Annotated in this window: 53 protein-coding genes and 3 tRNA genes (2 of these 56 cut by a window edge); 44 read left to right on the top strand and 12 right to left on the bottom strand. The window is 61.9% G+C overall.

Annotation, left to right across the window (positions count from 1 at the left end):
• From KO539_RS02895 to KO539_RS02850, 10 genes are all read left to right on the top strand, one after another.
• Positions 1–1,311, top strand: the 3' portion of a protein-coding gene (locus KO539_RS02895) for a tetratricopeptide repeat protein (protein ID WP_219307241.1). It extends 1,143 nt beyond the left edge of the window; the window shows 1,311 of its 2,454 coding nt (coding positions 1,144–2,454); its start codon lies off the left edge, out of view; its stop codon occupies positions 1,309–1,311.
• A gap of 94 nt (positions 1,312–1,405) precedes the next feature.
• Positions 1,406–2,143 (top strand): 5'/3'-nucleotidase SurE, encoded by a 738-nt coding sequence (gene surE / locus KO539_RS02890; protein WP_034789072.1) that lies wholly within the window; start codon positions 1,406–1,408, stop codon positions 2,141–2,143.
• A gap of 9 nt (positions 2,144–2,152) precedes the next feature.
• Positions 2,153–3,043 carry a protein-L-isoaspartate(D-aspartate) O-methyltransferase gene (locus tag KO539_RS02885; protein WP_099380782.1) on the top strand — a complete coding sequence of 297 codons (891 nt, stop codon included), beginning with the start codon at positions 2,153–2,155 and terminating at the stop codon, positions 3,041–3,043.
• Between the two features lie 42 nt (positions 3,044–3,085).
• Entirely contained in the window at positions 3,086–4,003 is a 918-nt protein-coding gene (locus KO539_RS02880) for a peptidoglycan DD-metalloendopeptidase family protein (protein WP_219308565.1), read from the top strand.
• 8 nt (positions 4,004–4,011) lie between these two features.
• The gene (gene rpoS / locus KO539_RS02875; protein WP_219307240.1) at positions 4,012–5,043 is read left to right on the top strand and encodes an RNA polymerase sigma factor RpoS; all 1,032 of its coding nucleotides are present in this window, start codon (positions 4,012–4,014) and stop codon (positions 5,041–5,043) included.
• A gap of 133 nt (positions 5,044–5,176) precedes the next feature.
• Entirely contained in the window at positions 5,177–6,517 is a 1,341-nt protein-coding gene (gene rlmD / locus KO539_RS02870; RefSeq protein ID WP_219307239.1) for a 23S rRNA (uracil(1939)-C(5))-methyltransferase RlmD, read from the top strand.
• A 481-nt stretch (positions 6,518–6,998) separates the two neighbouring features.
• A complete protein-coding gene (locus KO539_RS02865) occupies positions 6,999–8,924 on the top strand; it encodes a glycosyl hydrolase family 18 protein (protein ID WP_307788997.1) in 1,926 nt (641 codons plus the stop codon).
• 77 nt (positions 8,925–9,001) lie between these two features.
• On the top strand, positions 9,002–10,036 hold the full coding sequence (locus KO539_RS02860) for a cupin-like domain-containing protein (protein WP_219307238.1): 1,035 nt from the start codon (positions 9,002–9,004) through the stop codon (positions 10,034–10,036).
• Between the two features lie 243 nt (positions 10,037–10,279).
• Positions 10,280–11,440: a cyclopropane fatty acyl phospholipid synthase gene (cfa, locus tag KO539_RS02855; RefSeq protein ID WP_219308561.1), complete on the top strand. Its 1,161-nt coding sequence runs from the start codon at positions 10,280–10,282 to the stop codon at positions 11,438–11,440.
• Positions 11,441–11,468: 28 nt separating this feature from the next.
• Positions 11,469–12,314: a LysR family transcriptional regulator gene (locus KO539_RS02850; RefSeq protein ID WP_219307236.1), complete on the top strand. Its 846-nt coding sequence runs from the start codon at positions 11,469–11,471 to the stop codon at positions 12,312–12,314.
• Between the two features lie 71 nt (positions 12,315–12,385).
• Here KO539_RS02850 and KO539_RS02845 read toward each other — a convergent pair whose 3' ends face one another.
• Positions 12,386–13,072 (bottom strand): Bax inhibitor-1/YccA family protein, encoded by a 687-nt coding sequence (locus KO539_RS02845; protein ID WP_035820723.1) that lies wholly within the window; start codon positions 13,070–13,072, stop codon positions 12,386–12,388.
• Between the two features lie 221 nt (positions 13,073–13,293).
• Between KO539_RS02845 and ndk the strand changes: the two genes are divergently transcribed.
• From ndk to KO539_RS02750, 19 genes are all read left to right on the top strand, one after another.
• Positions 13,294–13,710, top strand: coding sequence for a nucleoside-diphosphate kinase (ndk, locus tag KO539_RS02840; protein ID WP_034752036.1), 417 nt, complete (start codon positions 13,294–13,296; stop codon positions 13,708–13,710).
• A 125-nt stretch (positions 13,711–13,835) separates the two neighbouring features.
• The gene (rlmN, locus tag KO539_RS02835; protein WP_034752035.1) at positions 13,836–15,011 is read left to right on the top strand and encodes a 23S rRNA (adenine(2503)-C(2))-methyltransferase RlmN; all 1,176 of its coding nucleotides are present in this window, start codon (positions 13,836–13,838) and stop codon (positions 15,009–15,011) included.
• A 56-nt stretch (positions 15,012–15,067) separates the two neighbouring features.
• Positions 15,068–15,799: a type IV pilus biogenesis/stability protein PilW gene (gene pilW / locus KO539_RS02830; protein WP_219307234.1), complete on the top strand. Its 732-nt coding sequence runs from the start codon at positions 15,068–15,070 to the stop codon at positions 15,797–15,799.
• Positions 15,800–15,866: 67 nt separating this feature from the next.
• Complete coding sequence (locus tag KO539_RS02825) at positions 15,867–16,799, top strand: helix-turn-helix domain-containing protein (RefSeq protein WP_307788995.1); 933 nt, start codon at positions 15,867–15,869, stop codon at positions 16,797–16,799.
• Between the two features lie 38 nt (positions 16,800–16,837).
• Entirely contained in the window at positions 16,838–18,106 is a 1,269-nt protein-coding gene (gene ispG / locus KO539_RS02820; protein WP_219307230.1) for a flavodoxin-dependent (E)-4-hydroxy-3-methylbut-2-enyl-diphosphate synthase, read from the top strand.
• Positions 18,107–18,139: 33 nt separating this feature from the next.
• The gene (hisS, locus tag KO539_RS02815; protein ID WP_219307229.1) at positions 18,140–19,501 is read left to right on the top strand and encodes a histidine--tRNA ligase; all 1,362 of its coding nucleotides are present in this window, start codon (positions 18,140–18,142) and stop codon (positions 19,499–19,501) included.
• A 54-nt stretch (positions 19,502–19,555) separates the two neighbouring features.
• A complete protein-coding gene (locus tag KO539_RS02810; protein ID WP_035820713.1) occupies positions 19,556–20,224 on the top strand; it encodes a tetratricopeptide repeat protein in 669 nt (222 codons plus the stop codon).
• 85 nt (positions 20,225–20,309) lie between these two features.
• Positions 20,310–21,455, top strand: coding sequence for an outer membrane protein assembly factor BamB (gene bamB / locus KO539_RS02805; protein ID WP_219307228.1), 1,146 nt, complete (start codon positions 20,310–20,312; stop codon positions 21,453–21,455).
• A gap of 4 nt (positions 21,456–21,459) precedes the next feature.
• Positions 21,460–22,806, top strand: coding sequence for a ribosome biogenesis GTPase Der (der, locus tag KO539_RS02800; RefSeq protein ID WP_034752028.1), 1,347 nt, complete (start codon positions 21,460–21,462; stop codon positions 22,804–22,806).
• Positions 22,807–23,047: 241 nt separating this feature from the next.
• Positions 23,048–23,284 (top strand): RNA chaperone Hfq, encoded by a 237-nt coding sequence (gene hfq / locus KO539_RS02795; protein WP_008450615.1) that lies wholly within the window; start codon positions 23,048–23,050, stop codon positions 23,282–23,284.
• A 114-nt stretch (positions 23,285–23,398) separates the two neighbouring features.
• Positions 23,399–24,622, top strand: a complete 1,224-nt coding sequence (gene hflX / locus KO539_RS02790; RefSeq protein ID WP_219307227.1) for a GTPase HflX — start codon at positions 23,399–23,401, stop codon at positions 24,620–24,622.
• 2 nt (positions 24,623–24,624) lie between these two features.
• The gene (gene hflK / locus KO539_RS02785) at positions 24,625–25,920 is read left to right on the top strand and encodes an FtsH protease activity modulator HflK (protein WP_035820706.1); all 1,296 of its coding nucleotides are present in this window, start codon (positions 24,625–24,627) and stop codon (positions 25,918–25,920) included.
• Complete coding sequence (hflC, locus tag KO539_RS02780) at positions 25,920–26,807, top strand: protease modulator HflC (protein ID WP_035820704.1); 888 nt, start codon at positions 25,920–25,922, stop codon at positions 26,805–26,807. Before hflK ends, hflC begins: the two co-directional genes overlap by 1 nt.
• Before the next feature lie 269 nt (positions 26,808–27,076).
• The gene (locus KO539_RS02775; RefSeq protein ID WP_219307226.1) at positions 27,077–28,237 is read left to right on the top strand and encodes an ATP phosphoribosyltransferase regulatory subunit; all 1,161 of its coding nucleotides are present in this window, start codon (positions 27,077–27,079) and stop codon (positions 28,235–28,237) included.
• A gap of 3 nt (positions 28,238–28,240) precedes the next feature.
• Entirely contained in the window at positions 28,241–29,554 is a 1,314-nt protein-coding gene (locus tag KO539_RS02770; RefSeq protein ID WP_034752021.1) for an adenylosuccinate synthase, read from the top strand.
• A gap of 66 nt (positions 29,555–29,620) precedes the next feature.
• Positions 29,621–30,166, top strand: coding sequence for a phosphoribosyltransferase (locus KO539_RS02765; protein ID WP_034752020.1), 546 nt, complete (start codon positions 29,621–29,623; stop codon positions 30,164–30,166).
• Positions 30,167–30,231: 65 nt separating this feature from the next.
• The gene (locus tag KO539_RS02760) at positions 30,232–30,741 is read left to right on the top strand and encodes a GNAT family N-acetyltransferase (RefSeq protein WP_035820700.1); all 510 of its coding nucleotides are present in this window, start codon (positions 30,232–30,234) and stop codon (positions 30,739–30,741) included.
• Positions 30,738–31,664, top strand: coding sequence for a WD40 repeat domain-containing protein (locus KO539_RS02755; protein WP_219307225.1), 927 nt, complete (start codon positions 30,738–30,740; stop codon positions 31,662–31,664). The genes KO539_RS02760 and KO539_RS02755 overlap by 4 nt, the downstream gene beginning before the upstream one ends.
• Positions 31,661–31,966 (top strand): NIPSNAP family protein, encoded by a 306-nt coding sequence (locus tag KO539_RS02750; RefSeq protein WP_219307224.1) that lies wholly within the window; start codon positions 31,661–31,663, stop codon positions 31,964–31,966. Before KO539_RS02755 ends, KO539_RS02750 begins: the two co-directional genes overlap by 4 nt.
• Positions 31,967–32,006: 40 nt before the next feature.
• On the opposite strand, the gene KO539_RS02745 is transcribed toward KO539_RS02750, so the two are convergent.
• Together KO539_RS02745 and KO539_RS02740 are read right to left on the bottom strand one after the other, a co-directional pair.
• Entirely contained in the window at positions 32,007–32,714 is a 708-nt protein-coding gene (locus KO539_RS02745) for a hypothetical protein (protein ID WP_219307223.1), read from the bottom strand.
• 30 nt (positions 32,715–32,744) lie between these two features.
• On the bottom strand, positions 32,745–33,806 hold the full coding sequence (locus tag KO539_RS02740; protein ID WP_219307222.1) for an AI-2E family transporter: 1,062 nt from the start codon (positions 33,804–33,806) through the stop codon (positions 32,745–32,747).
• Positions 33,807–34,137: 331 nt separating this feature from the next.
• On the opposite strand from KO539_RS02740, the gene KO539_RS02735 reads away from it, so the two are divergent.
• From KO539_RS02735 to KO539_RS02720, 4 genes are all read left to right on the top strand, one after another.
• Positions 34,138–36,459: a TerB N-terminal domain-containing protein gene (locus KO539_RS02735; protein WP_219307221.1), complete on the top strand. Its 2,322-nt coding sequence runs from the start codon at positions 34,138–34,140 to the stop codon at positions 36,457–36,459.
• Positions 36,456–37,757: an ATP-binding protein gene (locus KO539_RS02730; RefSeq protein WP_100873855.1), complete on the top strand. Its 1,302-nt coding sequence runs from the start codon at positions 36,456–36,458 to the stop codon at positions 37,755–37,757. The genes KO539_RS02735 and KO539_RS02730 overlap by 4 nt, the downstream gene beginning before the upstream one ends.
• A gap of 5 nt (positions 37,758–37,762) precedes the next feature.
• Positions 37,763–39,955: a DEAD/DEAH box helicase gene (locus tag KO539_RS02725; RefSeq protein WP_219307219.1), complete on the top strand. Its 2,193-nt coding sequence runs from the start codon at positions 37,763–37,765 to the stop codon at positions 39,953–39,955.
• Between the two features lie 93 nt (positions 39,956–40,048).
• The gene (locus KO539_RS02720; RefSeq protein WP_374106320.1) at positions 40,049–40,675 is read left to right on the top strand and encodes a flavin reductase family protein; all 627 of its coding nucleotides are present in this window, start codon (positions 40,049–40,051) and stop codon (positions 40,673–40,675) included.
• Between the two features lie 2 nt (positions 40,676–40,677).
• Here KO539_RS02720 and KO539_RS02715 read toward each other — a convergent pair whose 3' ends face one another.
• The 3 genes from KO539_RS02715 to KO539_RS02705 are packed head-to-tail and all read right to left on the bottom strand — an operon-like array spanning position 40,678 to position 43,954.
• Positions 40,678–42,012 (bottom strand): MFS transporter, encoded by a 1,335-nt coding sequence (locus KO539_RS02715; protein WP_219307215.1) that lies wholly within the window; start codon positions 42,010–42,012, stop codon positions 40,678–40,680.
• Positions 42,013–42,047: 35 nt separating this feature from the next.
• The gene (locus KO539_RS02710) at positions 42,048–42,845 is read right to left on the bottom strand and encodes a substrate-binding domain-containing protein (RefSeq protein WP_219307213.1); all 798 of its coding nucleotides are present in this window, start codon (positions 42,843–42,845) and stop codon (positions 42,048–42,050) included.
• A gap of 17 nt (positions 42,846–42,862) precedes the next feature.
• On the bottom strand, positions 42,863–43,954 hold the full coding sequence (locus KO539_RS02705) for a porin (protein ID WP_219307211.1): 1,092 nt from the start codon (positions 43,952–43,954) through the stop codon (positions 42,863–42,865).
• A gap of 106 nt (positions 43,955–44,060) precedes the next feature.
• Between KO539_RS02705 and KO539_RS02700 the strand changes: the two genes are divergently transcribed.
• Complete coding sequence (locus KO539_RS02700) at positions 44,061–44,975, top strand: LysR family transcriptional regulator (protein ID WP_035820677.1); 915 nt, start codon at positions 44,061–44,063, stop codon at positions 44,973–44,975.
• A gap of 8 nt (positions 44,976–44,983) precedes the next feature.
• Here KO539_RS02700 and KO539_RS02695 read toward each other — a convergent pair whose 3' ends face one another.
• Complete coding sequence (locus KO539_RS02695) at positions 44,984–45,826, bottom strand: helix-turn-helix domain-containing protein (protein ID WP_257626085.1); 843 nt, start codon at positions 45,824–45,826, stop codon at positions 44,984–44,986.
• Positions 45,827–45,882: 56 nt separating this feature from the next.
• Between KO539_RS02695 and KO539_RS02690 the strand changes: the two genes are divergently transcribed.
• On the top strand, positions 45,883–46,377 hold the full coding sequence (locus tag KO539_RS02690) for a DUF3224 domain-containing protein (RefSeq protein ID WP_257626084.1): 495 nt from the start codon (positions 45,883–45,885) through the stop codon (positions 46,375–46,377).
• 135 nt (positions 46,378–46,512) lie between these two features.
• Here KO539_RS02690 and uvrB read toward each other — a convergent pair whose 3' ends face one another.
• On the bottom strand, positions 46,513–48,606 hold the full coding sequence (gene uvrB / locus KO539_RS02685) for an excinuclease ABC subunit UvrB (RefSeq protein WP_257626083.1): 2,094 nt from the start codon (positions 48,604–48,606) through the stop codon (positions 46,513–46,515).
• A 112-nt stretch (positions 48,607–48,718) separates the two neighbouring features.
• On the opposite strand from uvrB, the gene KO539_RS02680 reads away from it, so the two are divergent.
• The 3 genes from KO539_RS02680 to KO539_RS02670 all read left to right on the top strand — a co-directional run bounded on the left by KO539_RS02680 (position 48,719) and on the right by KO539_RS02670 (position 50,351).
• On the top strand, positions 48,719–49,933 hold the full coding sequence (locus KO539_RS02680; protein WP_219307209.1) for an amino acid aminotransferase: 1,215 nt from the start codon (positions 48,719–48,721) through the stop codon (positions 49,931–49,933).
• Positions 49,934–50,064: 131 nt separating this feature from the next.
• Positions 50,065–50,140 (top strand) — tRNA-Asn (locus KO539_RS02675).
• 135 nt (positions 50,141–50,275) lie between these two features.
• Positions 50,276–50,351, top strand: a tRNA-Asn gene (locus KO539_RS02670).
• A 51-nt stretch (positions 50,352–50,402) separates the two neighbouring features.
• Here the strand turns inward: KO539_RS02670 and KO539_RS02665 are convergent.
• The gene (locus tag KO539_RS02665) at positions 50,403–51,320 is read right to left on the bottom strand and encodes an alpha/beta fold hydrolase (RefSeq protein ID WP_257626166.1); all 918 of its coding nucleotides are present in this window, start codon (positions 51,318–51,320) and stop codon (positions 50,403–50,405) included.
• A 198-nt stretch (positions 51,321–51,518) separates the two neighbouring features.
• Here KO539_RS02665 and KO539_RS02660 point away from each other — a divergent pair, with 198 nt between their 5' ends.
• The 3 genes from KO539_RS02660 (at position 51,519) to KO539_RS02650 (ending at position 52,449) form a co-directional block, all read left to right on the top strand.
• Entirely contained in the window at positions 51,519–51,845 is a 327-nt protein-coding gene (locus tag KO539_RS02660) for a Dabb family protein (RefSeq protein WP_035820671.1), read from the top strand.
• A 73-nt stretch (positions 51,846–51,918) separates the two neighbouring features.
• Positions 51,919–51,994: transfer RNA gene (locus KO539_RS02655), tRNA-Asn, on the top strand.
• A 152-nt stretch (positions 51,995–52,146) separates the two neighbouring features.
• On the top strand, positions 52,147–52,449 hold the full coding sequence (locus KO539_RS02650) for a hypothetical protein (RefSeq protein ID WP_219307205.1): 303 nt from the start codon (positions 52,147–52,149) through the stop codon (positions 52,447–52,449).
• A gap of 3 nt (positions 52,450–52,452) precedes the next feature.
• Here KO539_RS02650 and KO539_RS02645 read toward each other — a convergent pair whose 3' ends face one another.
• Genes KO539_RS02645 through KO539_RS02635 form a run of 3 tightly spaced genes read right to left on the bottom strand, consistent with a single transcriptional unit; the run spans position 52,453 to position 54,676 of the window.
• Positions 52,453–53,469 carry a hypothetical protein gene (locus KO539_RS02645; protein ID WP_219307203.1) on the bottom strand — a complete coding sequence of 339 codons (1,017 nt, stop codon included), beginning with the start codon at positions 53,467–53,469 and terminating at the stop codon, positions 52,453–52,455.
• Positions 53,466–54,203, bottom strand: a complete 738-nt coding sequence (locus KO539_RS02640; protein WP_219307202.1) for an aspartyl/asparaginyl beta-hydroxylase domain-containing protein — start codon at positions 54,201–54,203, stop codon at positions 53,466–53,468. Before KO539_RS02640 ends, KO539_RS02645 begins: the two co-directional genes overlap by 4 nt.
• Entirely contained in the window at positions 54,188–54,676 is a 489-nt protein-coding gene (locus KO539_RS02635; RefSeq protein WP_219307200.1) for an N-acetyltransferase, read from the bottom strand. Before KO539_RS02635 ends, KO539_RS02640 begins: the two co-directional genes overlap by 16 nt.
• A 150-nt stretch (positions 54,677–54,826) precedes the next feature.
• On the opposite strand from KO539_RS02635, the gene KO539_RS02630 reads away from it, so the two are divergent.
• From KO539_RS02630 to KO539_RS02620, 3 genes are all read left to right on the top strand, one after another.
• Positions 54,827–55,843 (top strand): hypothetical protein, encoded by a 1,017-nt coding sequence (locus KO539_RS02630; protein WP_219307198.1) that lies wholly within the window; start codon positions 54,827–54,829, stop codon positions 55,841–55,843.
• Positions 55,844–55,966: 123 nt separating this feature from the next.
• Positions 55,967–56,626: a sugar dehydrogenase complex small subunit gene (locus KO539_RS02625; protein WP_035820658.1), complete on the top strand. Its 660-nt coding sequence runs from the start codon at positions 55,967–55,969 to the stop codon at positions 56,624–56,626.
• Positions 56,623–57,173, top strand: the 5' portion of a protein-coding gene (locus KO539_RS02620; RefSeq protein ID WP_176390288.1) for a GMC family oxidoreductase. 1,108 nt of this gene lie beyond the right edge of the window; 551 of the gene's 1,659 nt are visible here — the first part of the coding sequence; it begins with the start codon at positions 56,623–56,625; its stop codon lies beyond the right edge, outside the window. Before KO539_RS02625 ends, KO539_RS02620 begins: the two co-directional genes overlap by 4 nt.

The raw sequence follows: 57,173 nt of genomic DNA, 5'->3' as shown, positions 1-57,173 counted from the left end.
GGGCGCAGCGCGCTGGCGCTCGACGCCTTCCGCCAGAGCGTCGAGATCCGCGTGCGCCTGCTGGGTGAGGAGCATCCCGACAGCCTGGCGTGCAAGAGCGGCATGGCGCGCCTGCTGCGCCAGTTGGGCAAGCTCGAGGAAGCCCGCTTCCTGGAAGAGGACGTGCTCGACGTGCGTGAGCGTGTGCTGGGCAGCGAGCATCCCGACACCCTGGCCGCCCGCGCCTGCCTGGCGAAAACCCTGTTGCTACAGGGGGAGCTGGCGGCGGCCCTGTTGCTGCAGGATGCGGTGCTGGCAAGCTATGCGCGCCAGCTGGGCGGCGAGCATCCGCTGACCCTGGAGGCGATGGATGGCCGCGCCGCCACCTTGCTGCGCATGGGCCGGCTGGCGCAGGCGCAGCAAGTGCTGGCCACAGTGGTGGCGGCGCGCGAGCGCCTGTTCGGCGCCGAGCATGGCGATACCTTGCGCAGCAAGCTGGCCCTGGCGCAGGCGCTGGGGCGCGAAGGCGACCTGGAAGGCGCGCGGCGCCTGTTCGTCGCCGTGCTGCAGGCGCAGGAGCGGCGCCTGGGCAGCGACCATGCTGCCACCCTGGCCACGCGCGACTTGCTGGCCGACATCGTGGCCGGGCAGGGCGACTGGGCCGGCGCGCGCCAGTTGCATGAAGACCAGGTGGCGGCGCGCGAGCGCACGCATGGGCTCGATCATCCGGAAACCCTGATGAGCCAGCGCAAGCTGGCCGAGGCGCTGTTGCGGCGCGGTGAACTCGATGCGGCGCGCAGCGTGCAGGAGCAGGTGCTGGAAGTGCATGCGCGCCTGCTGGGCGAAGACCACCTCGATACCTTGCACAGCAAGACGCAATTGGCCGGCACCTTGCAGCAGCAGGGCGACAGCGAGGCGGCGCGCCTGCTGGAAGACGCCGTGCTCAGCGGCAGTGACCGGCTGTTGAACGCCCCCGTCACGGGGCATGCGGACAGCGTGCTGGACGGTGCGCGGCATTTGCAGGAAACCATCCTGGCCGGCCGCGCCAACGGGCACGAAGGGGCCGAGCCGGACACCCTGACCAGCATGATCTCGATGTTGCAAGGCATGATAGAACGGGAACAGTATGCGCAGGCGGGCGAATTGGCCGAACATTTGAAGTCCTGCCTGCTGCGTCCGGGCGTGCCGGGCAAGCTGCGCCGGCGCGGCATGGCGCAGCTGAAAAGAATGTACAAGCTGCAAGGCGACCTGAATGCCTTGCTGGCCTTGCAGGAAGATGAAGTGCAGGCGCTGGAGGGAGCCTTGTCGGAAGCGCGCATCGAGCAGCGCTGATGCCGCGCGCCATGTCCACGCGGCGGCACAAATAATGCGGTCTATCGGCGTGCGGCATGCGCAGTGTTGGCATTGCTTCGGGTAAAATCCCGTTATGAGAATTCTTATCAGTAACGACGACGGTTACCTGGCGCCTGGCCTGGCGGCCCTGGCCGACGCGCTCGCCCCCATTGCCGACATCGTCGTGGTGGCGCCCGACAGCAACCGTTCGGGCGCGTCCAATTCGCTGTCCCTGGACCGGCCCTTGTCCGTGCACAAGGCTGCCAACGGCTTTTATTTTGTCAACGGCACGCCCACCGATTGCGTGCACGTGGCGCTGACGGGCATGCTCATCGAGCGCCCCGACCTGGTGGTGTCCGGCATCAACAACGGCCCCAACATGGGCGACGACACGCTGTATTCGGGCACCGTCGCGGCCGCCACGGAAGGCTATCTGTTCGGCATTCCCGCCATCGCCTTTTCCCAGTCGCAGTTTGGCTGGGCCAACCTGGACGCGGCCGCCCGCGTGGCCAGGGAAATCGTCGAGCGCCAGTTTGACGCCTTGCAGAAACCGTATCTGCTGAACGTGAACATTCCCGCCATTCCTTACGAGCAAATGCAGGGCGTGGTGGCCACGCGCCTGGGCAAGCGTCATTCGGCCGAGCCCGTGATCCGCGCGCTCGATCCGCGTGGCCGTGAAATCTTCTGGATCGGCCCGGCCGGCGCGGCCAAGGAAGGCGGTCCGGGCACGGACTTCCATGCTGTTGAACATGGACAAGTATCGATCACGCCGCTGCAGATCGACCTGACCCATACCACCCAACTCGATGCACTGGCGAAAGGCCTGGCATGACCGCTCACTATGACTGACAAGCCGCGCACCTTCCCCCTGACCCTTGATTCGCTGGCCGGCAAGCCCGCCAGGCCGGGCGGGGGGCAGTCGCTGGCCCAGTCCCGGATCGCCACGCCGCAGACGGCCACGCAGAATGCGGCGCAAAACGCGGCGCGCGGCGTGGCGCAGCCGTATGGCGCGCATGCGGCCATTGCGCCGTCGCGCGCGCAAGCCATCGCCAATGAGCGGGCGCAGCCGGCCGTGGTGTCGCCGCCACGGCAAAATCCGCTCGTCTCGGAGGCCGTGCGCCGCGCCATGGTGGCCCGCGTGGCGAAGCAGGGCGTCAAGGACCAGGTGGTGCTCGACGCCATGCAAGCCGTGCCGCGCCACATGTTCATGGACGAGGCGCTGGCGTCGCAGGCGTATATCGACGCCTCGCTCCCCATCGGTCACCACCAGACCATCTCGCAGCCGTACATCGTGGCGCGCATGATCGAAGTGATGCGCCAGGGTGGCAGCCTGCAGCGCGTGCTGGAAATCGGCACGGGCTGCGGCTACCAGGCGGCGGTGCTGTCGCTGGTGGCGAAAGAGGTGTATTCCATCGAGCGCATCCGGCCTCTGCACGAGCTGGCGAAGGCCAATCTGCGCCCGTTGCGCGTGTCGAATCTGCGCTTGCAGTACGGAGATGGTATGCTTGGCCTGCCGCAGGCGGCGCCCTTCGACGGGATCATCCTTGCCGCAGCCGGCCTGGAAGTCCCGCAAGCCCTGCTGGAACAGCTGGCGCCCGGCGGGCGTCTGGTTGCGCCGGTGGGGGCTAAATTGCAACACTTACAACTCATTACCCGGGTGGGGAAAATGGAATGGACCAGCCAGACCCTGGAAGACTGCCATTTCGTGCCTTTGCGCCCGGGCACCATATGATCCCCGGATCAGCTAGCAAGCAGGACATACAATTACATGCGAATGATTAAGAAAAGTAACATACTTCTATGTAGCATCACCTTGGCCGCGCTGTTGAGCGGTTGCGGCACGACCGGCGTCCAGGCACCCGTCGTGGAGCGCCACCCATCGAGCAGCAGCGCCGCCGCCAGCGATCCGCGCGACCGCGACCCGGCCTATTACACGGTCAAGCGCGGCGACACCCTGCTGCGCATCGCCCTCGAGCACGGCCAGAATTACCGCGACCTGGTGGTCTGGAATGACTTGAGCAACCCGAATGACATCAAGGTCGACCAGGTGCTGCGCGTGCTGCCGCCGACTGGCGACACGGGCGGCGCACAAACGTCGGCCATCGTCATGCCGCCGGTGACGGAAGTCAAGCCGGCCGCGCCTGTCGTGCCGAAGAAATCGGGTCCGCGCGGCGAGAAGCGCGCGTATTCCGACGCCACCCTGGCCGAGCTGCGCGCCGATGGCGGCAACGGCGACGCCAAGCCTGCGCCAGCGCCGGCAGCAACTGTTGCTGCCGCACCGGCCGCCGCCGCGGCAGCCCCTGCGGCCTCGGCGCCTGGCGACGAGAAGATCAGCTGGATGTGGCCTTCCGAAGGCAAGGTCATCGGCACTTTCGACGAAGGCAAGAACAAGGGCGTCGATATCGCCGGCAAGGCGGGCCAGCAAGTGGTGGCTGCCGGCGCGGGAAAAGTCATGTATGCCGGGAGCGGAATCCGTGGTTATGGTAATCTTGTCATCGTGAAGCACAGTAATAGTTTATTGTCGGCCTATGCGCATAACCGCAGCATCCTGGTGAAGGAAGGGCAGAACGTCAACAAAGGCCAGGCCATCGCCGAAATGGGTGATTCCGATGCCGACCGCGTGAAGCTGCACTTTGAAATCCGCCAGCAGGGCAAGCCTGTCGACCCTTCGAAATTCCTGCCTAACCGTTAGGTAAAGCAATGACACACGCGCCGCACGACCAGCTGGACGATGACCCGGAACTGCCGGAAGACGGGGCAGACGAAGTCGTGACGGACGATGCAGGCGAACTCGACGGCATTGACGCCGTCGACGCGGGCGAGGGCGGCGAGGTGGCCAGCGTCAGCGTGCTGGTCGAAAGTGTCGATGAACTGAAAAAAGTGCTGGCGGCAGAGCTGTCGACCGATACCACGCAGCACTATCTGAACCAGATTGGCACGCGGCCCCTGCTGACGGCGCCGCAAGAGGTGCATTACGCCACCCTGGCCAAGCAGGGCAATTTTGAAGCCCGGCAAACCATGATCGAGCACAATCTGCGCCTCGTCGTGTCGATCGCAAAGCATTACATCAACCGCGGCGTGGTCTTGCTCGACATGATCGAGGAGGGCAATATCGGCCTGATGCGCGCCATCGACAAGTTCGAGCCCGAACGCGGTTTCCGCTTTTCCACCTACGCCACCTGGTGGATACGCCAGAGCATCGAGCGGGCCATCATGAATCAGGCCCGCACGGTGCGCCTGCCCGTGCACATGGTGCGCGAACTGAACCAGATTTTGCGCGGCAAATACCACCTGGAAGCCCAGCACCACGACGGCAAGGATGCCACCGCGGAAGATATCGCCCACCTGGTGGGCCGTCCCGTGGAAGAGGTGCAGGATATCCTGGCCCTGTCCGAGCACGCCACCTCGCTCGACGCGCCGCTCGACAACGACCCGCAATCGTCCCTGATGGACATGCTGCCCGGCGCCAGCGAGGACGGCCCGGACGCGCGCGCGGAACACCATGAAATGACGGTGCTGGTGCGCGACTGGCTGACCAAGCTGCCCGACAAGCAGCGCGTCGTCATCATGCGCCGATTCGGCCTCGACAATGACGACCCGGCCACCCTGGAAACCCTGGCCGAGGAAATGGGCGTGACGCGAGAGAGAGTTCGCCAGATCCAGCAGGAAGCCTTGATTAAACTGAAGCGGGCCATGGCGGCGCGTGGCGTCGTGCGCGACTCATTATTTTAGGACGCCCGGTCCCGGTATTTCCGGGGCCGCATCTGCTATCATACGCCCCGCTCGCGGCGCCTGACCTGTCCCCCATTGTTTGCAAGTTCCAGCGCGGCCCTGCGTCCTGGCCCACTCTTACCTATTGATCGCTATGCAAGAAAATATCATCGAAATCAAATCGCTCGACATGGACGCCCGTGGCGTTGGCCATATTGAAAACGAAGACGGTTCGCCGGGCAAGGTCGTGTTTGTCGAAGGCGCATTGCCGGGCGAGCGCGTCAGCTTTGTGACGTTCAAGAAAAAGAAAAACTGGGAAATGGCCCGCATGACGGCGCTGCACCGCGAATCGTCCATGCGCGTGACGCCCAAGTGCAAGCATTTCGACAATTGCGGCGGCTGCTCGATGCAGCACCTGGAACCGTCGGCGCAGGTGGCGATCAAGCAGCGCGTGCTGGAAGATAACTTGTGGCATATCGGCAAGGTGCGTCCGCAAAGCATCATGCGCCCCATGTATGGCCCGACGTGGGGCTACCGCTACCGCGCGCGCCTGTCCGTGCGCCACGTCAAGAAGAAAGATGCCGTGCTGGTGGGCTTCCATGAAAAGAAATCGGCTTTCGTTGCCGACATGGATAGCTGCGAAATCCTGCCGCCGCATATCTCCGCCATGCTGCTGCCGCTGCGTGGCTTGATCGCTTCGCTGTCCATCTTCGACCAGATGCCGCAGATCGAGCTGGCCGTCGGTGAAGACGTCACCGCCATGGTCTTGCGCATCATGGCGCCGTTGACGGCGGACGATGAAACGAAATTGAAGGCCTTTGCCGACGAATACGGCGTGCAATGGTGGCTGCAGGTGAAAGGGCCGGAAACGGCCGTGCCGTTCTATCCGCTCGACAAGCAATTGCACTACCTGCTGCCGGAATTCGGCGTCAAGATGCCGTTCAAGCCCGTCGATTTCACGCAGGTGAACCACCACATCAACCGCGTGCTGGTATCAAAAGCCCTGCGTTTGCTGGAAGTGCAGCCGACCGACCGCGTGGCCGACCTGTTCTGCGGCCTGGGCAATTTCACCTTGCCGCTGGCCACGCAGGGCAGCGAAGTGGTCGGTATCGAAGGCAGCACCACCCTGACGGAGCGGGCGCTGGAAAACGCCCTGGCCAATGGCCTGGCGGACAAAACCTCGTTCTCGACGCGCAACCTGTTCGAAGTGACGACGGACGACCTGATCGCACTGGGCCGTTTTGATCGCATCCTCGTCGACCCGCCGCGCGATGGCGCCATGGCCCTGTGCCAGGCGCTGGTCGGCCTGTCGCAAGTGCGCCCGGACCTGCTGCCGAAGCGCATCGTGTACGTCTCGTGCAGCCCGTCGACGCTGGCGCGCGACGCCGGCATCCTGGCGCTGGAAGCAGGCTACGTGCTGAGCAAGGCGGGCGTCGTGAACATGTTCCCGCACACCTCGCACGTGGAGTCAATGGCCGTGTTTGATCTGGTCTGAGGGCACACCTGAGAAAACGTCCATAGCTGCGTTGCCTTGCCTAGCCGTACTATTCGTACTGTCTTCGGCAAGGCGCCTTGCTCTGAACGTTTTTCAGGCGCGCCGAGGCTACTCAGGGCGCTTGGACAGCTTTAGCCTCTTCGCCTGACTACACCCCAATACCACTTACAGCGTGTTATAAAACTGGTCTGTCTTTTCCCGCTCCAGCGTCTTTTTCCATTCTCCCTCTGCCGTTTTTTCATTGTCCAGTAGGACAACACGCCGTTTGCACCTTCCGCTACGCTTTCTGCACGAAGTGGTATTGCCCACTTTGAGGCCACTTCAAAACCACTTGACCGCCTATTTTTTCAGCAGCATGCTGTTCTTGCAACTGCAAAAAACAAAATCACAGGTAGCTTTTTATTGAAGCAGAGTGGTATTTCCGCAAACCTGAACAGGAGACAACGTGGAAAATTTAATACTCAAAAAAACGATCAGGAACATGATGGTATGTCTGGCCAGTGGTGGTGTGCTGGCGGCATGCGGCGGCGGTGACGCCGGCGCGCCGGCTGGCTCGCAATTGCTGGCGGCCAGCACGGTCGTCGCCTGCGTGCCTTGGCAAGAGGGCGGCACGTATAACGCGGGCACGGTGGTCACTTACCTGGGCGCCAATTACACGGCCCTGGTGACGCAGACGGATCACGTGGGCTCGGGCTGGAACCCCGTTTCCACGCCGAGCCTGTGGAGCGCCGGCGGCACCTGCGATGGCGGCACCACGCCAACTCCCACCCCGACGCCAACTCCGACACCAACCCCGACTCCTGCGCCAACACCGAATCCGACGCCTACCCCGACGCCAACGCCAACCGGCGGCACCTGCGCGCTGGCCTGGGTGGCCGGCACGGCCTACAGCGCGGGCGCCACCGTCAGCTATGCGGGCACGAATTACCGCGCCAACTACTGGACGCAGGGCGACAACCCATCGACCAGCAGCGGCGCCGCCGGCACGGGCAAGCCATGGACCAGCCAGGAGATCTGCAGCACCACACCGACTCCAACCCCGACGCCAACGCCAACGCCAACGCCAACGCCTACTCCGACACCAACACCAACGCCAACGCCAACACCAACGCCAACGCCGACGCCGACGCCGACGCCAACGGGCCGCGAAGTCGGATCCTATTTCGCGCAGTGGGGCGTGTATGGCCGCGACTATGAAGTGGCGAACGTGCACACGAGCGGCGTGGCCGACAAGCTCACCTTCATCAACTACGCTTTCGGTAATATCTATCCGAAAAATGGCGGCTATGAATGCGCCATGATCACCAAGACGGAGCCGGGCGCGACGAATCCGAATTCGCCGGACGCGGGCACGGGTGGCGATGCCGAGGCCGACTACATCCGCACGCCGAAGCGCACCGTCGATGGCCAGGCGATTCCTTGGGATGCTCCATTGTCGGGCAACTTCCTGCAGCTGAGAAAGCTGAAGGCGGCGCACCCGAACCTGAAACTGTTCATCTCGCTGGGCGGCTGGAGCTGGTCGAAGAACTTCTCCGTCGGTTCCGCCACCGATGCGCTGCGCAAGCAGATGGTGCGCTCGTGTATCGATATCTACATCAAGGGCAACCTGCCGGTGCAGGGCGGTCGCGGTGGCGTGGGCGCGGCGGCCAACATCTTTGACGGCATCGACATCGACTGGGAATATCCGGTGGGCGGCGGCCAGCCGTACAACACGGTCAGCCCCAATGACAAGCGCAACTTCACCTTGCTGATGGCGGAATTTCGCAGCCAGCTCGATGCGCTCGGTGCCGCCAACGGCAAGCGCTACCTGTTGACGGCCGCTGTCGGTGCCGGCAAGGACAAGATCGACAACACGGAACCGGCCCTGTACTCGCAGTACATGGACTGGATCAACCTGATGACCTATGACTTCCACGGCGGCTGGGAAAACAGCACCAACTTTAACGCCCAGCTGTTTGCCGACCCTGCCGATCCGTCGACAGGTATGGCGCGCGAATACGTGGGCGACAAGGCGGTGCAGTACATGATTGCCGCCGGCGTGCCGCGCGACAAGCTGCTGCTGGGCATACCGTTCTATGGCCGCGGCTGGACGGGTGTGGCGCCAGGGCCGAACGGCGATGGCCTGTACCAGGCAGCGACGGGCACGGCGCCCGGCACCTACGAGTCGGGCATCGAGGACTATAAAATCCTCGTCGCCAAGGCTGGCACGCGCTACTACCATCCCGTGACCAAGCAGCTGTACCTGTACACGGGGGCGGGCGGCCAGTGGTGGAGCTACGATGACCCGACCGTCATCGGCACCAAGGTGAAATATGTGAAGGACCAGGGCTTGCGCGGCGCGTTCTCGTGGGAACTCGATGGCGACGCGAATGGCGTGCTGGCGACCGAGGTGTGGAAAGTGCGGTAACACTGGAGTAGAGTAAGACGCGGCCGGGCGGCATTGCTGCCCGGCCGCTTGTTCACATAAAAAACAGGAGACGGGCGATGGCGGCGGTATCGACATTCGGAGTAAAACATCCGGAACAGGAGCTGAGCCGCGAGTGGCGCAGCTGGATTGTGGAAAACCTCATGCTGGGCAGCCACCCGTCGGCGCTGATGCCGGTGCTGCAACAGGCCGGCATCGCGGAGCCCCTGGCGCGCCGCGAAATCGAGCTGGCGCTGCAAAGCCCTTACCTGGCTGGTGCCGTGCGCCTGTCGAACCGCCTGGCCAAGCGCGACTGGGTGATCGACATCCAGCGCAAGCTCAATCAGCTGCGTTCGCCCGAGATTCCCCGCCGCGACAAGCTCTCTGCGCAGGCATTCCTCGACGAGTACTACGCCACCAACCAGCCCGTCATCATCACGGGCATGATGGACGACTGGCCCGCCATCAATAAATGGAGCCCGGCCTATTTCCGCGCGCATTACGCGCAGCGCGAAGTGGAAGTGCAGTTCGGCCGCGAAGCGGACGCGCAGTACGAAATGAACAGCGTGGCGCACAAGCGCAAGATGGCGTTTGGCGAGTACGCCAGCCTGGTCGAGGGCAGCGGCGCGACCAACGATTTCTACATGACGGCGAATAACAATTCGCAGAACCGGCAAGCCTTGCGCGAGCTGTGGGACGATATCGGCCAGCTGCCCGAATACCTGGAGCAGAGTGGCGGCCCCACGGGTTTTTTATGGTTTGGCCCGGCCGGCACCGTGACGCCATTCCATCACGACCTGACGAACAACTTCATGGCGCAGGTCCAAGGGCGCAAGCGGCTGCGCATCATGGCCGCCTGCGAGGTGGCGCGCGTGTACAACCAGCGCCACTGTTTTACCCCCGTCGACGGGCGCGACATCGACCTGCGGCGCTATCCTCTGATGGCCGACGTGCAGGTGCGCGAATGCGTGCTGGCGCCGGGCGAGATCCTGTTTCTGCCCGTCGGCTGCTGGCATTTCGTCGAAGCGCTCGACGTCTCGATGACGGTGGCGTTTACCAACTTCAAATGGGATAACGATTTTTACAGCAAGTATCCATCGAATCACGACTTTTGATTGTAGTGCTAACCCGCCCCGAACAGCCGCCGTACAGGCGGCTTTTTTCATGCTACGGCGCGCTTCTTGTATAAGATATTTCCATAAAATAATTGATTAAAATCATTTTGCAGCAATTATTTTGATATGAATGGCCACGATGTTTCATTATCCAGATGGCGATGGCGGGCGGATAATTTGATGGCTGGCGCGGCGCCAGCACCGACAACCATCTGGAGGCGGCAGGGCATGAACACGCAGCAAATGACACAGTTACAGCAAGCACCAGCAGCTAGTACGGAGCTTCGGCTCGACACGCGGCTGACGCGCGAAGCGGCCGAATTGCTGGCCAGGGCCGACATCCATTTGAATGGCCGCGCCGCTTGGGACATGCAGTTGCGCAAACGGGGTGTGCCCGAGCGGGCTTTCGCCAGCGGCAACCTGGGGCTCGGCGAAGCCTACATGGACGGCGACTGGGATGCGCAGCAGCTCGACGAATTCTTTTGCCATCTGCTGCGCGCCAGGGTGGCCGACGATGTGCGCCCCATGCGCCTGGCTTTCCACGCGCTGACCGCGCGCTTGTTCAATCTGCAGACGGAGCGCCGCGCCTGGATGGTGGGCAAGGAGCACTACGACCTGGGCAACGCCTTTTATGCGGCCATGCTCGATCCGCGCATGACGTATACCTGCGGCTACTGGAAGGATGCCAGCAACCTGGCCGAGGCGCAGGAAGCCAAGCTCGATCTGATCTGCCGCAAGCTCAGGCTGGAGCCGGGCATGCGCGTGCTCGACATCGGCTGCGGCTGGGGCAGTTTCATGCGCTATGCGGCGGAAAAATACCAGGTGCGGTGCGTGGGCGTGACGATCTCGCAAGAGCAGGCAGAGTATGCGCGCGCCATGCCGGGCGGCGAGCAGCTGGACTTCCGCTTGCAGGATTATCGCGACACTGATGAAAAATTCGACCGCATCGTCAGCATCGGCATGTTCGAGCACGTGGGGCATAAAAATCACCGCACTTTCATGGAAGTGGCGCACCGCTGCCTGGAAGATGACGGCCTGTTTTTGCTGCACACGATCGGCAAGAACAAGCGCCATTCCACGTGCGACCCGTGGATCGACAAATACATCTTCCCGAATGGCGACTTGCCGTCGATCGGCCAGATCGGCGACGCCATGGACGATCTGTTCGTCGCCGAAGACTTGCACAACTTCGGCGCCGACTACGACAAGACCCTGATGGCCTGGCATGCGAACTTTGAGCAGGCGTGGCCGCGTTTTGCTGGCCAGCTGGGCGAGCGCTTCCACCGCATGTGGTCATACTATCTGCTGTCCTGCGCCGGCGCCTTCCGCGCGCGCGACTTGCAGCTGTGGCAGTGGGTCTTGTCGAAGCAGGGCGTGCTGGGCGGCTACGAGCGTGTCAGTTGAGATGCTCGGCAGCTGATATGATGGATTGATGGATATCAATCAAGCGCGTACCTTCCTCGAAGTGGCTTCCTGTGGCAGTTTCATCATGGCCGCCGAACGCATGCACGTGACGCAGACGGCCGTCAGCGCACGCATCCGCACCCTGGAGCAGCAACTGGGGCGCCAGCTGTTCGTGCGCAACAAGGCCGGCGCGCGGCTGACGTCGGCCGGCGAGCGCTTCATGCGCCATGCCGCCACCATGGTGCAGGTGTGGGAGCGGGCGCGCCACCAGGTGGCCTTGCCGCCGGGGCGCGACGACGCCATCAGCATCGGCTGCGAACTGAGTCTGTGGCAGCCGCTGCTGGGCGACTGGCTGATCCGCATGGCGCGCGATTGCCCCGAGATCGCCCTGCGCGCGGAAGTCGACAGTTCCGCGCGCCTGCTCGACGCCGTGCATGACGGCTCGCTCGACCTGGCCGTGCTGTACAACCCGCCGCAGCGTCCGGGCCTGGCCAGCGAATTGCTGGCCGAGGAAAAGCTCGTGATGGTGACCACGCGCGCCGACGGGCAGATGCATGCCGATGCCTATGTGTACGTGGATTGGGGTCCGGCGTTTGCCGCGAACCACCAGGCAGCGTATCCGGAACTGAGCAGTCCGCCCGTGTCGATCTCGCTGGGGCCGCTGGCCCTCGTCTATCTGCTGGACGTGGGTGGCGCCAGCTATTTCCGCATCGGCAGCGCGCAACCCTATCTCGATGCCGGTTTGCTGCACCGCGTGCGCGACGCGCCCGAATTCTCGCATTCCGCCTACGCCGTCTACGCGGCCCAGCGCGACAACCCGACCCTGGACCGCGCCCGCGCCTGCCTGCTGGAAGTGGCGGAGAAGATCAAGTAGATGCTGCAGATGTAAAAAAGCCGACCCGAGGGTCGGCTTTTTTGTCCTGCTCATGCGCATAAGCGCAGCGCTTAGTCGCGGCTGCCGCCAGCGAAACCCAGCAAAGAGAGCAAGCTGGTGAAGATGTTGTACACGTCCAGGTAGATGCGCAGGGTGGCCGAGATGTAGTTGGTCTCGCCGCCGTTGATGATTTGCTGCACGTCATACAGGATGTAGGCCGAGAAGATGGCGATGGCGACCATGGAGATCACGATCGACAGTGCCGACAGGCCCAGGAAAATATTCGCCACCGATGCCAGGATCAGCACGATCACGCCGGCGAACAGCCATTTGCCCATGGCCGAGAAGTCGCGCTTCGAGACCGTGGCGATCGTTGCCATCACGGCCAGGATGGTGGCCGTGCCGCCGAACGCCGTCATGATCAGCATGCCGCCGTTCGAGTAGCCGAGCGTGCGCGTCAGGATAGGCGTGAGCATCAGGCCCATGAAGAAGGTAAAGCCCAGCAGGACGGCGACGCCGAGGCCCGAGTTCTTGGTTTTTTCAATCGCGTACATGAAGCCGAAAGCGACGACCATGAAGATGATGAAACCCATGCCGCCGGTCAGCATCGGCAAATGCATTTGCACGCCGATGAAGGCGCCCAGCACGGTCGGGATCATGGACAGCGCCAGCAGCCAGTAAGTGTTGCGCAAGACCTGATGGCGGACTTGCTGCATGCCCCCCGACAGGTCAAAGGTGCGTTGCATGTTCTGATTCATAGTGCCTCCGTGTTGTCAATTCAAATTACTGCTTTACCCAAGGATAGCATGAGGGCCGGAATTTGCCAAAAAAGCAGCTTAAGATTTCATTAAACGGGGGTGGGGCGGCAAGATGCCCCCTGCCTCTCTGGGTGATATGGGGTGGAGTATGGTAAAATCAAAGGTTGATTGAGTTCTCAATTTACCGTTTTAAACCTTACTTTTTATTGGAGTTTTCACACATGGCAATCGAACGCACCCTGTCGATCATCAAACCAGACGCAGTTGCAAAAAACGTAATCGGTCAAATCTACTCGCGTTTTGAAAACGCTGGCCTGAAAATCGTTGCAGCACGCATGACCCAACTGTCGCGCGAACAAGCTGAAGGCTTCTACGCAGCGCACAAAGAACGCGGCTTCTTCAAAGATCTGGTCGACTTCATGGTTTCCGGTCCAGTCATGATTCAAGCCCTGGAAGGCGAAAACGCCGTTCTGGCCCACCGTGACCTGATGGGCGCGACCGATCCGAAGAAAGCAGAAAAAGGCACGATCCGCGCCGATTTCGCCGATTCGATCGACGCTAACGCCGTACACGGTTCCGACGCTGTCGAAGCTGCTAAAGTGGAAATCGCTTACTTCTTCCCAGAACTGAAGGCTTAATTGCCTTAGATAACGTTATTTCCTGGCGTTATCTGTGAAATAACTTATCACCCCCTGTTCCCGCTGCGCTGTGGAGTTTTCGCTCCCGATGCGCGCGGGGACGGATTTTTAGAATAGACAAGATCATGAATACGACGACCCTCACCAACTTGCTGGACCTCGATCCCGCGCAACTCATCGCCTATTGCGCCGAGTTGGGAGAGAAACCGTTTCGTGCGAAACAATTGCAACGCTGGATACACCAGTTCGGCGCCTCCGACTTCGACGCCATGACGGACCTGGCCAAGTCGCTGCGCGACAAGCTGGCCACACGCGCCGAAGTGCGCGCCCCGGCCATCATCAGCGACCATACGTCAACGGATGGCACGCGCAAGTGGCTGGTCGACGTGGGTAATGGCAATGCCGTGGAAACCGTGTTCATTCCGGAAGAAAACCGCGGCACCCTGTGCATCTCGACCCAGGCCGGCTGCGCCGTGAACTGCCGTTTTTGCTCGACGGGCAAGCAAGGCTTCAACCGCAACCTCAGTGTCGGCGAAATCATCGGCCAGCTGTGGATGGCGGAATTCGAATTGCGCCGTACCAAGGGCATCGAGCCTGGCCCGAAAGGCGAGCGCCAGATCACCAACGTGGTGATGATGGGCATGGGCGAGCCCCTGCTGAACTTTGAGCCGACCGTCACGGCCCTGAAATTGATGCTCGACGACAACGCCTACGGTTTGTCGCGCCGCCGCGTGACCCTGTCGACCTCGGGCGTGGTGCCGATGATGGACAAGCTGTCGCAGGAAGTGCCGGTGGCCCTGGCCGTCTCGCTGCACGCCTCGAACGATGCCTTGCGCGACGGTTTGATTCCACTGAACAAGAAATACCCGCTGAAGGAATTGATGGCGGCCTGCAAGCGCTACCTGGAATTCGCCCCGCGCGATTTCATCACCTTTGAATACTGCATGCTCGACGGCGTCAACGACAGCGACGAGCACGCGCGCGAACTGCTGGCGCTGGTGCAAGACCGCGAGTTCGGCGTGAACTGCAAGTTCAACCTGATTCCGTTCAACCCGTTTCCCGAGTCGGGCCTGTTCCGCTCGAAAAACCCGCGCATCAAGGCCTTTGCCCAAGTCCTCATGGATGGCGGCATCATCACCACCGTGCGCAAGACGCGCGGCGACGATATCGATGCAGCCTGCGGCCAGCTGGCCGGCGAAGTCAAGGATCGCACGCGGGTGCAGGAGCGCATGGAAAAGATGACTGAGTATCAACAGAAATTTGGCGCCAATTTCGGCAAGATCGTGGAGATCCGCTCCTGATGCGGGGACGCATGGCTTATCCTGGCGTACTTGCCGCGGCTGTTGTCAGCCTGGGCGTGCTGCTGGCCGGCTGTGCTTCCACCGCGGACAAGGAGCAAGCCGCATCGGTCGAGCAGCGCGCCGCCTTGCGCTTGCAGCTGGCCAGCGCCTATTATATGCAAGACCAGTTTGCGGTGGCGTTGACCGAAGCGGATCAGGCGGTGCAGCTACTGCCGGGCAACGCCCAGGTGCGCGGCATGCGCGCCCTGATTTTTGCTGCCTTGCGCCAACCTGCCGCTGCTGAAAAAGATTTTCTTTACGCATTGCGCCTTGCGCCCCACAATCCCGAGTTGAGCAATAATTATGGCCTGTTTCTGTGCCAGACCGGGCGCGCGGCGCAGTCGCTGGCGTATTTTGATGCCGCATTGCAAGATGCCGCGTATGGCACGCCTGAACTGGCGCTGCATAATGCGGCGGCGTGCAGCCTGGTCATGAAAGATTACCCGCGCGCCGCCGGCTACTGGCTCAAGGCGGAGCGCATCGCACCTGGCGCGGCAATCACTTATGCCGGTCTGGTGCGCGTGTATTACCAACAGCAAGACTACCGGCAAGCGGCTCATTATCTTGAGCGGCTCGGTAAAGCGGCGACAATGGAGAGCCAGACGGCCGATGTGCTGTGGCTCGGGATCAAGGTGCAGCATAAGCTCGGGGATGCGGGTGCGGAAGCTGGCCTGGGGGCGCATTTGCGCAACCACCATTCCGGCTCCCCCGAATATGCTGCTTATCAAAATGGGGCGTTTGATGAGTGAGACAGGGATACCAATGAATTCAGAGTGGGCAGAAACGCCTCAGCAGCAGCCCCAGGGCAATCTTGCGTTGGCAGGCGCACAGTTGAAGGCGCAGCGCGAAGCGCTGGGCTGGCCGGTGGAACAGGTGGCCGACCAGCTCAAGCTGGCGCCGCGCCAGGTAATCGCGCTGGAAGAGGGCGACATGGCGGCTTTGCCGAACGTGGCCGTGGTGCGCGGATTCGTGCGCGCCTACGCCAAGGTGGTGCGTCTCGACGCGGCGCCGCTGGTGGCCATGATCGAAGTCCATCCGGCGCCGGCGCAAGACCCGGCCGCGCCCGTGCGGCGCGAGATTTCCGCCACGTTTTCCGAATCGCGCTTCCCGTCGATGACGCAGCGCTCGTCGAACCAGACTCCCCTCTGGATCGCCGGCGCCGTGGCCGTCGTCGTGGCGGCCGCCTTTGGCGCCTATAAACTCGGTTACGTGCCGGCCAGCCTGCTGTCCTCGCAGGCCGGGAAGGAAACGGCGCATGCGGAAGTGGGCCCCGTGGAAACGACCCTGATCAAGCCGGGCCAGGACTTGACGCCGGTGCAGTCGCCATCCGTGCCGCTGATTTCCGTGCCGCCGCCGCCAGGCAACGATACGCAGACGGGCGCACCGGCCACCACCGCTTCGACGCCGGCCGTTGCCGAAGTGCCGCCAGCGGCCGTGCCAGCCCCGGCGACAGCGGCGACGGCTGTCGTCACGCCGCCTGCGGCTACCGCTACTGCTACCCCTGCCGTGGGTGCGAATGCGCTGGTGCTGAAGGTGGAGCAGGATTCCTGGGTGGAAATCCGCCGCCCTGGCAGCGCGCCGCTGATTTCGCGCATGGTCAAGGCGGGCAGCACGGAAACGTTCGATATCACGGGCCCGGCCACCCTGGTGGTGGGCAAGCCTGCTGTGGTGCAGGCAACCTTGCGCGGCGCCAAGCTGGAGCTGCCGACCGTTGCTGGCGGCACAATTTCCCGCGTCAGCATCAAATAATTGCAGTAACCGTTCAAGCAAACTCAGAAGATAATATTATGGCTACCTCGAAAACAGCGATCGGCTCCGGTCCATCCGGCCGGCGCGACAGCCGCAAGGTGCTGATCGCGCACGGCCAGCGCCAGATCTGGGTGGGCGGCGACGCCCCCGTGGTGGTGCAGTCGATGACGAACACGGATACGGCCGACGCCATCGGCACGGCGATCCAGATCAAGGAACTGGCGCGTGCCGGTTCGGAACTGGTGCGCCTGACGGTGGACCGTCCGGAAGCGGCCGCGGCCGTGCCGTATATCCGCGAGCAGCTCGACAAGATGGACATCGACGTGCCGCTGGTGGGCGACTTCCATTACAACGGCCATACCCTGCTCAACGACTACCCCGATTGCGCGCGCGCGCTGTCGAAGTACCGCATCAATCCGGGCAACGTGGGCAAGGGCGCCAAGCGCGACACGCAATTTGCGCAAATGATCGAAGCGGCTTGCCGCTACGACAAGCCGGTGCGCATCGGCGTGAACTGGGGCAGCCTGGACCAGGCCTTGCTGGCGCGCATCATGGATGAAAACGCGGGCCGCGTCGAACCGTGGCCGGCGCAAGCCGTCATGTACGAAGCGCTGGTGACGTCGGCGATTGAAAACGCCGTGCGCGCCGAAGAGCTGGGCCTGGCGCGCGACAAGATCATCCTGTCGTGCAAGGTCTCTGGCGTGCAAGATCTGATCGCCGTGTACCGCGAACTGGCGCAGCGTTGCGACTATCCGCTGCACCTGGGCCTGACGGAAGCGGGCATGGGCAGCAAGGGCATCGTGGCGTCCACCGCGGCGCTGTCCGTGCTGCTGCAAGAGGGCATCGGCGACACCATCCGCATTTCGCTCACGCCCGAACCGGGCGGCGACCGCACGCGCGAAGTGATCGTCGGCCAGGAAATTTTGCAAACCATGGGCTTGCGCAAGTTCGCGCCCATGGTCATCGCCTGCCCAGGTTGCGGCCGCACGACGTCGACCACCTTCCAGGAGCTGGCCGACAACATCCAGACGTATCTGCGCGAACAGATGCCGGAATGGAAGAAATCGTATCCGGGCGTGGAAGCGATGAACGTGGCCGTCATGGGCTGCATCGTCAACGGTCCCGGCGAATCGAAGCATGCGAACATCGGCATCAGTCTGCCCGGCACGGGCGAGTCGCCTGCCGCGCCCGTGTTTGTCGACGGCGAAAAAGTCGTCACCCTGCGCGGCGAACGCATTGTCGAAGAATTCCAGGACATCGTCTTGAAGTATGTACAGAGTCACTATGGAAACACGGCTGCCGTCTGAGCCTGATCCGATAAAAAAGCAAAGAAGAACACTATGTCCGAAAATAAAAAGCTCGACAAGATCACCGCCGTCAAAGGCATGAACGATATCCTGCCGGCCGACGCTCCGCTGTGGGAATTGTTTGAAAACACGGCGCAATCCGTGCTGCAAAGCTATGGCTTCCAGCAGATCCGCACGCCGATCGTGGAAGAAACGAAATTGTTCGCGCGCGCCATCGGCGCCGTGACCGATATCGTGGAAAAGGAAATGTATTCGTTCACCGATTCGATGAACGGCGACAACCTGACCCTGCGTCCGGAAGGCACGGCCGGCGTGGTACGCGCCGTGGTCGAGCACAACCTCGTCTACGAGGGCCCGAAACGCCTGTGGTACAAAGGCCAGATGTTCCGCCACGAGCGTCCGCAAAAAGGTCGCTACCGCCAGTTCCACCAGTTCGGTGCGGAAGCCATCGGCTTCACAGGCCCGGATATCGACGCCGAGCTGATCATGATGACCCGCCGCCTGTGGGATGACCTTGGCCTGGAAGGCATCCGCCTGGAACTGAACTCGATCGGCGACGCGTCCGAGCGCCTGCGCCACCGCGCCGACCTGATCGCCTACCTGGAAAGCCACAGCGAGCTGCTCGACGAAGAAGCCAAGCGCCGCCTGCACAGCAATCCGCTGCGCATTCTCGACACCAAGAACCCTGCCATGCAGGATCTGGTCAATGGCGCGCCGAAGCTGCTGGACTACCTGGGCGAGGAATCGCTGGCCCACTTCCACGGCGTGCAGAAGATTCTGAACCACAACAATATTCCATTCGTCATCAATCCACGCCTGGTGCGCGGCCTCGATTACTACAACCGCACGGTGTTCGAGTGGGTCAGCGACAAGCTGGGCGCGCAAGGCACGGTCTGTGCCGGTGGCCGCTATGACGGCATGGTGGAAATGTTCGGCGGCAAATCGACGCCCGCCGTCGGTTTCGGCATGGGCGTCGAACGCCTGGTGCTGCTGATGAAGGATGCGGCCGAGCCGGAACAGCCAGCCCAGTGCGACGTGTATCTGGTGCATCAGGGCGAGCAGGCAGGCTTGCAAGCGTTCGTGCTGGCGGAGCGGATTCGCGATGCGGGCCTGGACGTTGTGCTACATTGCGCAGCGAGCAACGGTGGCGGCAGCTTCAAGACGCAAATGAAAAAGGCCGACGCCAGCGGTGCGGCGTTTGCCGTGATCATGGGCGACGATGAAATCGCCAACAATGTCGCGACGGTGAAAGCCATGCGCGAAGCCGATGCCGGCGCGCAGCAGAACACGGTGCCGTTCGACGACGTCGTCGACTACGTGGTGGACCAGATCATCGGCGACCACGATTGCGGCCATGACCACGGTCCTGGCGGCCACGTGCATCACCACCACTGATTTGCAGCAAGACCGTTCTACCCTCGATCAACTACTCATTAAAACTGACGACCCATGGCATACGATCACGAAGAACAAGAACAACTGGCAACCCTCAAGGCCTGGTGGCAGCGCAATGGCAATCTGACCTCCTGGGTCCTGATCGTGGCGCTGGCAGGCTACAGCGGCTGGGCTGGCTGGCAGTACTACCAGCGCACGCAGGCTGCGCAAGCGGGCCAGCTGTACGACGAACTGCAAAACGCCATCGCCGCCAAGGACACGGCCAAGGTGATGCGCGCGGCCGGCGACATGCAATCGCGCTTCGGCGGCACGGCATATGCACAGATGAGCGCCCTGTCCGCAGCCAAGGTGGCGTTCGACGCGAATGACCTGAAAACGGCCAAGACCCAGCTGCAATGGGTGGCCGAGCATGGCACGGAAGAGTACAAGGCCATCGCCAAGCTGCGCCTGGCAGGCGTGCTGCTGGACGAAAAAGCCTACGATGAAGCGCTGAAAGTGCTGGCGACGGCTTCCGTGGCGCAATTTGCCGGCGCCGTGGCCGACCGCAAGGGCGACATCCTGGTGGCGCAAAACAAGCTGGCCGATGCGCGCACGGCTTACCTGGCCGCGATAGCCGCGACGGACAAGAACAATCCAGGCCGTCAGCTGATCCAGGTCAAGCTGGAAGCCATCGGCGGTACGGTACCGGAAGACAAGGCCAAGGCTGACAAGGCTGCCGCCTGACAGGAACACTGATGGTTGTGCAGCGCGGCGTTGTGCGTCGCCTGCCTTGCCCTTACAAGTACAAGAAAAAGGTTGGATAACACTTATGCGTGTCACTGAAAAGCTGGTAGCTGCAAGTCTGTTGGCCCTGATGGCCGGTTGCTCGTCCTGGAACCCGTTCGCCTCGAAAGATCCGAAAGTCGAACCGGCCAAGCTGGTCGAGTTAAAATCGAGCATCGCCGTGCGCGACGCGTGGAAGTATTCGATCGGCAAGGCCGGCGTGTACGCGTTTACGCCTGCGCTGGCCGGCAGCAGCCTGTACGTGGTCAATGCCGATGGCGCGCTGGCGCGCCTGGATGCGGCCAGCGGCCGTGAGACGTGGCGCATCAAGGCCGGCAGCGACATCACGTCGAGCGCCGGCAGCGATGGCGCGGTCGTCGCAGTGGGCGCCGCCAAGGGCACCGTGCTGGCGTTCGACGCCGATGGCAAGCAACTGTGGAAAGCGCAGGCGTCCAGCGAAGTATTGACGGCGCCCGTTGTGGGGCAGGGCGTGGTCGTCGTGCGCAGCGTCGACAACCGCATCGTCGGCTTCGACGCCAAGACGGGCGAGCGCAAGTGGACGGTACAGCGCGCCACGCCGGCACTGACCTTGCGCAATGCGCCGGGCATGGTGCTGGGCGGCGCCAACATCTATGTGGCCCAGCCGGGCGGCAAGCTGCTGGCACTGACAGCGGCCACCGGTGTGGTACGCTGGGAGATCGTCGTCAGCGAACCGCGCGGCGCCACCGAACTGGAGCGCGTCTCCGACATCGCCGGCGCACCGGTGGTGTTCGAAGGCGAAGTATGCGCCGTGACGTACCAGGGCAAGGCGGGCTGCTTCGATGCCGCCACGGGCGTGCCGCGCTGGACCAAGCCGATCTCGTCCGATGTGGGCGTGGCCGTCGACCAGCGTTTCGTGTTTGTTGCCGACGCTCAGGGCGCTGTCGTGGCGTTCAGCCGCGAAGGCGGCCAGAGCGCTTGGAAGAATGAGGCGCTGGCGCGCCGCCGCCTGTCGACGCCGGCCTCTTATGGCCGCAGCGTCGCCGTCGGCGACTATCAAGGTTACATCCACTTCCTGTCACGGGAAGATGGCGCATTAATAGGTCGTGTCAGCACCGACGGTAGCCCGATTGTTTCGGCTCCCGTTGTTGCCGGTTCGAATTTGATTTTTCAAACCCAATCAGGGACAGTGACCGCTCTCGCGGTCGAGTAATACAATGAAGCCGGTAATTGCACTAGTAGGTCGACCCAATGTTGGGAAATCGACTTTATTCAATCGTCTGACCCGCTCGCGCGATGCGCTGGTGGCGGATTTGCCTGGGTTGACGCGCGATCGTCACTATGGCGAAGGCCGTGTCGGCGAACGCCCCTTCCTGGTCATCGATACGGGTGGTTTCGAACCCGTCGCCAAGGAAGGCATCATGCACCAGATGGCACTGCAGACCAAGCAGGCCGTGGCCGAGGCCGACGTGGTGGTATTCATCGTGGACGGCCGTCAAGGCCTGACCCCGCATGACAAGACCATCGTCGACTTCCTGCGCAAGAGCGGTCGCCCGGTCTTGCTGGTGGTCAACAAAAGCGAAGGCATGCGCTACACGGCCGTCGTGTCCGAATTCTATGAATTGGGCATGGGCGATCCGTATGCGATCTCGTCGGCGCACGGCGACGGCGTCAACGACCTCGTCGAAGTGATGCTGGACCTGGCGTTCGCGCAGCGTCCGGATGAGCCTGAAGAGCTGGAAAAGACCGACCGCGGCATCAAGATCGCCCTCGTCGGCCGTCCGAACGTGGGCAAGTCGACCTTGATCAACACCTTGCTGGGCGAAGAGCGCGTGATCGCCTTCGACATGCCGGGCACGACGCGCGATTCGATCGAAATCCCGTTCGAGCGCGATGGCCAGCAATACACCTTGATCGACACGGCCGGTATCCGCCGCCGCGGCAAGGTGTTTGAAGCGATCGAGAAATTCTCGGTGGTGAAAACGCTGCAGTCGATTTCCGAAGCCAACGTGGTCGTGCTGATGCTCGACGCGCAGCAGGATATCTCGGAGCAGGACGCGCACATCGCCGGCTTTATCCTGGAATCGGGCCGCGCGCTGGTCGTGGCCGTGAACAAGTGGGATGGCTTGCAATCGCACGAGCGCGATGAAATCAAGATCGATATCGACCGCAAGCTCGATTTCCTGTCGTTCGCGCAGATGCATTTCATTTCGGCGCTGAAGGGCACCAACATCGGTCCATTGATGAAGTCGCTTAACGCCGCGTATGCGGCCGCCATGTGCGACCTGTCGACGCCGAAGCTGACGCGCGCCCTGATCGAGGCCGTGGAGAAGCAGGAGCCGCGCCGCAAGGGTTCGATCCGTCCGAAGCTGCGTTACGCCCACCAGGGCGGCATGAACCCGCCTGTGATCGTTATTCACGGCAATGCGCTCGACGCCGTCGGCGACCCGTACAAACGCTATCTGGAAAAACATTTCCGCGATACGTTTGCCCTGGTCGGCACGCCGCTGCGCATCGAACTGCGCACGGGTAAAAATCCGTTTGCCCGCACGCCAAGCAAGTAATGTTTTACATGCTGAATTAAGTGCATATTAAGGCGCCGCAGAGATAATGCGGCGCCGGCCACCATTTAATGGCTGTTTGCACGGAAATAATAAAGTGTTAATGCGCCATGCGCGACAGCGATCGCGAAAACAGGTTACAGTAGCTATGACGCATCTTTCTTTCCTTGAAAGGTGTGAGAGCACTTGAAATCAAGCGAGTCGCCTCCAATTCTTACACAACAACATAAACAACGGAGCTGTTATGAGCAACAAAGGGCAACTGTTACAAGACCCATTCCTCAATGCATTACGCAAAGAGCATGTTCCTGTCTCGATCTACCTGGTCAATGGCATTAAATTGCAGGGCCATATCGAATCGTTCGATCAATATGTCGTATTGCTGCGCAATACGGTGACACAGATGGTGTACAAGCATGCCATCTCGACAGTGGTGCCGGCCCGTGCCGTCAATCTCAATATTGAATCTGAAGCGGAGTAAAGCGTTGAGCTTGACGGCCCAGCGCCTTTCACCCTCCATCGCCCCCGTCCGCGCCAGCGGCGCTGATGCGTTTGCATCGGCGTCGGCGTCCGCCACAACTCATCAGTTGCCATCATGCGCGCGGCACTAGTCGGGGTTGACTTCGGTCACAGCGACTTCGCCGCCAGCATGGAGGAACTCATGCTGTTGTCGCGTTCGGCTGGCGCCGACCCGATTTCCACCATCACGGCCAAGCGTTCCAGTCCCGATTCCGCGTATTTCGTCGGCAGCGGCAAGGCCGATGAAATTGGCGACGTCGTCGTCAACGATGGCCTGGAAATCGTCATCTTCAATCATGCCCTGTCGCCCGCACAGCAGCGCAATCTGGAAAAGCGCCTGAATGTGCGCGTGCTCGACCGTACCAGCCTGATCCTCGACATCTTTGCGCAGCGCGCCAAGAGCCACGAGGGCAAGCTGCAAGTCGAGCTGGCGCAGCTGCAGCATCTGGCTACGCGCCTGATCCGCGGCTGGACCCACCTTGAGCGGCAAAAGGGCGGTATCGGCTTGCGCGGTCCCGGCGAGACGCAGCTCGAGACGGACCGCCGGCTGATCGGCGACCGCGTCAAGGCCTTGCGCGCCCGTCTGGAAAAGCTGCACAAGCAGCGCGAAACGCAGCGCCGCGCGCGCGGCCGCAATCACACATTCTCCGTGTCCCTGGTCGGCTATACCAATGCCGGCAAGTCGACCCTGTTCAATGCCGTGACCAAGGCCGGCGTGTATGTCGCCGACCAGTTGTTCGCCACCCTCGACACCACCTCGCGCCGGGTTTATCTGGGGCAGGAAGTGGGCAATGTGGTGATCTCCGACACGGTCGGCTTCGTGCGCGAATTGCCGCACCAATTGGTGGCGGCCTTCCGTGCCACGCTCGAAGAAACCATCCATGCCGATTTGCTGCTGCACGTCGTCGACGCCGCGTCGCCGGTGCGCATGGAGCAGATCGAGCAGGTCAACCTGGTCTTGAAAGAGATCGGCGCCGATCATATTCCGCAAATCCTCGTGTGGAACAAGATCGATGCGGCCGGGCTGGAGCCTTCGGTGGAGCGCGATGAATATGCTACGATCAGTCGCGTATTCGTCAGTGCGCAGAAGGGCAGCGGGCTCGACCTGCTGCGCGATGCGATCGTCGAGATGGCCAGGAAGGCGCCCGGTTCGGCCCACCTGTACCAGAACGACGCAGCACCGCAGGAAGATCAGTTTGACGGTCAGTACGACCAGCACGATGGCGCCGCCCCGGACCAGGACGAAGAGCCTGGCGAGGACGATAGGATTTCCACCCACTCCCAAGTCGGAACACGATAGTTATGCTTGTCTCCCTACTCAAAAAAACAGGCTTGAAGTTGTCCCTGAACGATCCCCGCTGGGGCAATCGCAAGGACGACGGCAAGAAAGCCCAAGAAGGCAAAAAGCCCGGCGAAGGTCCGCCGGACCTCGATCAGTTGTGGCGCGATTTCAATCAGCGCCTGAACGCCTTTTTCGGACAGAAGAACCGTCCCGACAACGGCGGCAATAACAACGGCGGTGGCGGTGGTCCGCGCCCCGACATGAAGGGTGCCGGCATCACCGCCGGCGTGGTCGGCGTGATCGCCGTCTTCATCTGGCTCGCCAGCGGCGCCTTCATCGTGCAAGAGGGCCAGAGCGGCGTCGTGCTGACGTTTGGCCAATACACGCGCACGGCGCCGGCCGGTCTCAACTGGCGCTGGCCGTATCCGTTCCAGACCGATGAAACCGTCAACGTGTCGCAAGTGCGCACGGTGGAAGTTGGCTATCGCACGTCGCTGCGCAACAAGCAGGCCAGCGAGTCGCTGATGCTGACGGACGATGAAAACATCATCGACATCCAGTTCGCGGTGCAGTACACCTTGAAAGATCCGGTGGAATGGCTGTTCAGCCTGCGCGACCAGGAAGACACCTTGCGCCAGGTCGCCGAAACGGCGATCCGCGAAGTGGTCGGCCGCAGCAAGATGGATTTCGTGCTGTATGAAGGCCGCGAAAAAGTGGCCTTCGACACGCAAAAATTGATGCAGCAGATTCTTGAAGATTACAAGTCTGGCGTGTTGATCAACAACGTGACGATGCAGGCCGTGCAGCCGCCGGAGCAGGTGCAAGCCGCCTTCGACGATGCCGTCAAGGCAGGCCAGGACCGTGAGCGCCAGAAGAATGAAGGTCAGGCCTACGCCAATGACGTCATTCCGAAAGCACGCGGCGCGGCATTCCGCCTGGTGCAGGAAGCCGAGGCCTACCGGGCCATGGTGACCGAGAACTCCGAAGGTAATGCGTCGCGCTTCAAGCAGGTGCTGGTCGAGTACCAGAAGGCGCCGGCCGTCACGCGCGACCGCATGTACCTGGAAACGATGCAGCAAGTGTTCAGCAGTGCCAGCAAGGTCATGGTTGACGCCAAGACGGGCAGCAATCTGCTGTATCTGCCGCTCGACAAGTTGATCGCCCAGCAGGCGGCGTCGGACGCCTCGGCCGCGGCAGCGCGCGCCACAGCGGCCGCACCCGCAGCCAATACCGTAATGCCACAGGAAGCCATGCAGACAGTAGAAGTCAATTCGCGTCGCGACAGCCGCTCTTCGCGTGAACGGGAGAGCCGCTAATGAACCGTATCGTCGCCGCCCTGATCGCGGGCTTTATCGCGATCATGCTCCTTTCCTCGACCGTGTTCGTCGTCGATCAGCGTAAATACGCCATCGTCTTCGCCCTCGGTGAAGTCAAGGACGAGATCAGCGAACCAGGCTTGTACTTCAAGCTGCCGCCGCCATTCCAGAACGTCATCTACCTGGACAAGCGCATCCTGACGCTCGACACGCCGGAGCCGGAGCGTTTCATCACGGCCGAGAAGAAGAATATTCTCGTCGACGCGTATGTGAAGTGGCGCATCGTCAATCCGAAGACCTATTTCCGCAGCTTTGGCGGTGATGAAAGCCGCGCCCGCAACCGCATGTCGCAAATCGTCAAGGCCGCGCTGAATGATGAAATCACCAAGCGCACGGTGCGCGAAGTGATCTCGGGCGAGCGTGGCAAGGTGATGCAGGCGATCAAGGCCAAGGTGGCCGCCGAGGCCGAGGCCATCGGCGTGGGCATCGTCGACGTGCGCCTGAAACGCGTCGATTACGTCGAGCAGATCAACAACTCCGTGTACGAGCGCATGAAGTCCGAGCGCGTGCGCGTGGCCAACGAGCTGCGTTCGACCGGTTCGGCCGACTCCGAGAAAATCCGCGCCGACGCCGACAAGCAGCGCACGGTGATCCTGGCCGAAGCGTATCGCGAAGCCGAGAAGATCCGCGGCGAGGGCGATGCCAAGGCATCGCAAGTGTATGCGGAAGCGTTTGGCCGGAATCCGGAGTTCTACAAGTTTTACCGTAGCCTGGAAGCCTACCGCGCCACGTTCAAGGACAAGGGCGACGTGATGGTGGTCGATCCGAGTTCGGAATTCTTCAAGTACTTCAAGGGTAACGGCACGGCCGCTCCGTCCAAGAAGTAAGGCAGCATCGACACTGCCCCCGGCGGCGAGGCCGGATGCAGCATGAGCGGGGCCGGCATCGATGCCGGCCCCGTTTTTTTGTGCCCGTCAGGCTGTTGCGGGAAGGCGTAAAATGCGGTGTTTTTAGGGCTGTGCGGCAGCGTTTCGGACAACTTATCCCTAAAGGCCCGTGTTTTCGCGTAAAATATCAGGTTCGGCCTCTTGCCTGGCGCGCTCGCCGCTGCCTCGCATGATGCATTTTTCAACTTTCTTCCGTATCTCGCTCCCTCATGCCGAATTGGCTTTTGCCCGAAAATATTGCCGATGTTCTGCCGTCGGAAGCGCGCAAGATCGAAGAGCTGCGCCGCCTCATGCTGGATAATTTCCGTCTGTACGGATATGAACTGGTGATGCCGCCGCTGCTCGAGTATCTGGAATCGCTGATGACCGGCGCTGGCAAGGATACCGACCTGCGCACGTTCAAACTGGTTGACCAGCTGTCGGGCCGCATGCTCGGCCTGCGCGCCGACATGACGACGCAAGTGGCGCGCATCGACGCGCACCTGCTCAACCGTGCCACCGTCACCCGCCTGTGCTACGCCGGCAGCGTGCTGCATACCCGTCCGTCGGGCCTGCACGCCACCCGCGAACCGCTGCAGATCGGCGCCGAAATCTATGGCCACGCCGGCCTGGAAGCCGATGCCGAGATCCAGGAACTGGCGCTCGCTTCGCTGGCACTGGCCGGTTTCGATAGCGTCCGCCTGGATTTGTCGCACGTCGGCCTGTTGCGCGCTATCATTGCGCAAGACGCCGCCGCCGAGCGCGACGAAGCTGCGCTGTACGCCTTGCTGCGCGCGAAAGATGCGCCGGGCCTGCGCGCCCTCACGGCCCAGTATGACGCCGTCACGCGCGATGCGCTGCTGGCCTTGCCGAACCTGTACGGCGACATCGATGTGCTGGCGCGTGCGCGCGAAGTGCTGCCGCCGCTGCCGGGCGTGCTGAAAGCGCTGGCCGAGCTGGCCGCGCTGGCAGGATCCGCGCTGGGCCGCGCCGAAGTGGCGATCGACCTGGCCGACCTGCGCGGCTACCAATATGAAAGTGGCGCGATGTTTGCGCTATATGTACCAGGCTTGCCGAACGCGGTTGCGCGCGGCGGCCGTTATGACCACGTCGGCGAAGCGTTCGGCCGGGCTCGTCCCGCGACCGGCTTCTCGCTCGATTTGCGCGAACTGGCGCGCCTGTTGCCGACCGCGGAACGGAAGCATTCGATCCGCGCGCCGTGGGGCAGCGCGCCAGAATTGAAGGAAAAAATCGCCGAGTTGCGCAAGGCGGGCGAGGTCGTGATCCAGAGTATGCCGGGTCACAGTAATGAACAAGACGAGTTCGAGTGCGATCGCGTGCTGGTACTTGCCGATAATGGTAGTAGCTGGATTCTTAAAAACTTAGGTTGAGTGATGTCAAAGAAAATTATGGCAAAGAACGTTGTTGTCATCGGCACCCAATGGGGCGATGAAGGTAAAGGCAAGATCGTCGATTGGTTGACCGATCACGCCCAGGGCGTGGTGCGCTTCCAGGGCGGCCACAATGCAGGCCACACGCTGGTCATCGGCGGCGTCAAAACCGCGCTGCAGCTGATCCCGTCGGGCATCATGCGTCCAGGCGTCGCCTGCTACATCGGCAACGGCGTGGTCGTTTCCGTGCCGGACGTGCTGCGTGAAATCGACAAGCTCGAAGCGGTCGGCGTTGAAGTCGCCTCGCGCCTGAAAGTGTCGGACGCGGCGCCCGTGATCCTGCCTTACCACACCGCGATCGACCTGGCGCGTGAAGCCAAGCGTGGCGATGCGAAGATCGGCACCACCGGCAAGGGCATCGGCCCGGCCTACGAAGACAAAGTGGCGCGCCGCGCGATCCGTATCGCCGACCTGCTGAACGAGAAGCGCTTCGCTGAAAAGCTGGCCGAAAACCTCGATTACCACAACTTCGTGCTGGAAAACTACCTGAAGGCGCCGAAAGTCGACTATCAGAAGACCCTCGACGACGCGCTGGCCTATGTGCCGCGTCTGCGCCCGATGGTCACCGACGTGTCGAGCGCGCTGTACAAGGCGCACAAGGCCGGCGCGAATCTGCTGTTCGAAGGCGCGCAGGGTTCCCTGCTCGACGTCGACCACGGTACGTATCCGTTCGTCACTTCGTCGAACTGCGTGGCTGGCAATGCCGCCGCCGGTTCGGGCGTGGGCCCAGGCATGCTGCACTACATTATGGGCATCACCAAGGCTTACACGACGCGCGTCGGTTCCGGACCATTCCCTTCGGAATTGCCAACGGATGCGGGCGTCGGCCACCATCTGGCGCAAGTCGGCCATGAATTCGGCACCGTGACGGGCCGTGCCCGCCGCTGCGGCTGGTTCGACGCCGCCTTGCTGCGCCGTTCCGTGCAGATCAACGGCGTGACGGGCATGTGCCTGACCAAGCTGGATGTGCTGGACGGTATCGAAACGCTGAAACTGTGCACCGGCTACACCATCGACGGCGTGGCCACGGACATCTTCCCATCGGGCGCTGAAGAAGCCGCCCGTTGCGTGCCGGTGTACGAAGAGATGCCAGGCTGGACGGAAAGCACGGTCGGCGCGAAATCGCTGGCAGCCCTGCCAGCAACGGCCCGCGCTTACATCAAGCGCATCGAAGAACTGGTCGGCGTGCCGGTGGACATGGTTTCGACCGGTCCGGATCGTGAAGAAACGATCGTGCTGCGTCACCCATTCGAGTAAGCTGCTGGACACAATCCGCCGCAAGGCGGATTTTTTTAATCACGCTAATAATAAGATTCCACTATCATGACTACCCCACAATCGAACGATCAACACCTCTGGGTCAACTGGGAAGAATACCACCGCCTGATCGAGCGCCTGGCGCTCAAGGTCTACGAATCGGGCTGGAAATTCGACCAGGTATTGTGCCTGGCGCGCGGCGGCGTGCGTCCCGGCGACGTCTTCTCGCGCATTTTTGATTTGCCACTGGCCATCCTGTCGACCAGCTCCTACCGCGAAGACGCGGGCACGGTGCGCGGCGACCTCGATATCGCCAAGTACATGACCATGACCAAGGGTCCGCTGGCCGGCCGCATCCTGCTGGTCGACGACCTGGCCGATTCGGGCGTCACCCTGGACAAGGTCACGCGTCACCTGAAGGAAAACTTCCCTGACGTGACCGAAGTCAAATCGGCCGTGATCTGGCTGAAGGGCTGCTCCGTCGTGCGTCCCGACTACTTCCTCGACGAACTGCCGCACAACCCGTGGATCCATCAGCCGTTCGAAGACTACGATGGCCTGCGTCCGCACCAGCTGGCGGCGTGGATCAAGAAGGGCGAAGCAGGCAAGTAATTGCGTGCGCGCTTGCAAAAAAAAGACGATCGTGTATCGTCTTTTTTTTCGTCCAAGGAAATGCGATGACCATACTGACGACGGCGCGCCTGCGCCTGGAACCGATCAACGAGAGCCATTACGAGCGCATGCGCACGCTCAACACCGATCCCGAGGTGATGACGTATCTGAACGCGGGCCAGCCCGAGACGGAAGAGGACACGCGCGCGGCCATCACGCGCACCATGGGCCGCTGGGCAGAGTGGGGCTATTCGTGGTGGGCGATGATACGCCTCGACGATGGTGAACTGGTGGGCATGGCCTGCCTGCAGCACCTCTCCGGCGTCAAGGCCAATCCCCTGGAAATCGGCTGGCGCCTGGCGCGCACCAGCTGGGGTCAGGGCTATGCCAGCGAAGCGGCGGCCGCCATCGTCGCGCATGCGTTCGACGTCGTCGGCGCGCCCGAAGTGGTGGCCGTCGCCCATCCCGACAATGCCGCATCGATCAAGGTCATGACGCGCCTGGGCATGCAGTACGCGGGCATGGAACGCCATTACGACCTCGATAGCGTCGTCTACCGGCTGGCGCGCCCGTGACGGCAGGCGTGAAGCGCCTGAAGCTGGGCTGCAGCTACGGCGTGCGGTTTTCGCCCGATGGCACGCGCCTGGCCGTGCTGGGGCGCGACCTGGTGCTGTGGGACGTGGCGGTGCGCCAGAAACTGTGGCGCGGCAAATTCATCGCGCATTGCTCCAGCATGGCCTTTTCGCCCGACGGCCGCCGGCTTGCCATCAAGAGCACGACGGGCCAGCTGGCCGTGCTCGATGCCGTAGCGGGGCAAGTGCTGGTGAACTTCCAGAATAAAAAGGATGGCGAAGGCAGCGACCCCGCGTGGTCGCCGTGCGGCCGGTATCTGGCCGACGGCGGCTGGGATGGCTGCTTGCGGGTGCGCGATGCGCAGACGGGCGAAGTACTGTTCAAGCACGAGCATCCGGGCGAGATGCTGCGCGCAACCTACGCCATCGATGGCGGACGGCGTTTGCTGGTCCTGCATGGCGTCAAATCGGTGGAGGAAGGGCAGGCGCAGCCGCCAGACTACTGCAGCGTATGGGACTGGCCCTTGCAGGCGGGAGGCGGGCGCAAGGTGCTGTCGCTGCCCAGCCTGGCGTCGTGCGCGCCATCGCCCGACGGCGAGCGCCTGGCCGTGCTGCATTACGCAGGCGGCGACGAATATCTGTCCGTGCATGCGATGGACGATGGCCGCGTGCTGGCCACGAGGCGCGTGGAGGCGGGCGCCGGCACGGGCGACGCCTTGCGCTGGCTGCCCGACGGCAGCGCGCTGGGACGCATCGGCAAGGGCAAGCTGCTGTTCTACGCCTGGCCCGGCCTTGCCGTCCTGGCGCAGGAAGATGTTACCTATCCCTGCGCGCTGGACTTTGTGCCTGGCTCGCCATTGACCGCCATCGGCTCCTGGGAGTCCGGCATGCTGATGGATCTGAACGTTTACAAGGAAACCGCATGATCACCTGTTACCTGCGTTACATCATCGACCCGTATAAATTGCGGGAATTCGAAGCCTACGGCAAGCTGTGGATACCGCTGGTCGAACGCTTCGGCGGCCAGCACCATGGCTATTTTCTACCGTCGGAAGGCGCCAGCAACGTGGCGCTGGCCATGTTCTCGTTTCCCAGCCTGGCCTTGTACGAGCAGTACCGCAGCGACTCGATGCAGGACGCCGAATGCCAGGCCGCCTTCCGCTATGCCGAAGAGACGCGCTGCATCATCAGTTATGAGCGCAGTTTTTTCCGCCCCGTGTTTGGCTGAAACGGCGCGCTTTCCCGCTATCGACCGCTATCGACCGCTATTAAAACCGGATGGGACAAGGCGCCGCCGTCCCTTCGCCGAAACCGGCGTAGCCGGACCGCGCGCTGAGGTTCAGCGACATGCTGCCTTTGTCCGGTAAATAGATGCAGTATTCACCGGTCGCCGTGATGACGCGGTAGATGCGTTTCGGGTCGTTTGGCGCGCTGAACAGCTCAATGCGGGCCGCTTCGAACCACTTCGGCTTGACCGCCGCATGCGCTTGCGCAAATCCCTTTGCCAGGCGCGTCTGCGGCGTATCGGGCGGCGCCACGAACTCCTGCGGATGCTCGGCGCGCAGCTGACGGTCGATGGCGCCGGCTGCCTGCAGCGCCTGCTGCGCCAGGGTGAGGGCGCCGGTCTTGGGTGCGGCAGGCGCCGGTTCTGCCGGCAGGGCATCGTCTTGCGGCTGGTCCTGCACCGATGCCGTCGCCTCCTTCGATGGCGACACGCTTGCCGCGCTCGATGGAAGGGCTGGCGCGCGTGCCGGCGCCGGATCGGGCTTGGCGGGGGGAATGAAGCGTTGCATTGGGCGCTGTGGCGGCATCAGCTGCAGCCAGATCCGCTTATCGTGCTCGACGCTTGTGTGTACAGGCCGCGTGGCTACCCAGAACAGCGCCAGGTGCAGCACGACAATCGCGGCGATGTAGCGGCCATGGGGACGCTGGCCGAGAGAAAAATCATGCGCTTGTCGTGCAAGGTCGATGCGCATCTGATTTCCGCCTGCCCAGGCCGCCACGACTCAATCCTCGGCCTGGAATTCGCTGGCCGAGACGAACAGATCCCACGAGGCGATGAACAGGGCCGCCACCACGGGTCCGATGACGAAACCGTTCAGGCCAAACAGGGCCATGCCGCCGACGGTCGACAGCAGCACCACGTAGTCGGGCATCTTGGTATCCTTGCCGACCAAAATGGGGCGCAGCACGTTGTCGACCAGGCCGATGACGAAGACACCGAAGGCGGCCAGGCCTGCGCCTTGCCAGATGGCGCCGGTGGCCAGGAAATAGGCGGCCACGGGCGCCCAGACGAGGGCGGCGCCGACGGCCGGCAGCAGCGACAGGAAGGCCATCAGCACGGCCCACAGCAGGGGCGCCGGCACGTCGAGGAACCAGAACGCCAGCCCGCCGAGGGCGCCCTGGGCGATCGCCACGAGGATGTTGCCTTTCACCGTGGCGCGGATCACGGTGGTGAAATTGGTGAACAGGCGCTGCTTGTACTTGCGGCTCAATGGCACGGCGCTCTTGATGCGGGCCGACAGGGTCGAACCGTCGCGCATGAGGAAAAACAGCAGGTACAGCATGATGCACAGGCTGGTGAGGAATTCGAAGGTGTACAGGCCCACATTGATGGCTTTCACCGCCACCACCTGGCTCACCTGCGTGGCGCCCTCGGCCAGCTTGTCCTGCAGGCTGGCCAGGCTGGTCAGGTTGAAGCGGTCGAGCAAATTGATCAGCCATTGCGGCAGCACCGCCATGATTTTATTGAAGAACATGGCGACCGTGATCTCGCCCGACCGCACCATTTCCACGACGCTGGCCGCCTGGTTCACGAGCGACACGGAAATGAGCGACAGCGGCAGGATCACGATGACGATGATCAGCAGCAAGGTCAGCAGCGACGCCAGGCCGGCGCGGCCCTTTGTTTTCCGCAGCAGCCAGCGGTACACGGGGGCGAACAGGATCGCCAGGATGACGCCCCAGAAGATGGCGCCCGCATACGGCGCCAGTATCCAGCCGAAGCCGATGGTGACGATGCTCAGGAGGAGCAGGAACACTTTCTGGTGCAGCGTGAGGGTAGGCATGGGCGGTAGCGGAATGATAAGGGTTGAGTTGTCCCATCATAAGCGAGGCGTGGTGCTGCGCGCCATACAATTGTCGCCTTGGTAGTCCGTGCGCGAGGCGGTAGACAAAAGCCGCACTGGTGTTTGTATAACCAGCGGGCAGTTGATGTGACGTTGCAAAAAAATCCGCAAGGCAAGATAAGCATTCGCCAATGCAAACATTTCTATACAATAAAGCATCCTATTTTCATCGCATTACCTTTAACTTACCTGTATTCATGGCCGAAAGAAGCATGTGAGGTGGAAGAAAAGACTCCGTTTTTTGTTAGAGCGTGTCTCATCATGGCACTGGATGTTTTTCATTGTATTGCTAGCATTTGCCGCTTACCATTTGATGAGCCCAGCTTTGCTGCTGTCGTTGATTGCCGGTGCACTGTATGTAGGATGCCGCTATCGCGCGCGCACTTTGAAATTGCGGCGCTCTCCGCCGCCTGAGTTGCTATCCTGTTTCGTGCCGCCCCCGGCAGAGGCGGCAGTTTCATCGACCGCATCTTTGCCCGTGGCAAGCATCGTAAGTGATTTTGTGCCGCCAGCATCAACATATCAGGACAAAACAAGCGAGGTTCTATTGGCTGATCCATCTGGCTACCGCATTCCCCCGCCGCCGCCCTTGCATACCCCTGTCGCTCAATGGATAGGGCGTCATGAAAGTGTGGAGATTGGCGGTCTGGTGATTTCTGGCGGGATGATTTATGTTGGACAAAGCTTGCCAGGAAATAATGGTAAGGTTGATCCCGCCCTGATCGATCCTCGCAAGAGTGTCGATTTTGGAAGCGACTATGCGACTCCCGTGAATTTCTACTGGTCGAGTTATTCGGATGCCTTGCCTCAGCAGCGCGGCGCTTACTTGCGTTGGCTTGCCGATGGGCGTAGTAGTCCAGATGCCGATATCGCTTATGTATTCGCCTTCTTTTATGGACTCGAACGGCGAATATTGATCGATGCGGAAAATCACCGTGCCATTGATGTGGAAATACCGCAGATTATCAAGGAGCTCACACGGCTGCATAAACATTATGGCGGCAAGTCCGGATTGTTTTCGCGTCACTGCATGTCTCTTTTAGAAGTTCTGCAATTGGCAAGCAATCCAGAGCGCTTATATCTGCAGCCGATACCAGATCTGCGTCCTGAAGATGGCATGCCCCTGCATTTGCGGGTGGCGCTTGGGCAAGCATGTCGCGACAAGACGCTACTGACCGTAGATATGGCTTGGGCGTGGGTCCGTTACGATCCGGCGCTGATATTGCGCACTGCGGCAAGCCGCTGTCCTGAAGAATTTGAAAGCTTGTTTCGCCTCACTTATAGGTGGCTGCATGGCGATGGTATCGCGCTTGTTTCGACGTCGCACAAGCTGTGCCTGCCGTATTCGCCCGCATCACCTGGATTGAAAGACGGCGCTGGAAGGAGTGTGGTGCTAGGCGATATTCCCGATCTCACCGTGGCCAGCGCTCCGCAGCAAATGCTGCAAAAGTTGATCGATACCTGCTCGGCTGAATTGGACGCTTATAGTCGTTTCATCGAACATCGTCCTGATAGACGAACAACCTTGGATGCCTGGGTGCTATTGCCATATTCGCTATGGCCGGAGGCGGCGAAGCAAGCTCTTTGTTACGTGAATGCGAGCCTGGGCGAGGCGGTGTTGGTGATGTCTGTCAATGAACTGGCACGGCATTTTGGTGCATCGGACGGGATCGGCAAAGACAGTTTGCGTGCTTTGGCGGCGGCATTGCTGGCGCAGCAGATTGCCATGGAGCCGGACATCTTGTCCATGGCCGGCAACGCAGCTTTGACCGAACGGGTGGCGCTGTACCGCGTGGTGGCGTCGGACGAAGCAGGCGATGGTGCACCGTTTTACGATACTGCCTTGCTGAGCCTGGAGTTGCTGATTGCCATGGCGCAGTCGGAAGGTGTGTATTCTGACCATAAATGGCCACTTTGCCAGGCACAGATCACCACTTGGCGCCAGTTGACGCCCCACCAGCAGCAGCGCCTGATGGCGCGCCTTATTCTGCTGCAACCAGTCTCGCTGAGTTCCTTCAAACGTCGTATTGCGGCCCTCCCACTGACCGCACGGGATGCTTGTGCCGACTGCATCATCACGATGGTAGGAGCACCTGCGACACGCCAGGAAATCGCGGTGCTGGAAAAGGTCTGCACACTGTTGGGCGTTGAGCATGAAAAAATGTACAGTCAAGTACATGCTGCCGCGACAGCACATCCGCCAGCAAACGGTTCAAGTGTGTCGTCAGGCGGCTTTGTGCTGGATCTCGCACGCATTGCGGCATTACAAAAAGACAGTCAACAGGTGGCAACGCTATTGGGCGATATCTTCCAGGACGAAGCGACTTCTGAAGTCGCGCTGCCGCCACTCGACAGTCAAGACGGATTACTTGGTCTTGATGCCATGCACGCCGCGTTTTCCCGCCACCTGCTGTCGCGCGCTTCGTGGCGGCGCTCTGAACTGGAACCCGTTGCCCACGATGCAGGCGTCATGCTCGATGGCGCCCTGGAGCGGCTCAACGAGGCCTGCTTCGACGCGTTCGATATGCCCTGCACCGAAGGCGATGACCCGATCGATATTAACCCCGACATTCTTGAAAGACTTGCACAATGAACGCTCCAGCCATTCGTTCCAAAGACCGCGACGCGGTGATCCAGTCCTTGCGTGCGGGCGTGGTGCCACGTGCTGGCCAACACCTGATCCAGGTTGGTCGCAAACCAGAGATCGAGACGCTGGTGGCAGATCTTGATCGTATCGCTGACGGTGGTTCGACGATACGTTTCGTTATCGGTGAATATGGCGCTGGCAAGACTTTTTTTCTCAACTTGATACGTTCTGTGGCGATGGAAAAAAAACTGGTGACCGCCAACGCCGACCTGAATCCCGACCGGCGCCTGCATGCGACCGGCGGCCAGGCACGCTCGTTGTACGCGGAATTGATGCGCAATCTGTCGACCCGCACCAAGCCTGATGGTGGCGCTATGGCAGGTATCGTGGAACGGTTTATTGCCAACGCCAAAACCGAGGCGCTGGCGCAAGGTGCCAGTACTGAGGAAGTGATACGGCAAAAGCTTGAACATTTGACGGAGATGGTCAACGGTTTTGATTTTGCTGATGTGATCGCGGCATACTGTCGTGGGTTCGAGGCAGGTGACGAGGTATTGAAATCCGATGCGATCCGCTGGCTGCGCGGTGAATTCAATACCAAGACTGAAGCGCGCCAGGCATTGGGCGTGCGTTCCATTGTAGACGATGCCTCTTTTTACGATCAGTTGAAGCTGTTCGCCCGCTTCGTGCGACTGGCTGGTTACGCCGGCTTTGTCGTCTGTCTTGATGAACTGGTCAATTTGTACAAGCTGGCCAATACGCCGGCGCGCAACGCCAACTATGAGCAGATACTGCGTATCCTGAACGACACCTTGCAAGGTACGGCGGTAGGACTTGGATTCATTTTGGGCGGTACGCCGGAATTTCTTCTCGATACGCGGCGCGGCCTGTTCAGCTATCCTGCCCTGCAAAGCCGGCTGGCGGAAAATACCTTTGCCGTAGCCGGTCTGGTCGATTACAGCGGCCCCGTGCTGAGGTTGGCGAGCTTGCGTCCCGAAGACTTTTATGTGTTGCTGGACAAGTTGCGTCACGTGCACGCACATGGCATCGCTGAGAAATATCTGCTGCCCGATGAAGCGTTACCGGCTTTCATGGAACATTGCGCGCGGCGCCTCGGCGACAGTTACTTCCGTACGCCGCGCACGACCATCACAGCCTTTGTCAATTTGCTGGCGGTGCTGGAGCAAAATCCTGGTGCTTCATGGCGGCAATTGTTAGGTGCCATTGAAGTCATGCCTGATATGGCCGGGGTGTCTGATAGCGAGGTCGAAGCCGACGACGAGTTCGCGTCGTTCAAGCTCTGACGCACATGACTGCCCCATTTTCGTCGTCGTTCTCCCTGCTCGATGAGCGCATCCAGCGCTGGATCTGGGCGGAGAACTGGAGCGAGTTGCGCGATGTACAAGAGCGTTCGATCGCTGCGATCAGCGGTGGTGGACGCGATGTCATCATTGCTGCCGCCACTGCTGCAGGCAAGACTGAAGCGGCTTTTTTCCCCGTGCTGAGTAATATGCTGAAGGCTGGCGAAGAGCATGGATTGTGCCTATATATCAGCCCGCTCAAGGCCTTGATCAACGATCAGTTCGGCAGGCTAGAACGCTTGTGCGAGACGTTGGAAATCCCCGTCTGGCCATGGCACGGCGATATTTCATCTTCGTCCAAGACGCGGTTTTTCAAACAGCCGTCTGGAGTGGTGCTGATCACGCCAGAGTCGCTGGAGGCCATGCTGTGCAATCGCGGTTTCCAGATGCCGCGCATCGTTGCGCGTCTGCGCTACATCGTGGTCGATGAACTGCATGCCTTTATCGGTACGGAACGAGGCAAGCAACTGCAGTCGCTGATGCTGCGCATCGAGCAGGCTGCCGGACGTACGGTGCCGCGCATAGGTTTGTCGGCCACGCTGGGCGAACTGCCGCTGGGAGCAGAATTTTTGCGCCCGCATGCTGGCGTAGCGGTCGATATCATCGAATCAAAAGCCGACCGTGGCGCGTTAAACATACGTATCAAGGGTTATCTCGACATGGGGCCGCCACCGGACGAAGATCCGGATGGCGAGTCCGCCTCCGAGCTGTCGATCGTACAAGACCTGTTTGCAAAGCTGCGAGGATCCAATAACCTGATCTTTCCGAATAGCCGAGGCAAAGTCGAACAATACACATATGCGTTGCGCCGGCTATGCGAGGCCGCCAAGGCGCCCAATGAGTTCTGGCCACACCATGGCAGCCTGTCGCGTGAAATTCGCGAGGAAACAGAGGCGGCCTTGAAAAACAAGGAAGGTTGCGCCACTGCCATCTGTACCAATACCCTCGAGCTTGGTATTGACATTGGCGCAGTCAAGAGCGTGGCGCAGATCGGCTCGCCGCCATCGGTGGCCAGCATGCGCCAGCGCATGGGGCGTTCCGGGCGGCGTGCGGGGGAATCTGCCATCTTGCGCGGTTATGTTACCGAACGTGAATTGCATGTCGAATCTGAACTGATGGACCAATTAAGGGAAGGAACGCTGGAATTTGGCGCGATGGTCAGCTTGATGCTGGACGGCTGGATCGAGCCGCCAAAAACACATGGCTTGCATTTGTCGACACTGATCCAGCAGTTGTTGTCGCTGATTGCCCAGCACGGTGGCATCCAGGCAGCCGATGCCTACCATATCCTTTGCGCCAGAGGGCCTTTTGCGAGTACCGAAAAAAAGGATTTTGCCGAGTTGTTGCGCCACTTGGGGAAAATGGAGTTATTACAGCAGGAGGCATCCGGTCTGCTATTGCATGGTTCCAAGGGAGAACGGCTGGTTAATCACTACACTTTTTATGCGGCGTTCGCCACGGAGGATGAGTTTCGTATCGTCAATGCAAGCCGGGTACTTGGTTCCCTGCCCGTATCGAGTTCGGTCAGTGTTGGCGACTACATACTTTTTGCGGGCAGGACCTGGGTGGTGGAAGATATAGACGACGATAGCAAGACTATTCTTGTTGGTAAAACAAATACAGGTCGTGCGCCCTTGTTCAATGGCAGTGGTGGACATGTCCATACTAAAGTCAGAGAACGCATGCGGGAACTGTACCAGTCAGGCTTGCCGCTATCCTTTATGGATGAGGGCGCGAAGAAGCTCATGCTGGAAGGTTGTCAAACGTTTCAACGTTGCGGACTGGCGCGTAAGCCGCTGTTGACGATCGGTGGTCGTGTTTTTCTTTTCACGTGGCTGGGAGACCATGCCAATGAGGCGATTGCTTTGGTGCTGAAATCGCAGGGATTGGCAGCGACAGCGCAAGGCCCTGCCGTCAAGGTTGACGATGCAAGCGAACAGCGTGTGGCTGGGTGCTTGCTGGCCTTCGCCAGCGAGGCACCGCCCGCTGTTGAGCTTCTGCTGCACAAGGAACATAATTTGCGGCGCGCGAAATGGGACTGGGCGCTGCCAGAGCGCTTGCTGAAGATGTCGTTTGCCAGCCTGCATCTCGACATCGTCCAAGCCCATGAATGGGCTGTCAAACATGTCTCTGAGCTTTGATGGGGCAGGGTGGCTGGTCGGGAATAATTCCAGTAAGCTGTCGCTCCAGGCGTTCCATCCCGGGCGCCTATGACTTCGATTTCAGGAACGCGCGTGGCCGACAATATTCACTTTTATGAACCTGCACAGGGCCATGGCCTGCCGCATGACCCGTTCAACGCCATCGTGGGGCCGCGGCCCATCGGCTGGATCGCCTCGCGCAGCAGCGGGGGCGTGCTCAATCTGGCGCCGTACAGCTTTTTCAACGCCTTCAATTACCATCCGCCGCTGATCGGTTTTTCCAGCATCGGTCGCAAGGATACCTTGCGCAATATCGAACAGACGGGCGAGTTCGTGTGGAACCTGGCCACCCGTCCACTGGCCGGGGCGATGAATATCAGCTGCGCGCCGGCGCCGCCCGAGGTCGATGAATTCGCGCTGGCCGGCCTGACGCCGGCCGCCTCGCGCATCGTCAACGTGCCGCGCGTGGCGGAAAGTCCCGTCTCGTTCGAATGCCGGCGCACGCAGATCATCGAGCTGCAAGGCGTCAATGGCGACGGTGTCGGCAGCTGGCTGGTGCTGGGGGAAGTGGTGGGCGTGCACATCGCACGCCACCTGTTGAACGATGGCGTGTACGACACGGCGGCCGCCGCGCCGATCTTGCGCGGCGGCGGTCCGGCCGATTATTTCGAGATCGGGCCGGACAGCCTGTTCCACATGCGCCGGCCCGCCTGGCCGTAACATCATGCCGGGAGCGGATGGCGCTCCCGGACGATGCCGCGATAGATCAGCCACGTCGCCAGCAGGCTGATGGCGCCGGCGCCGGCCATCCAGTAGCCTGGCGCCGCCTTGTCGCCGGTGCTCTCGATTAGCAAGGTCGATACGAGCGGCGTCATGCCGCCAAACAGCGCCGTGGCCAGGCTGTAGGCCAGCGAAAAGCCCGTCGTCCTGACGCTGGCCGGGATGATTTCCGTCAGCGCCACGATGGTGGCCCCGTTGTAACTGCCGTACAGGAAGGACAGCCACAGCTCCACCATCAGCATGTGGTCGAAGCTGGGATGGGCGACCAGCCAGGACAGGGCCGGATACGCGGTCAGCACCGTCAGTGCCGAGCATACGGCCATGATCGGCCAGCGCCCGATACGGTCGGACAGCGCGCCCATGACGGGCAGCCAGATGAAGTTCGACAGGCCGATGCACAAGGTGACGAGCAGGCTTTCTTCGGTGCTCAGTTTGAGCACGTTTTTGCCGAAGGTCGGCGTGTAGACGGTGATCAGGTAGAAGGCGACCGTCGTCAGCACGATCAGCATCGTTCCGGCGACCACCAGCGGCCAGTTGAGGGCGATCGTCCCCAGCATTTGCCGGAATGTCGGATGCGATTTGCGCGTCAGGTAGGCCTCGGTCTCCTGCAGCGAACGGCGGATGTAGAACACCACCGGAATGATGGAGCAGCCGATGAAGAACGGGATGCGCCAGCCCCAGTCGGCGATGAATTCCTTGCTCAGGGTCTCGTTGAGAAAGTAGCCGAGCGCGGCGGAAAAGATGATGGCGACTTGCTGGCTGGCCGACTGCCAGCTGACGTAGTATCCCTTGTTGCCGGGCGTCGCCATTTCGGACAGGTAGACGGACACGCCGCCCAGTTCCACGCCGGCGGAAAAGCCTTGCAGCAAACGCCCGATCAGCACGAGGAATGGCGCCAGCAATCCGATGGTGGCATAGCCGGGTACGAAGGCGATCAGCGCCGTGCCGGAAGCCATGATGGCCAGGGTCAGCACCAGGCCCTTGCGGCGGCCGATGCGGTCGATATAGCTGCCGAGGATGATGGCGCCCAGTGGCCGCATGAAAAACCCCGCGCCGAAGGTGGCGAACGTCATCATCAGGGCCGCGTATTCGCTGGTAGCGGGGAAGAAGGCCTTGGCAATGTACGTGGCGTAAAAGCCGAACAGGAAAAAATCGTACATTTCGATGAAGTTCCCGCTCGTCACCCGGATGACGGTGGCGATGCGCGAGGGCGGACGCACTTGCGCGCGCGGCGTTGCGGCCCTGGCGATGGGTGCGGCGGTGGAGGGAATGTCCATGATTTACCTATTGATGAAAGATGAGTGACGCACGCCTAGTGCGTAGTTGATCCTGACGCCGGTTCCAGCCCGGTCGCTTCGATCGCGCCCGCGTTGGCAGGGGCGGCGAGGAAGCGCAGCAAGGCGCGGCCGGCTTCCGGCTCCTTGCCGCCGGGGACCAGCGCCGCCGAAAACTGCGTCATCTTCTGCACTTCCGGCGGCAGCAGGCCGACGATGTCGATGCCCTCGACCGGCAGCAGCTCGCTGCGCTGCTGGCAGCCGAAATCGGCCTGGCCATGGGCGATGATTTCGCCGACGGGGGTGGCGGGAATTTTTGCGGCCTTGCCCTGCATCTGCTCCGAAATATGCAGCTTGTTCATCAGCTGCGTCTCGATGTAGACGCCGCTGGCGCTGTCCGAATAGGCGACCTTGCCCGCCTTCAGAAAGGCGCTGCGCAAGCCCTCGGTGGTGCTGATGTCGGGTTTGGGCGCGCCGCGCCGCACGGCGCAGGCAATCGGCGAATTGGCCAGCACCACCTTGCTGCCGGGGACCAGGCGGCCTTCCTGCATCAGCTTGTCGAGCGCGTCGCCGACCATGATGACGACGTCGATTGGCTCGCCGCGCGCCAGGCGCGCCGGGATCGCATTCGTGGTGGTGCCCATCGACGGTCCCCATTCGGAGAGCAGATGGTTGCCGCTGGCGCGCTCGTAGGCGGGGGCCAGGTTTTTGTAGGCCTGGGCGAAGCCGCCCGAGCTGACCACGCGGATGTCGGCGGCATGGGCCGCGCCGGCGGCCAGCAGCATGAAGCTGGCCAGTAGGGGGGCGGAGCGCCGCACGAGGGTCTGTTGAAGCATGGTTGTTTCTCCTGTCGTTAAAATTTGTGCATGAGGCCGAGCGTCAAGCCCATGCCTTTGCGGTCGTTGGCCCGTGTTCCCGTGACGCCGGCCGCATCGCCCTGCCACAAGGTGTAGTCCGATTCCAGGTACAGGGTCGAGCGCGGCGAAAGCGTTTTTTCCAGGTAGGCGAAAGCGCGCTGGAAGCCGTCGTCGACGTGGCCCGTGGCGCTGCGCCGCACCTTGTAGTAGGCGGTCGTGAGCAGCAGGTCCGGCGCCATTTGCCGGCTTACGCCTGCGGACAGCACACCCTGCCGCACCGACTTGCCGGCGCCCACATCGGCGCGGTTGACGCCGAGATTGGCCTTGAACTGCCAGGCGTCCATCTTGTAGGCGGCGCCCACGGTGGCGGCGTCGAGGCTGCGGTTGTCGCGATTGCGAAAGCGCATCAGCGCCCCGGAGACGGTCAGGCCAGCCTGCTGGTAGGTCAGGGCGCCGCCCCAGGTCGACAACGGCGACGTGGCGCCCGCCACCTCGCCGAAGGAATAGGCGGCGCGCGCCACCACAGGCCCGAGGCTGGCGCTGGTTTTCACCATGTTGTCGAGCCGGTAGAAATTGTCGGCATAGCCGCTGCTGCCGTATTGCTGGCCGAACGAGTGCCGGCCAAAAGCGGTATTGCTCAAGCCCGTGATGTTGACGTTCGGATTGAATGAGGCATAGCGGATGCCCAGCGGGTCCACCGGCGCGATGGCGTCGGCCAGCAAGGTCGCCTGGCGCCCCAGGGTCACGGAGCCCCGCGGCGACTTGAGGCCCACCCACGCTTGCCGGTCGAAAAGCTTGTCGGATTTGGCCGCGCTGCCCGTGTCCAGATTCAGGCCACCCTCGAGGCGGTACAGCGCCTGCCAGCCGCCGCCGAGGTCTTCCTGGCCGCGCAGGCCCCAGCGGCTCGTGTTGTTGATGCCGCTGCTGATGGCGGGCGTGGCGCCGCCGGCCGTCGGTGCGTTGGCGGCGGTCAAGCCTTTTCCATAACGGATGCCGGCATCCGCGATGCCATACAAAACCGCGCCGCTCTGGCCCAGGCAGGTGCCGCTGGCCGCGAACAATAGCGCGAACGTGGAACAATGTCGCATGGTGTCTCCCTCGGGGTGATGCCTTCTTGGCGAGGCTCAGCATTAAGACCCCATCATCGTTGAAATGGCATAATTTGATAATTGCAATTTTTCCGGGGATTCATGCATGCAGCGCATCAATTACGAACTTCATGATTTGCAGGCCTTCGTGGCCGTGGCTGAGCGCAACAGCTTTCGCCAGGCCGCGGCCGACTTGTTCCTGTCGCAGCCGGCGCTCAGCCGCCGCATTGAAAAACTCGAAGATGCGCTGGGCGTCAAGCTGTTCGAACGCACCACCCGGCGCGTGCAGCTGACCAATGTGGGGCAGGTGTTTTTGGTGAACGTGCGCGATGCGCTCAACGGCCTCGAGGATGCCGTGCTCGGTGTCGCCGACCTGGCCGCGCACCGCACCGGGACGGTGACGTTCGCCTGCGTGCCGTCGGCCGTGTGGCATTTTCTGCCGGACGTGCTCAAGCGCTTCAGCGCGCAGTTTCCAAAAATCCGCGTGCGCGTGCATGACGAAAGCGCGCAGGACGTGCTCAATCTTGTGCTGACAGGCGAGGCGGATTTCGGCATCAGCTTCACGGGCGCGGAAAATCCGGAAATCCATTTCCAGCCCATTTACGTCGAGACCTACGTGCTGGCGATGCGCAACGATCACCGGCTGGCCAAGCGCAAGAAGCTGAGCTGGAAAGACACCGTCGACGAACGCTATATCTCGGTGGCCAAGTCGAGCGGCAACCGCAGTGTGCTCGATGCGGCGCTGGCCGGCGTGGAAAAGCACCCGTGGATCTCGTGCGAGATCAACCACGTGTCAGGCATCTTGGCGCTGGTGGAGTCGGGTTTGGGCGTGGCGGCGGTGCCGGGGCTGTCGATTTTGCCGGAGCGGCAAGGCACGGTGGTCGGCGTACCGCTCGTCAATCCCGCCGTGAAACGGACGCTGGGCTTGATCAGCCGGCATCAGCACGCCATGCCGCCCGCGTCGCGCACCCTGTTCGACATGATGAGCGCGAGCATCGGCAAGCAGGGGCGGCGGGGGTAAGCGCAGAGTTAGGCGGCTGCCTCTCGCTGCGAGCGGCGATAGTCGAGCGGCGTGCTGCCCACCAGTTCCGCAAAGCTGCGGCTGAAATGGGCCTGGTCAAAAAAGCCCAGTTCCTGCGCCAGGCTGGCCAGGTCGGGCGCATCGGGCTGCGCCAGGCGCCAGATCGCCTCCTGCAGGCGGTAGCGCTGGATCACCCACTTCGGCGGCACGCCCACGTAGTTGGCGAACAGGCGCTGCAGCCGGCGTTCGCCGATGCCCATTTTTTCGCACAGCTGCGCCACGCTCGCCGGGCCGTTGCGAGCCGCTGCGGCGGCCGTCAGCCTGGCGGCCAGCAGGGCCGCGACATCGACCTGCGGCAGCCTTGCCAGCAGCAGCGCCTGTGCCTGCGCCACCATCGTCGTATCGTCGGCTTGCAGCAGCACCAGCGCCTCGGCTTGTGTGACCGGCATGTCCAGCAGGGCGTCGGCGGCGATGGTCGTATCGGTGAATGACGACAAGGGCTGGCTGATGAACGGGCGCAGGCCGCCCGGCGAAAAACGCACGCCCAGCACCTTGCCCGCTCCGCTCAATGGCCGGTCGAAGGCGCCGCGCACGACGCCATGGATGGCCGTGCGCCCAAGGTCGAACACCAGGTGGGCGTTCGGGTAGGGCAGCACGCGCTGCGTCTGCGGCGCGCAGTCCTGCCTGTCCCATTCGACCACCCAGAAATACTCGACGAACGGCGCCAGCGCGCCAGCCGGCGGATAGGTCGCCAGCCGTATGCGGCGCGCCGCCGCCTGCGGGTCGACGATGCCTTTCGGCGCCTGGCCGCGCGTGGCGAGCAGATTCATCGTGCTGTCGGCTTTATCCAATATTTGTCTCCTGCGCGGCACTAGGATGGCTCTCTCGCATCGATTGAAAGGGAATCATGAAATCATACAGTTTGCCGGGCCTGATGCTGGCCGCATGTTGTCTATCGGTGGCGCCGGCCGGCGCCGCCTCATCTGCAGAGGGAGATCATCGCATGCAAGTGCACGCCACGGGAAGTTTCAGCATCACCATGACGCCAGCCGCGGCGCCCCAGCGCTCGGGGCGCACGACCCTGGGCAAGGTGCTGCTCGACAAAGTATATGCTGGCGACCTGGTCGCCACGGCCAAAGGGGAGATGCTCAGCGCCGTGACGGATACCAAAGGCGCGGCCGGTTATGTCGCCATGGAAGCCATCACGGGCGTGCTGCAGGGCCGGCAAGGCAGCTTCGTGGCGCAGCATGCGGGCACGATGGCCGACGGCCAGCAGACGCTGTCCATCGTGATCGTGCCGCATTCCGGCACGGGGCAGCTGACAGGCATCAGCGGGACGCTGGCCATTCGCATCGTCGATGGCCAGCATTTCTACGACATCGACTATTCGCTGCCGGAGTAGGGCGAACCATGGACAGCAACCCTGTACTCGCTCGTGCGGTCAAGGCTTTTCAAGTAGGTCGGATTAGCGGCAAGGCCGCGTAATCCGACACCGCCACCAGCGCCAACGATGTTGTCGGATTACGGCCCGCAGGGCCTAATCCGACCTACCCAGTATCGATGTCACATTGTCGGTACCCGGTGCGCCGAACAGCTGCTGCTTGAGGATATGCAGCTGGTCGCGCACTTGCGCCGCCTTTTCGAACTCGAGGTTCTTGGCGTGGTCGACCATGAGTTTTTCCAGGCGCTTGATTTCCTTGCTGACCTGCTTCTCGCTCATGGACTCGAACTTCGCCGCTTCCTGCGCCACTTGCAGGTTTTCGCGCGCTTCCTGCGGGCTGTAGACGCCGTCGATCATTTCGCGGATCGATTTTTTCACGCCGATCGGCACGATGTTATTGGCTGTGTTGAAGGCAATCTGCTTGTTGCGGCGGCGTTCCGTCTCGTCGATGGCGCGGCGCATGGAATCGGTGATGCGGTCGCCGTACAGAATCGCCGTGCCGTTCAGGTTACGCGCGGCGCGGCCGATGGTCTGGATCAGGCTGCGTTCTGAACGCAAAAAGCCTTCCTTGTCCGCGTCGAGGATGGCGACCAGGGAGACTTCCGGCAAGTCCAGGCCCTCGCGCAGCAGGTTGATCCCCACCAGCACGTCGAAGGTGCCCAGGCGCAGGTCGCGCAGGATTTCCACGCGCTCCACCGTTTCTATATCGCTGTGCAGGTAACGCACCTTGATGCCATGGTCGCCCAGGTATTCCGTCAATTGCTCGGACATGCGCTTGGTCAAGGTCGTCACCAGCACGCGCTCGTCCTTCTTGATGCGCTCGACGATTTCCGACATCAGGTCGTCCACCTGGCTGCTGGCGGGGCGCACGATGATCTGCGGGTCGACCAGGCCGGTGGGGCGCACGACCTGTTCGACCACCTGGTCCGAATGCGTCTTTTCGTAGTCGGCCGGCGTGGCCGAGACGAACACGGTCTGGCGCATCTTCTGCTCGAATTCCTCGAATTTCAAGGGCCGGTTGTCGAGCGCCGACGGCAGGCGGAAGCCATAGTCGACCAGATTCGTCTTGCGCGAACGGTCGCCGTTGTACATGGCGCTCAGCTGGCCCGTCAGCACGTGCGACTCGTCGAGGAACATCAATGCGTCTGGCGGCAGGTAATCGACCAGGGTCGGCGGCGGTTCGCCCGGCAGCGCGCCGCTCAAATGGCGCGAGTAGTTCTCGATGCCCTTCGTAAAACCGATTTCGGCCATCATTTCCAGGTCGAAGCGCGTGCGCTGTTCCAGCCGCTGCTCTTCGATCAGCTTATTCTCCTTGCGGAAGAATTCGAGGCGTTCGCGCAGCTCGTCCTTGATGGTTTCCACGGCACGCAGCACGGTGGAGCGGGGCGTCACATAGTGCGAGCCCGGATACACGGTGAAGCGGGGGATTTTCTGGCGCACTCTGCCCGTCAGCGGGTCGAACAGCTGGATCGATTCGATCTCGTCGTCGAACATTTCCAGGCGCACGGCCAGTTCCGCATGCTCGGCGGGGAAGATGTCGATGGTATCGCCGCGCACGCGGAAGGTGCCGCGGCCGAAATCGACCTCGTTGCGCGTGTACTGCATCTGGATCAGGCGCGCGATGACGTCGCGCTGGGCGACCCTGTCTTTGACGCGCAACGTCAGGATCATCTGGTGGTATTCGTTCGGGTTGCCGATACCGTAGATGGCCGAGACGGTGGCGACGATGATGACGTCGCGCCGTTCCATCAGCGACTTGGTGCACGACAGGCGCATCTGCTCGATATGCTCGTTGATCGACGAGTCCTTTTCGATAAACAGGTCGCGCTGCGGCACGTAGGCTTCGGGCTGGTAGTAATCGTAGTAGCTGACGAAGTATTCGACCGCGTTTTGCGGGAAAAAGTCGCGGAACTCGCTGTACAGCTGCGCCGCCAGCGTCTTGTTCGGCGCGAAGACGATGGCGGGCCGGCCCATGCGCGCGATGACGTTGGCCATGGTGTAGGTCTTGCCCGAACCGGTCACGCCCAGCAGGGTCTGGAAGGCCAGGCCATCGGCGATCCCCTCGGATAACTGGTCGATCGCCGTGGGCTGATCGCCGGCCGGAGGGAAGGGCTGGTGCAGCTTGAAGGGGGAGTCCGGGAAAGAGATAATTGCGCTTTCCGCCTCGCTGGCGGTAGATAATTCGGGCATGTGAATCAGACCTTTGTTAGAATAGTGCTCTGCTGGCGGCCCTGGCGTTGTATTTTGGGGCGCTGTCTACAACTCCGCTGTGAACCTGCTTCCAATCGAATCCAATCTTATCATGACGAACCCAACTGTTTCTGCCAGTCTGTTTAGCGCCATCGAGATGGCCCCACGCGACCCGATCCTGGGCATCACCGAAGCATTTAACGCGGACCAGAATCCCGCCAAAATCAATCTGGGCGTTGGCGTCTATTATGACGACAACGGTAAAGTGCCTCTGTTAGCTTGCGTACGCAAGGCGGAAGCCATCCTGATCGAACAGGCGGCGCCACGCACCTATCTGCCGATCGAAGGCCTCGCCGCCTACGACAAGGCCGTGCAAGAACTCGTATTTGGCGCCGACAGCGCCGTAATTCAAGAGCGCCGCGCCGTCACCGTGCAAGCCATCGGCGGCACGGGCGCACTGAAGATCGGTGCCGACTTCCTGCAGCGCTTCGCGCCGGGCGCGCAAGTCTACATCAGCGACCCAAGCTGGGAAAACCACCGTGCGCTGTTTGAAAACGCCGGTTTCGTCGTCAATAACTACACCTACTACGATGCAGCCACCCATGGCGTGAACTTCGACGGCATGCTGGCCAGCCTGAACGCCATGCCAGCCGGCTCCATCGTCGTGCTGCATGCGTGCTGCCACAACCCGACTGGCGCCGACCTGAGCGTGGCCCAATGGGATCAGATCATCGCTGTCGTCACTTCGCGCGGCCTGGTGCCGTTCCTGGACATGGCGTATCAAGGCTTTGCCAACGGCATCGCCGAAGACGGCGCCGTGGTGCGCCGCTTCGCCGACGCGGGCGGCCCGCTGCTGGTATCGAACTCGTTCTCGAAATCGTTCTCGCTGTACGGCGAGCGCGTGGGCGCCCTGAGCGTCGTCGCCGCGAGCGCCGATGAAGCGGCACGCCTGCTGTCGCAGCTGAAGCGCGTCGTGCGCACCAACTACTCGAACCCGCCTACGCATGGCGGCAAGGTGGTCGCCACCGTTCTGGCCACGCCGGAACTGCGCCAGCTCTGGGAAGAGGAACTGGCCGGCATGCGCGTGCGCATCCGCGAAATGCGCAATGCCTTTGTGGAAAAGCTGAAAGCCAAGGCGCCAGGCCACGACTTCGAATTCGTGCGCCAGCAAATCGGCATGTTCTCGTACTCGGGTCTGACCAAGGAGCAGGTTGCGTCCTTGCGCGAGCAATCGATTTACGCCGTCGACACGGGCCGTATCTGCGTGGCAGCATTGAATTCGCGCAATATCGACATCGTCATTGACGCGATCGCCAAAGTACTTTAATATCTTGCTTCTTCGGCGCTGCATGCAAGTGCGGCGCTGATGGCGGTAGAAAGTCGGTGATGGCCATGTTTGTGAAGATCCAGTATCAGTCTTGCAAATATGGAATAAGCTACATATAATATTGCCTCTTTTCCCTGATAGCTCAGTTGGTAGAGCGACGGACTGTTAATCCGCAGGTCCCTGGTTCGAGTCCAGGTCGGGGAGCCAGAATTCGAAAGGCCACGTTGAAAAACGTGGCCTTTTTTGTTTTTGCGCCGCCCGCGTATAGCTTGGGCCCCGATAAGATTTTCCCTATGGAAATCTGGACAGCGCCAAGTTTGGCCTATATAATACGGCCTCTTTTCCCTGATAGCTCAGTTGGTAGAGCGACGGACTGTTAATCCGCAGGTCCCTGGTTCGAGTCCAGGTCGGGGAGCCAGAACACGCAGTAGCAAAAAGCCCAGCCTTTACCGGTTGGGCTTTTTGCATTTCAGCGCGACGCGATTGGCGCGGGCAGGGTCTCGATGATCGATCGTTGGAATTTTTCCGGCTCATCGTGGTGTATCTGGTGTCCCGACTGTTCGAATACAAACAGCCCCTTCCTGGGCGCCTGCAACTGCTCAAAATATTCTTGAGTGATGCGGGTGGAGGTCTGGATGTCGTTCTTGCCGACGAAGAAATACACGGGGCAGTCAACGCTTTGCAAGGTCTTGGGCAGATCAATGTGCATGACCTCGTTCCAGACTGGCGACCAGGTTTTCGACCATTGAAGAAAACCCGTCTTGAAGCCCTCGCTCGTCGCAAATTCCTTGCCATCCTTGTAAAAAAGCCATTTTCTTAGATAAAACATGCTTTCGTCACTGGTAAGCGGGAAAGTGACGCTTCCCAGTTCCTGGCTGGCGACGGCATTGTCCTTGAAATGCACTTTCAAGGTTTTCAGTAATTCCTTTTCGCTGGCCAGCTGGCTGATGACGGGATTGACGGCGAAATACGCGTGCAGCAGTTCCGGATGCTGCTCGACGATATGAAAACCGAGCACATTGCCCCAGGAGCTGCCCAGCAAGTATATTTTTTCCTGCTTGAGCTCTTTTTGCAGAAACGTGATGACCTGGTAGGTGTCCTGTTCCATCTGCGCGACGGAAGGCTGGCTAGGCGACGGATTCAGTTTCAGGGTTTTTCCCGCATCGCGCTGATCCCACTGCACCAGCGTAAATCTGTTTTTCAGGATGGCGGTAAAGGCATCCGCATTCTTCATCATCGAACTTCCCGGCCCGCCCGATAAGAAGAGCAGAACAGGTTTTTTTGAGTCATCTGTTTTGATTTCCACAAATTGCTTGATGCCGCCGATGTCCGGTGTCAGCAGCGCGTCAATGGCGAGCGCTTGCGCTTTGCATGCGGAAAATGGCATCAGGGTGAGGAATAGCACTGCCAGTAGCTTTGTCATGGTCTGAGATGGATGGTTGCCTGCGGGTAGGGGGTGTCCATGGACGATATTATCCGAATAACATGTTACATATAGAAAATATGTGCGGTGTGGCGGGCCGCTGCCTGTGTGCTTTTTCGTTTTGCGCTATCCTGAATGCAACCCCATAGGAGAGCTGCCACCATGTCCTGTTCTATCCCGTTGCGCCATATCGTCCTGTGTGATTTTCTCGAGGACATCACACCGGCCAAGCATGCCGAGCTGGTCCATGAGTTTTCCCAGCTTAAACACCGCATTCCCGGCGTGCTGCAATTCGAATGGGGACCGAATGTCAGCCCGGAAGGCCTCGATGACGGCTTTACCGATTGCTTTACCTTGACCTTCGATGGCGCCAGCGCGCGCGATGTGTACCTGGCCCATCCGGCCCACCTGGCCTTTGTCGATCTGCTCAAGCCATGGCTGGGGCGGGTGCTGGTATTTGACTATCAGCCCAGGGAAAGTCCGGGCTGAGCGGCGTCGCGCATAATTTTTTTGGCGTAAATCTGGACAACTGAAAATTTGCCCTATAGAATGCGGCCTCTTTTCCCTGATAGCTCAGTTGGTAGAGCGACGGACTGTTAATCCGCAGGTCCCTGGTTCGAGTCCAGGTCGGGGAGCCAGAACATCAGCAGTATCGAAAAGCCCAGCCTTCACGGTTGGGCTTTTTGCGTTGCGGCCATGGCGTGCGTGACATTCCACGCAGATTTGCCGAAAAGCATCTGCCATACTTGCAGAGTCTGTTTACTGCCTCTCGATGAAAACAACCTTTCCTATGAAGAATCTCTGCGCCCTGGTGCTGATGCTGGCCGCCGGCACGGCCTATGCGCCCCTTGCCGGCGGCCAGGGGCGCCAGGCGCCAGACGAAGCGAAGGTCAAACAGCAGATCATCGCCGAGTCGATTGCCGCCTATCCGGGCCGTTGCCCTTGTCCCTACAATGCGGCCAAAAATGGCAGCGCCTGTGGGGCGCGTAGCGCATGGAGCCGGAAGGGCGGTTACGCCCCCATTTGCTATGAACGCGAAATCAGCAACGAGATGGTGCGCAAGTGGCGCGAGGACAATGCCGCTGCGCTGTGACTATTACCCCGTGCGCACTGCTTCCAGCGCCAGATAACTCGGCTGCACTTGCGCGGCGATGGCGGCCAGGCCGCTTGTCGCGGCCACTGGCGGATCGCCGTGGTAGGCCGTGCCGTACTTCGCATGCACGCCGCCGCGCGCGCGCATCGCTTGCAGCTGTGCCGGCGTGGGTGTGATGCCGAAGCGGGCCAATACATCGCTGAAGAGGATGCCGGGCAATTGTTTGTAGTGAATTAACTGCAGCTGGCCGGCGGCCGCATGGGGCAGGGCGGCGTCGAACAGGCTGGCCAGCACGAGGCCCGTATAGCCATCGAGTTCGCCGGGTTCCAGCTGGTGCGCGGGCAGCGGCAGCTGTGCCGGGTGCAGCATGCCGGGCACCATTTGCGGACCGCGCTGGCGCTGGTGCGAGGCCAGCACGGCCAGCGGTTCGCGGTAGACGAACAGGCAGGGCGTGCCGGGAAACGCTTGCCGCAGCAAGTCCAGGCTGTGGATGTGCCAGCAGTCGAACTTGATGATGAAATGCGTCTCTGTGCCGGAGCGGCGCTGGCCCAATGCCAGGATGGTCTGGCGCAGCAGGGCGATGCTGTCGTTGCCCGCCATGCCATCGTGATGCAGGCGCAGCAGCGAGTCGATCACGGGCGGCTCGGACATGACGATGCATTGCGGCAGGGACGCCAGCAGCTGGCTCAGCAGGGTTGAGCCGCAGCGCGAGACGTGGAAGATGAAGGCGTCGGGTGCCAGGCCATCGCCCAGCGTGGCCACCGTGGCCAGCGCCGCCAGCGGCGTGCGGCAGACGCGGCGCTCCTCATGCGGCTGGCGCGCCAGGGTATTGACAAAGAAGGCGTCGCTGAAAGCCGTTTTCCCCAGGTCGCGCCAGCACATGGCAGCGTCCGCCAATGTTTCGCCGCGCTCCACGTACAGCGGATACCAGCCGCGCAGATCCATGCCCTCGTGCCATGTCACCGGCTCTCCTTTGGCCAGCCAGCGTTCCTGCTGCGCCAGGCCCGGCGCGGCGTTCACGGCGCGCTCCCGTCGGCCAAGGCGGCCAATTCGCCGGCCAGCGCCAGGCTGGCAGGCGAGGGCGACAGTCGCAGCTGGGCGATGACGGCCCGCACATTGCCATCGTTGATGCTGGGGTCGCCATATTTCGGGGCCGCTTTCGGCACGAAGCCGGCCGAGGCGAACAGCGCTTCGAGCCAGGCATTGGTGACGCAGTCGAGCACGAGGTGGATGCGCGGCGCCGCGCCGTCGTTGTGCACCGCGTGCAGGCAGCTGGCGTCCATGTACCAGGCGTGGCCGGCCGTGAAGTGGACAGTCTCGCCGTCGATGCTGAACACGACCTGCGGCGTAGTGTGGATGGGGATATGGATGCGGACCAGGCTATCGGCCAGCGACGTGCCGGCGTCGCGGTGCGCGCGGATGACGGCGCCCGGCGCCAGGGCCATCAGGCGCGCGGCGCGGATCTCGCAGGCGAAACTGGTCAGCACCTCGCGCAGGCCGGGGCAGCGCGCCAGTTGCGGTGTGGCGGCATAGGCGGCGCCGTCGACGGGCATGATGTCGCCGGCTGCTCCGCCCGGCGAGCGCAGCGGCACGCAGCTCCAGCCGTTTTCATAGGCGCCCGTATTGAAATGATTGATCCACTCGCCGGCAGTGAACTGGTCGCTGTCGCGCTGCATGCGCGCCACGTCGAAGCGCAGCGGCAGTCGCAGCCAGGTGCTGGGGGGATTCGGCGCCGGCACTATGGCGCGCTCCATTCCAGCTGCTCCTGGACGTCGTTTTCCCCGCGCGGGCGAAAGCCCAGCCGCTGGTACAGCGCGCGCGCTGCCGTGTTGCTTTTGTTGACGGCAAGGTGGATCCGGCATTGCTGCGCGCCCGCTTGCGCCTGCAGGCCGCGCAGCACGGTGCTGCCGGCGCCCTGGCCTTGTGCGGCGGGCAGGATGGCGATGTCGACCAGGTGCAGCAGCTGATCCTGGCGGTCGAGGATCAGGCGGCCGATGGGCGTGTCGCCGTGCAGCAGCACCAGGTACGCGGCGTGCGGATACGCCTGTCGGTAACCGTGGCTTTGCATGCGCTGCTGCATGGCGATCAGCTGTTCGATGACGGCGGGATCGGCCGGCATCTGGCGCAGGTCGTCGCGCGTGGAACTGTACAGCGCGGTGGCAAAGCCATCGTCGTCGTCGCGCTGGAGGCGCAACTGGTAGGGGGCGGAAAGCGGCAAGTCGTGCATCGGTGCTCCGGCAGGTGGTGGCAAATGCGCAGGCGTGTATTTATTTGCTATGCTGCCAATTTTTCCGCGCACTTGCAATCATTTCAAGGAAGCCGCCATGCATTCTGTCTTTATCCTGCCTTATCCGTGGAGTGATGCGTGGAGTTGCACGTGACTTCGGCGCGTACGGAACTGGCCGCCATCGCGGCCGCGCTGTGCGATCCTCAGCGTTCGCTGGCCAGCCTGGTCGGCGAAACGGTGCAATTGCGCCAGCTCGTCGAGCGCCATTCGGGCCTGTCCATGGACCGGCAGGATGGCTTGCGCGATGGCGAGAGTTTTCTGCCCAGCGGCTGGGCCATCTCGCCCGTGCAGGCGGGACTGTGCGCGCGCGAGCCCTACCGCAGCGCCGCCTTCATCCAGGGTCTGGCGCTGGCCGTGCGCGAGCGTCTGGCTGTGAGAGGCGGGCGGCCCGTGCGCGTGCTGTATGCGGGCTGCGGCCCGTTCGCCTTGCTGGCCTTGCCGGTGATGGCCGTGCTGGACGCCAGTCAGGTGCAGTTTGCCATCCTCGACGTGCATGCGGAAACCCTGGACTATGCGCGCGAGCTGATCGCCGCCCTGGGCCTGGACGGCCACGTCGCCGAATACCTTTGCGCCGACGCGGCCGCCTATCAAATGCCTGCCGGCGCCATGCCGGACGTGATCGTCAGTGAAACCATGAATACGGCGCTGGGCAAGGAGCCGCAGGTGGCCATCCTGCGCAATCTGCACGCGCAAGCGCCCGCGGCGGCGCTGCTGCCGGCAGCCGTCACGGTGCACCTGGGCCTGGACCGGCGCAGCCCTGGCCAGCCGTGCACGGACTGGGGCCGCGTATTTACCCTTGATGCGGACGCCTTGCGCGCCTGGCAGGGTGAGCCGGGCGACACCCTGCCGGCCGCCAGCATCCGTCTGCCCGACGTGCTGGACGAGGCGCCGCGTTTGCTGACGCGCATCCGCGTGCATGGCGACATCGTTCTGGGTGACCATGCGTGCAGCCTGAACCTGCCACTGGCCTTGCCGGGCAAGCCCGCGCTGGCTGGCGGCAGCGTGCTCGATTTTCAGTACCGCCTGGGCGGCCAGCCGGGACTGGTATTTTCCCTGCGCGAAACGCCCGCATCCACGCAGGCATTGCCCAAGTCAGACTTCCGGTAGTAATACTCCATCAGCAAACAATTCAGTTCTGTAGGATAATTATGGAACCGGTTCCATATATGCGCAAATGCAATGTGGCGCAATCATCGAAGTCAATAAAACAACAAGTCTTGCGGGAGTCTCATGAACCATCCAGGCACTGAACCATCTGCAACATCCGCTTCACCCCTTCCCCGTATCAGCCGCCGACACGCCCTGATCGGCCTGGCCGCCTTGCTGGCGCAGGCTGGTTTCTGGAGCAATCCCCTGTCGGCCGCCATGCAGGCGCCGGCCAGCGCGCCGGCGACGGGCCTGGCGTCCGCCACCATGCTGTTCTACACCCTGTCGCAAACCATCACGGGCCATCGCGATTTGTCCGCCGCGACGGCGGCGCGCATCGAGCAAGCCATGCGTACGAACGTGCCCGGCTTCGCCGAGCGCTTGCCGCAGCTGGGCGCGCTGCTCGTCACGGGCCAGGAAGCGAAAGCCCTGCTGGCGGCCGCCAGCGCCGCCGATGCCGGCCTGCGCGAACTGGCGCTGGCCATCGTTGCCGCCTGGTACACGGGCACCGTCGCCGGCAACGCGGCGCAGGGCACGAAGTCCATCGTCGTCGCCTACGCCGAGGCCTTGATGTACCGCACGGTGGCCGATGGCCAGGTCGTGCCGACCTATTGCAATTACGGCCCCCTGTGGTGGCTGAAGGCGCCGCCGGCCGTGCGCGTCTCCGCGCCCGTGGAACCGAAACCCGTACCGGCCCCGGCCACCACCGGCACCCCTGAAACTAAAGGCAAGCAAGCAAAATGAAATCACCCCAATTCAAGAGTAATGGCGACGTCGTCGCTGATGTCGTCATCGTCGGCACGGGCGTCGTCGGCGCCATGATGGCCGACCAGCTGGCTGCGCAAGGCCATTCCGTGATCATGCTGGAAGCGGGCTTGCGCATCGAGCGCGGACAAGCCGTGGAAAACTGGCGCAACATGCCGTTCGAAAACCGCGTCGGCTCCGACTTCCAGGGCCTGTATCCTCAGGCGGAAAACGCGCCCGCACCCTTGTATTTCCCGAAGAATAACTACGTGGAAGTATCCGGCCCCAACGGCAGCAGTTTCCAGCAGGGCTATCTGCGCACGGTGGGCGGCACGACCTGGCACTGGGCCGCGTCGTGCTGGCGCCATTTGCCGTCCGACATGCGCATGAAGAGCGATTACGGGGTAGGGCGCGACTGGTCCATTTCCTACGATGAGCTGGAACCGTACTATTGCCGCGCCGAGCAGGAAATGGGCGTGGCCGGCCCCAATGATCCCGCCCTGCAATCGCCGAGCGAACGCAGCGCGCCGTATCCGATGGACATGGT

It is taken from the genome of Janthinobacterium sp. NKUCC06_STL (genome assembly GCF_019345455.1).
Taxonomy (GTDB): domain Bacteria; phylum Pseudomonadota; class Gammaproteobacteria; order Burkholderiales; family Burkholderiaceae_D; genus Janthinobacterium; species Janthinobacterium rivuli.
The sequence above is the reverse complement of the archived record's forward strand: the minus strand, read 5'-3'. Positions and strand labels throughout refer to the sequence as shown.

Bases quoted from the DNA above. Each gene is read 5' to 3' on its own strand.
- KO539_RS02705 (WP_219307211.1), bottom strand. From the start codon at position 43,954: ATGCGACATTGTTCCACGTTCGCGCTATTGTTCGCGGCCAGCGGCACC.
- KO539_RS02730 (WP_100873855.1), top strand. From the start codon at position 36,456: ATGAACGCTCCAGCCATTCGTTCCAAAGACCGCGACGCGGTGATCCAG.
- der (WP_034752028.1), top strand. From the start codon at position 21,460: ATGAAGCCGGTAATTGCACTAGTAGGTCGACCCAATGTTGGGAAATCG.
- KO539_RS02735 (WP_219307221.1), top strand. From the start codon at position 34,138: ATGTTTTTCATTGTATTGCTAGCATTTGCCGCTTACCATTTGATGAGC.
- KO539_RS02680 (WP_219307209.1), top strand. From the start codon at position 48,719: ATGACGAACCCAACTGTTTCTGCCAGTCTGTTTAGCGCCATCGAGATG.
- uvrB (WP_257626083.1), bottom strand. From the start codon at position 48,606: ATGCCCGAATTATCTACCGCCAGCGAGGCGGAAAGCGCAATTATCTCT.
- ndk (WP_034752036.1), top strand. From the start codon at position 13,294: ATGGCAATCGAACGCACCCTGTCGATCATCAAACCAGACGCAGTTGCA.
- KO539_RS02765 (WP_034752020.1), top strand. From the start codon at position 29,621: ATGACTACCCCACAATCGAACGATCAACACCTCTGGGTCAACTGGGAA.
- rlmN (WP_034752035.1), top strand. From the start codon at position 13,836: ATGAATACGACGACCCTCACCAACTTGCTGGACCTCGATCCCGCGCAA.
- KO539_RS02775 (WP_219307226.1), top strand. From the start codon at position 27,077: ATGCCGAATTGGCTTTTGCCCGAAAATATTGCCGATGTTCTGCCGTCG.
- KO539_RS02725 (WP_219307219.1), top strand. From the start codon at position 37,763: ATGACTGCCCCATTTTCGTCGTCGTTCTCCCTGCTCGATGAGCGCATC.
- KO539_RS02770 (WP_034752021.1), top strand. From the start codon at position 28,241: ATGTCAAAGAAAATTATGGCAAAGAACGTTGTTGTCATCGGCACCCAA.
- bamB (WP_219307228.1), top strand. From the start codon at position 20,310: ATGCGTGTCACTGAAAAGCTGGTAGCTGCAAGTCTGTTGGCCCTGATG.
- KO539_RS02710 (WP_219307213.1), bottom strand. From the start codon at position 42,845: ATGCTTCAACAGACCCTCGTGCGGCGCTCCGCCCCCCTACTGGCCAGC.
- KO539_RS02635 (WP_219307200.1), bottom strand. From the start codon at position 54,676: ATGCACGACTTGCCGCTTTCCGCCCCCTACCAGTTGCGCCTCCAGCGC.
- KO539_RS02740 (WP_219307222.1), bottom strand. From the start codon at position 33,806: ATGCCTACCCTCACGCTGCACCAGAAAGTGTTCCTGCTCCTCCTGAGC.
- KO539_RS02880 (WP_219308565.1), top strand. From the start codon at position 3,086: ATGATTAAGAAAAGTAACATACTTCTATGTAGCATCACCTTGGCCGCG.
- KO539_RS02885 (WP_099380782.1), top strand. From the start codon at position 2,153: ATGACTGACAAGCCGCGCACCTTCCCCCTGACCCTTGATTCGCTGGCC.
- hfq (WP_008450615.1), top strand. From the start codon at position 23,048: ATGAGCAACAAAGGGCAACTGTTACAAGACCCATTCCTCAATGCATTA.
- KO539_RS02665 (WP_257626166.1), bottom strand. From the start codon at position 51,320: ATGCCATTTTCCGCATGCAAAGCGCAAGCGCTCGCCATTGACGCGCTG.
- KO539_RS02715 (WP_219307215.1), bottom strand. From the start codon at position 42,012: ATGGACATTCCCTCCACCGCCGCACCCATCGCCAGGGCCGCAACGCCG.
- KO539_RS02860 (WP_219307238.1), top strand. From the start codon at position 9,002: ATGGCGGCGGTATCGACATTCGGAGTAAAACATCCGGAACAGGAGCTG.
- KO539_RS02865 (WP_307788997.1), top strand. From the start codon at position 6,999: ATGATGGTATGTCTGGCCAGTGGTGGTGTGCTGGCGGCATGCGGCGGC.
- hflK (WP_035820706.1), top strand. From the start codon at position 24,625: ATGCTTGTCTCCCTACTCAAAAAAACAGGCTTGAAGTTGTCCCTGAAC.
- KO539_RS02745 (WP_219307223.1), bottom strand. From the start codon at position 32,714: ATGCGCATCGACCTTGCACGACAAGCGCATGATTTTTCTCTCGGCCAG.
- hisS (WP_219307229.1), top strand. From the start codon at position 18,140: ATGTCCGAAAATAAAAAGCTCGACAAGATCACCGCCGTCAAAGGCATG.
- hflX (WP_219307227.1), top strand. From the start codon at position 23,399: ATGCGCGCGGCACTAGTCGGGGTTGACTTCGGTCACAGCGACTTCGCC.
- KO539_RS02650 (WP_219307205.1), top strand. From the start codon at position 52,147: ATGAAGAATCTCTGCGCCCTGGTGCTGATGCTGGCCGCCGGCACGGCC.
- rlmD (WP_219307239.1), top strand. From the start codon at position 5,177: ATGCAAGAAAATATCATCGAAATCAAATCGCTCGACATGGACGCCCGT.
- ispG (WP_219307230.1), top strand. From the start codon at position 16,838: ATGGCTACCTCGAAAACAGCGATCGGCTCCGGTCCATCCGGCCGGCGC.
- KO539_RS02700 (WP_035820677.1), top strand. From the start codon at position 44,061: ATGCAGCGCATCAATTACGAACTTCATGATTTGCAGGCCTTCGTGGCC.
- KO539_RS02640 (WP_219307202.1), bottom strand. From the start codon at position 54,203: ATGGAGCGCGCCATAGTGCCGGCGCCGAATCCCCCCAGCACCTGGCTG.
- KO539_RS02750 (WP_219307224.1), top strand. From the start codon at position 31,661: ATGATCACCTGTTACCTGCGTTACATCATCGACCCGTATAAATTGCGG.
- KO539_RS02760 (WP_035820700.1), top strand. From the start codon at position 30,232: ATGACCATACTGACGACGGCGCGCCTGCGCCTGGAACCGATCAACGAG.
- KO539_RS02810 (WP_035820713.1), top strand. From the start codon at position 19,556: ATGGCATACGATCACGAAGAACAAGAACAACTGGCAACCCTCAAGGCC.
- KO539_RS02850 (WP_219307236.1), top strand. From the start codon at position 11,469: ATGGATATCAATCAAGCGCGTACCTTCCTCGAAGTGGCTTCCTGTGGC.
- KO539_RS02845 (WP_035820723.1), bottom strand. From the start codon at position 13,072: ATGAATCAGAACATGCAACGCACCTTTGACCTGTCGGGGGGCATGCAG.
- rpoS (WP_219307240.1), top strand. From the start codon at position 4,012: ATGACACACGCGCCGCACGACCAGCTGGACGATGACCCGGAACTGCCG.
- KO539_RS02690 (WP_257626084.1), top strand. From the start codon at position 45,883: ATGAAATCATACAGTTTGCCGGGCCTGATGCTGGCCGCATGTTGTCTA.
- surE (WP_034789072.1), top strand. From the start codon at position 1,406: ATGAGAATTCTTATCAGTAACGACGACGGTTACCTGGCGCCTGGCCTG.
- KO539_RS02660 (WP_035820671.1), top strand. From the start codon at position 51,519: ATGTCCTGTTCTATCCCGTTGCGCCATATCGTCCTGTGTGATTTTCTC.
- cfa (WP_219308561.1), top strand. From the start codon at position 10,280: ATGACACAGTTACAGCAAGCACCAGCAGCTAGTACGGAGCTTCGGCTC.
- KO539_RS02625 (WP_035820658.1), top strand. From the start codon at position 55,967: ATGAACCATCCAGGCACTGAACCATCTGCAACATCCGCTTCACCCCTT.
- hflC (WP_035820704.1), top strand. From the start codon at position 25,920: ATGAACCGTATCGTCGCCGCCCTGATCGCGGGCTTTATCGCGATCATG.